At 67.4% G+C, this 57,671-nt stretch carries 53 protein-coding genes and 1 pseudogene (1 of these 54 running past the window's edge); 29 read left to right on the top strand and 25 right to left on the bottom strand.

Annotation, left to right across the window (positions count from 1 at the left end):
• Positions 1-344, bottom strand: partial view of a nitroreductase gene (locus A5759_RS25045; protein ID WP_068202113.1) — the 5' portion only. The gene continues 322 nt to the left of window position 1, outside the view; only the first 344 of its 666 coding nucleotides appear in the window; it begins with the start codon at positions 342-344; its stop codon lies beyond the left edge, outside the window.
• A gap of 162 nt (positions 345-506) precedes the next feature.
• Here A5759_RS25045 and A5759_RS25040 point away from each other — a divergent pair, with 162 nt between their 5' ends.
• Complete coding sequence (locus A5759_RS25040; RefSeq protein ID WP_068202111.1) at positions 507-2,237, top strand: FAD-dependent oxidoreductase; 1,731 nt, start codon at positions 507-509, stop codon at positions 2,235-2,237.
• Here A5759_RS25040 and A5759_RS25035 read toward each other — a convergent pair whose 3' ends face one another.
• The 6 genes from A5759_RS25035 to A5759_RS25010 all read right to left on the bottom strand — a co-directional run bounded on the left by A5759_RS25035 (position 2,238) and on the right by A5759_RS25010 (position 10,677).
• Positions 2,238-5,036, bottom strand: coding sequence for a LuxR family transcriptional regulator (locus A5759_RS25035; RefSeq protein ID WP_068202109.1), 2,799 nt, complete (start codon positions 5,034-5,036; stop codon positions 2,238-2,240).
• Between the two features lie 162 nt (positions 5,037-5,198).
• On the bottom strand, positions 5,199-5,954 hold the full coding sequence (locus A5759_RS25030; protein WP_068202107.1) for an SDR family oxidoreductase: 756 nt from the start codon (positions 5,952-5,954) through the stop codon (positions 5,199-5,201).
• Positions 5,955-6,122: 168 nt separating this feature from the next.
• The gene (locus A5759_RS25025; RefSeq protein ID WP_068202105.1) at positions 6,123-7,235 is read right to left on the bottom strand and encodes a spore photoproduct lyase family protein; all 1,113 of its coding nucleotides are present in this window, start codon (positions 7,233-7,235) and stop codon (positions 6,123-6,125) included.
• Positions 7,232-8,440: an NAD(P)/FAD-dependent oxidoreductase gene (locus tag A5759_RS25020; RefSeq protein ID WP_082962277.1), complete on the bottom strand. Its 1,209-nt coding sequence runs from the start codon at positions 8,438-8,440 to the stop codon at positions 7,232-7,234. Before A5759_RS25020 ends, A5759_RS25025 begins: the two co-directional genes overlap by 4 nt.
• Positions 8,441-9,517 (bottom strand): NAD-dependent epimerase/dehydratase family protein, encoded by a 1,077-nt coding sequence (locus tag A5759_RS25015; RefSeq protein WP_068202103.1) that lies wholly within the window; start codon positions 9,515-9,517, stop codon positions 8,441-8,443.
• A 38-nt stretch (positions 9,518-9,555) separates the two neighbouring features.
• Positions 9,556-10,677: an alpha/beta hydrolase gene (locus tag A5759_RS25010; protein ID WP_082962276.1), complete on the bottom strand. Its 1,122-nt coding sequence runs from the start codon at positions 10,675-10,677 to the stop codon at positions 9,556-9,558.
• 228 nt (positions 10,678-10,905) lie between these two features.
• Between A5759_RS25010 and A5759_RS25005 the strand changes: the two genes are divergently transcribed.
• Positions 10,906-11,877: an aldo/keto reductase gene (locus A5759_RS25005; protein WP_068202182.1), complete on the top strand. Its 972-nt coding sequence runs from the start codon at positions 10,906-10,908 to the stop codon at positions 11,875-11,877.
• Between the two features lie 116 nt (positions 11,878-11,993).
• On the opposite strand, the gene A5759_RS25000 is transcribed toward A5759_RS25005, so the two are convergent.
• The 5 genes from A5759_RS25000 to A5759_RS24980 all read right to left on the bottom strand — a co-directional run bounded on the left by A5759_RS25000 (position 11,994) and on the right by A5759_RS24980 (position 18,170).
• On the bottom strand, positions 11,994-13,802 hold the full coding sequence (locus A5759_RS25000; RefSeq protein WP_068202101.1) for a fatty acyl-AMP ligase: 1,809 nt from the start codon (positions 13,800-13,802) through the stop codon (positions 11,994-11,996).
• Positions 13,803-13,857: 55 nt separating this feature from the next.
• Positions 13,858-15,015 (bottom strand): metallophosphoesterase, encoded by a 1,158-nt coding sequence (locus A5759_RS24995; RefSeq protein ID WP_068202099.1) that lies wholly within the window; start codon positions 15,013-15,015, stop codon positions 13,858-13,860.
• A gap of 69 nt (positions 15,016-15,084) precedes the next feature.
• Positions 15,085-16,176, bottom strand: a complete 1,092-nt coding sequence (locus A5759_RS24990) for an acyl-CoA dehydrogenase family protein (protein ID WP_068202097.1) — start codon at positions 16,174-16,176, stop codon at positions 15,085-15,087.
• A gap of 7 nt (positions 16,177-16,183) precedes the next feature.
• Positions 16,184-17,356 carry an acyl-CoA dehydrogenase family protein gene (locus A5759_RS24985; RefSeq protein ID WP_068202095.1) on the bottom strand — a complete coding sequence of 391 codons (1,173 nt, stop codon included), beginning with the start codon at positions 17,354-17,356 and terminating at the stop codon, positions 16,184-16,186.
• Positions 17,357-17,450: 94 nt separating this feature from the next.
• Complete coding sequence (locus A5759_RS24980; protein ID WP_068202093.1) at positions 17,451-18,170, bottom strand: CoA pyrophosphatase; 720 nt, start codon at positions 18,168-18,170, stop codon at positions 17,451-17,453.
• A gap of 84 nt (positions 18,171-18,254) precedes the next feature.
• Here A5759_RS24980 and A5759_RS24975 point away from each other — a divergent pair, with 84 nt between their 5' ends.
• From A5759_RS24975 to A5759_RS24965, 3 genes are read left to right on the top strand one after another with little or no spacing between them, the layout of a single operon-like run.
• Positions 18,255-18,503: a BatC protein gene (locus A5759_RS24975; protein ID WP_066846371.1), complete on the top strand. Its 249-nt coding sequence runs from the start codon at positions 18,255-18,257 to the stop codon at positions 18,501-18,503.
• A 13-nt stretch (positions 18,504-18,516) separates the two neighbouring features.
• A complete protein-coding gene (locus A5759_RS24970; RefSeq protein WP_068202180.1) occupies positions 18,517-19,761 on the top strand; it encodes a cupin domain-containing protein in 1,245 nt (414 codons plus the stop codon).
• Positions 19,758-20,651, top strand: coding sequence for a sucrase ferredoxin (locus tag A5759_RS24965; protein WP_068202091.1), 894 nt, complete (start codon positions 19,758-19,760; stop codon positions 20,649-20,651). The genes A5759_RS24970 and A5759_RS24965 overlap by 4 nt, the downstream gene beginning before the upstream one ends.
• Before the next feature lie 44 nt (positions 20,652-20,695).
• Here A5759_RS24965 and A5759_RS24960 read toward each other — a convergent pair whose 3' ends face one another.
• Together A5759_RS24960 and A5759_RS24955 are read right to left on the bottom strand one after the other, a co-directional pair.
• Positions 20,696-21,553 carry an acyl-CoA thioesterase II gene (locus tag A5759_RS24960; protein WP_066846362.1) on the bottom strand — a complete coding sequence of 286 codons (858 nt, stop codon included), beginning with the start codon at positions 21,551-21,553 and terminating at the stop codon, positions 20,696-20,698.
• Between the two features lie 66 nt (positions 21,554-21,619).
• Positions 21,620-22,684 (bottom strand): low specificity L-threonine aldolase, encoded by a 1,065-nt coding sequence (locus tag A5759_RS24955; RefSeq protein WP_068202089.1) that lies wholly within the window; start codon positions 22,682-22,684, stop codon positions 21,620-21,622.
• Between the two features lie 104 nt (positions 22,685-22,788).
• Between A5759_RS24955 and A5759_RS24950 the strand changes: the two genes are divergently transcribed.
• Entirely contained in the window at positions 22,789-23,271 is a 483-nt protein-coding gene (locus A5759_RS24950; protein ID WP_068202178.1) for a MarR family winged helix-turn-helix transcriptional regulator, read from the top strand.
• Positions 23,268-24,518, top strand: coding sequence for an MFS transporter (locus tag A5759_RS24945; RefSeq protein ID WP_068202088.1), 1,251 nt, complete (start codon positions 23,268-23,270; stop codon positions 24,516-24,518). Before A5759_RS24950 ends, A5759_RS24945 begins: the two co-directional genes overlap by 4 nt.
• A gap of 9 nt (positions 24,519-24,527) precedes the next feature.
• Here the strand turns inward: A5759_RS24945 and A5759_RS24940 are convergent, their stop codons facing one another.
• The 5 genes from A5759_RS24940 to A5759_RS24920 all read right to left on the bottom strand — a co-directional run bounded on the left by A5759_RS24940 (position 24,528) and on the right by A5759_RS24920 (position 30,280).
• The gene (locus A5759_RS24940) at positions 24,528-25,367 is read right to left on the bottom strand and encodes an SDR family oxidoreductase (RefSeq protein ID WP_068202086.1); all 840 of its coding nucleotides are present in this window, start codon (positions 25,365-25,367) and stop codon (positions 24,528-24,530) included.
• Between the two features lie 58 nt (positions 25,368-25,425).
• Positions 25,426-26,784, bottom strand: a complete 1,359-nt coding sequence (locus A5759_RS24935) for a wax ester/triacylglycerol synthase family O-acyltransferase (RefSeq protein WP_068202083.1) — start codon at positions 26,782-26,784, stop codon at positions 25,426-25,428.
• A gap of 137 nt (positions 26,785-26,921) precedes the next feature.
• On the bottom strand, positions 26,922-28,499 hold the full coding sequence (locus A5759_RS24930) for an FMN-binding glutamate synthase family protein (RefSeq protein WP_068202082.1): 1,578 nt from the start codon (positions 28,497-28,499) through the stop codon (positions 26,922-26,924).
• 42 nt (positions 28,500-28,541) lie between these two features.
• Positions 28,542-29,300: a class I SAM-dependent methyltransferase gene (locus A5759_RS24925; RefSeq protein ID WP_231984739.1), complete on the bottom strand. Its 759-nt coding sequence runs from the start codon at positions 29,298-29,300 to the stop codon at positions 28,542-28,544.
• Positions 29,297-30,280, bottom strand: coding sequence for a methylenetetrahydrofolate reductase C-terminal domain-containing protein (locus A5759_RS24920; protein WP_068202079.1), 984 nt, complete (start codon positions 30,278-30,280; stop codon positions 29,297-29,299). Before A5759_RS24920 ends, A5759_RS24925 begins: the two co-directional genes overlap by 4 nt.
• A 44-nt stretch (positions 30,281-30,324) precedes the next feature.
• On the opposite strand from A5759_RS24920, the gene A5759_RS24915 reads away from it, so the two are divergent.
• Entirely contained in the window at positions 30,325-31,119 is a 795-nt protein-coding gene (locus A5759_RS24915) for a ZIP family metal transporter (protein ID WP_231984738.1), read from the top strand.
• 8 nt (positions 31,120-31,127) lie between these two features.
• On the opposite strand, the gene A5759_RS24910 is transcribed toward A5759_RS24915, so the two are convergent.
• Complete coding sequence (locus tag A5759_RS24910) at positions 31,128-31,736, bottom strand: TetR/AcrR family transcriptional regulator (RefSeq protein ID WP_156617022.1); 609 nt, start codon at positions 31,734-31,736, stop codon at positions 31,128-31,130.
• Positions 31,737-31,961: 225 nt separating this feature from the next.
• Between A5759_RS24910 and A5759_RS24905 the strand changes: the two genes are divergently transcribed.
• The 7 genes from A5759_RS24905 to A5759_RS24875 all read left to right on the top strand — a co-directional run bounded on the left by A5759_RS24905 (position 31,962) and on the right by A5759_RS24875 (position 37,428).
• A complete protein-coding gene (locus A5759_RS24905) occupies positions 31,962-32,705 on the top strand; it encodes a hypothetical protein (RefSeq protein ID WP_068202168.1) in 744 nt (247 codons plus the stop codon).
• Positions 32,702-33,451 carry a hypothetical protein gene (locus A5759_RS24900; protein WP_068202077.1) on the top strand — a complete coding sequence of 250 codons (750 nt, stop codon included), beginning with the start codon at positions 32,702-32,704 and terminating at the stop codon, positions 33,449-33,451. The genes A5759_RS24905 and A5759_RS24900 overlap by 4 nt, the downstream gene beginning before the upstream one ends.
• A 109-nt stretch (positions 33,452-33,560) precedes the next feature.
• On the top strand, positions 33,561-34,079 hold the full coding sequence (locus tag A5759_RS24895; protein ID WP_082962281.1) for a cytochrome c oxidase subunit 3: 519 nt from the start codon (positions 33,561-33,563) through the stop codon (positions 34,077-34,079).
• A gap of 50 nt (positions 34,080-34,129) precedes the next feature.
• The gene (locus A5759_RS24890) at positions 34,130-34,381 is read left to right on the top strand and encodes a cytochrome C oxidase subunit IV family protein (protein WP_066811442.1); all 252 of its coding nucleotides are present in this window, start codon (positions 34,130-34,132) and stop codon (positions 34,379-34,381) included.
• A gap of 32 nt (positions 34,382-34,413) precedes the next feature.
• Positions 34,414-35,253, top strand: a complete 840-nt coding sequence (locus A5759_RS24885; protein WP_369816271.1) for a class I SAM-dependent methyltransferase — start codon at positions 34,414-34,416, stop codon at positions 35,251-35,253.
• A 187-nt stretch (positions 35,254-35,440) separates the two neighbouring features.
• Positions 35,441-35,905, top strand: a complete 465-nt coding sequence (locus A5759_RS24880; RefSeq protein WP_068202164.1) for a hypothetical protein — start codon at positions 35,441-35,443, stop codon at positions 35,903-35,905.
• A gap of 53 nt (positions 35,906-35,958) precedes the next feature.
• Positions 35,959-37,428 (top strand): amidase, encoded by a 1,470-nt coding sequence (locus tag A5759_RS24875; RefSeq protein ID WP_068202074.1) that lies wholly within the window; start codon positions 35,959-35,961, stop codon positions 37,426-37,428.
• A gap of 60 nt (positions 37,429-37,488) precedes the next feature.
• Here A5759_RS24875 and A5759_RS26420 read toward each other — a convergent pair.
• Positions 37,489-37,707: pseudogene (locus A5759_RS26420) on the bottom strand (hypothetical protein); the annotation flags it as partial.
• A 122-nt stretch (positions 37,708-37,829) separates the two neighbouring features.
• On the opposite strand from A5759_RS26420, the gene A5759_RS24870 reads away from it, so the two are divergent.
• On the top strand, positions 37,830-38,603 hold the full coding sequence (locus A5759_RS24870) for an enoyl-CoA hydratase/isomerase family protein (RefSeq protein WP_068202072.1): 774 nt from the start codon (positions 37,830-37,832) through the stop codon (positions 38,601-38,603).
• A gap of 12 nt (positions 38,604-38,615) precedes the next feature.
• On the opposite strand, the gene A5759_RS24865 is transcribed toward A5759_RS24870, so the two are convergent.
• Entirely contained in the window at positions 38,616-39,449 is an 834-nt protein-coding gene (locus A5759_RS24865) for a formate/nitrite transporter family protein (RefSeq protein ID WP_068202071.1), read from the bottom strand.
• Between the two features lie 200 nt (positions 39,450-39,649).
• Here A5759_RS24865 and A5759_RS24860 point away from each other — a divergent pair, with 200 nt between their 5' ends.
• From A5759_RS24860 to A5759_RS24830, 8 genes are all read left to right on the top strand, one after another.
• Positions 39,650-40,084 (top strand): hypothetical protein, encoded by a 435-nt coding sequence (locus A5759_RS24860; protein WP_231984737.1) that lies wholly within the window; start codon positions 39,650-39,652, stop codon positions 40,082-40,084.
• A gap of 130 nt (positions 40,085-40,214) precedes the next feature.
• A complete protein-coding gene (locus tag A5759_RS24855; protein ID WP_068202069.1) occupies positions 40,215-41,309 on the top strand; it encodes an acyl-CoA dehydrogenase family protein in 1,095 nt (364 codons plus the stop codon).
• Between the two features lies 1 nt (position 41,310).
• On the top strand, positions 41,311-42,498 hold the full coding sequence (locus tag A5759_RS24850) for an acyl-CoA dehydrogenase family protein (RefSeq protein WP_068202068.1): 1,188 nt from the start codon (positions 41,311-41,313) through the stop codon (positions 42,496-42,498).
• 6 nt (positions 42,499-42,504) lie between these two features.
• A complete protein-coding gene (locus tag A5759_RS24845) occupies positions 42,505-44,844 on the top strand; it encodes a CoA transferase (protein WP_156617026.1) in 2,340 nt (779 codons plus the stop codon).
• A 65-nt stretch (positions 44,845-44,909) separates the two neighbouring features.
• Positions 44,910-45,842 carry a LysR family transcriptional regulator gene (locus A5759_RS24840; RefSeq protein WP_066846316.1) on the top strand — a complete coding sequence of 311 codons (933 nt, stop codon included), beginning with the start codon at positions 44,910-44,912 and terminating at the stop codon, positions 45,840-45,842.
• On the top strand, positions 45,835-48,354 hold the full coding sequence (locus A5759_RS24835; RefSeq protein ID WP_197506202.1) for an RNA helicase: 2,520 nt from the start codon (positions 45,835-45,837) through the stop codon (positions 48,352-48,354). The genes A5759_RS24840 and A5759_RS24835 overlap by 8 nt, the downstream gene beginning before the upstream one ends.
• Positions 48,355-48,474: 120 nt before the next feature.
• On the top strand, positions 48,475-48,606 hold the full coding sequence (locus tag A5759_RS26505) for a hypothetical protein (protein WP_255392541.1): 132 nt from the start codon (positions 48,475-48,477) through the stop codon (positions 48,604-48,606).
• 59 nt (positions 48,607-48,665) lie between these two features.
• Positions 48,666-49,760 (top strand): NADH:flavin oxidoreductase, encoded by a 1,095-nt coding sequence (locus tag A5759_RS24830; protein WP_068202061.1) that lies wholly within the window; start codon positions 48,666-48,668, stop codon positions 49,758-49,760.
• A gap of 19 nt (positions 49,761-49,779) precedes the next feature.
• Here the strand turns inward: A5759_RS24830 and A5759_RS24825 are convergent, their stop codons facing one another.
• Together A5759_RS24825 and A5759_RS24820 are read right to left on the bottom strand one after the other, a co-directional pair.
• Positions 49,780-50,178 carry a DUF302 domain-containing protein gene (locus A5759_RS24825; RefSeq protein ID WP_068202059.1) on the bottom strand — a complete coding sequence of 133 codons (399 nt, stop codon included), beginning with the start codon at positions 50,176-50,178 and terminating at the stop codon, positions 49,780-49,782.
• A 28-nt stretch (positions 50,179-50,206) separates the two neighbouring features.
• Positions 50,207-50,476, bottom strand: a complete 270-nt coding sequence (locus A5759_RS24820) for a metal-sensitive transcriptional regulator (protein WP_064396248.1) — start codon at positions 50,474-50,476, stop codon at positions 50,207-50,209.
• Between the two features lie 131 nt (positions 50,477-50,607).
• Between A5759_RS24820 and A5759_RS24815 the strand changes: the two genes are divergently transcribed.
• From A5759_RS24815 to A5759_RS24795, 5 genes are all read left to right on the top strand, one after another.
• Entirely contained in the window at positions 50,608-51,987 is a 1,380-nt protein-coding gene (locus A5759_RS24815; RefSeq protein ID WP_068202058.1) for a rhodanese-like domain-containing protein, read from the top strand.
• A gap of 214 nt (positions 51,988-52,201) precedes the next feature.
• Positions 52,202-52,975, top strand: coding sequence for a sulfite exporter TauE/SafE family protein (locus A5759_RS24810; RefSeq protein ID WP_068202056.1), 774 nt, complete (start codon positions 52,202-52,204; stop codon positions 52,973-52,975).
• A 19-nt stretch (positions 52,976-52,994) separates the two neighbouring features.
• Entirely contained in the window at positions 52,995-54,353 is a 1,359-nt protein-coding gene (locus tag A5759_RS24805) for an MBL fold metallo-hydrolase (RefSeq protein ID WP_068202054.1), read from the top strand.
• A 61-nt stretch (positions 54,354-54,414) separates the two neighbouring features.
• Positions 54,415-55,236 (top strand): tryptophan-rich sensory protein, encoded by an 822-nt coding sequence (locus A5759_RS24800; RefSeq protein ID WP_068202053.1) that lies wholly within the window; start codon positions 54,415-54,417, stop codon positions 55,234-55,236.
• A 17-nt stretch (positions 55,237-55,253) separates the two neighbouring features.
• Positions 55,254-56,513 carry an oxygenase MpaB family protein gene (locus tag A5759_RS24795; RefSeq protein ID WP_068202052.1) on the top strand — a complete coding sequence of 420 codons (1,260 nt, stop codon included), beginning with the start codon at positions 55,254-55,256 and terminating at the stop codon, positions 56,511-56,513.
• Positions 56,514-56,584: 71 nt separating this feature from the next.
• On the opposite strand, the gene A5759_RS24790 is transcribed toward A5759_RS24795, so the two are convergent.
• Positions 56,585-57,256 (bottom strand): L,D-transpeptidase, encoded by a 672-nt coding sequence (locus A5759_RS24790; RefSeq protein WP_068202051.1) that lies wholly within the window; start codon positions 57,254-57,256, stop codon positions 56,585-56,587.
• Positions 57,257-57,671: the final 415 nt, after the last annotated feature.

Genomic DNA, 57,671 nt, shown 5'->3' with positions numbered 1-57,671 from the left:
CGCTGCCGGGCCTCCCAGTCCTCGCGATCGATGCCCAGCGCGCTGTAGCGCTCCCTGCCGAACTCCGATCGGCGTTCGCCGTACGGCGATTTCAGCTCGCGGGGATACAGCTGGTACTCCCGCTCATCCCACGGGTCTCCCGCGGCCACCCGCTCCGTTGCGAGCTTCTTGAGCCGCTCCAGCGGTTCGCCGGTCACGACGAAGATCCGCCACGGCTGCAGGTTGGACCCCGACGGCGCCCACCTGGCGGCGTCGAGCACCCGCTCGAGCACCTCCACGGGGACGGGTTCGTCGGTGAATCCCCGCACCGCCCGTCTGCTCTTGACTGCGTCGTAGACGTCCATAGCTCCTCCGCTTTTTGACGATCACGCCTTTCGTGACCAGCCTTTTCGGCTGTGCTTTCAGCCTCGTCCGATCCGCGATCGGGCGAACCCTTGAACACCCGTGGTCGCCGGGATCTACGAACTCCGCGGATGATTCGTCACCGGCCATCCGTTCTTATTGACATGACCGGTGCATATCGGCAGATCGCGACCTCAGTCCTGGTGATCGGAACCGGTGGTGCTGGTCTGCGTGCCGCGATCGAATTGGCAGAGCAAGGTCGAGACGTTCTCCTTGTCGGCAAGCGGCCCGTGGGCGACGCCCACACCACGTTGGCCGCGGGAGGCATCAACGCGGCGTTGGGCACCATGGATCCCGAGGACAGCTGGCAGCAGCACGCGGCCGACACACTGACCGAGAGCTATCTGCTCGCCGATCCAGCCACCGTGCAGATCGTGACCGAGGGTGCCGCCGAGTCGATTCGGGACCTGGAGCGCTTCGGGATGACGTTCGCCCGCGAGCAGGACGGCCGGATCTCCCAGCGGTTCTTCGGCGCCCACACGTTCCGCCGCACCGCGTTCGCCGGTGACTACACCGGGCTGGAACTGCAACGCACACTGGTCAAAAGGGTGACGCAGCTGGCGATTCCGATCCTCGACTCCGCCTACATCACCCGCCTCCTCGTCCAGGACAACACGATCTTCGGCGCATACGGCTTCGACCTTCGAGACGGCACCCGCTACACCATCCACTGCGACGCGGTCATCCTCGCCGCAGGCGGTCACACGCGGATCTGGCGGCGAACCTCATCGCGACGGGACGAAAACACCGGGGACTCTTTCCGATTGGCGCTCGAAGCCGGTGGGCGGATCCGCGACCCCGAACTCGTCCAGTTCCATCCGTCCGGGTTGATCGAACCCGAAGACTCGGCTGGGACGCTGGTGTCGGAGGCCGCCCGCGGAGAGGGCGGAATTCTTCGGAACGACCTCGGTGAGCGCTTCATGAAGCGCTACGACCCCGACCGCATGGAGCTGTCCACCCGCGACCGCGTCGCGCTCGCCGCCTACACGGAGATCAAGCAGGGGCGCGGTACGCCCCGCGGCGGGGTGTGGCTGGATGTCTCGCACCTGCCGCGCACACAGATCATGGAGCGACTCCCGAGGGTCTACCAGACTCTGATGGATCTGCAGTTGCTCGACATCACCACCACACCGATAGAAATCGCCCCGACCGCACACTATTCGATGGGCGGGGTGTGGGTTCGCCCCGACGACCACAGCACCGACGTCGCGGGGCTGTACGCCATCGGTGAGGCGTCCAGCGGCCTGCACGGAGCCAACCGCCTCGGCGGCAACTCGCTCATCGAACTCCTGGTCTACGGCAGGATCGTCGGACGGGCCGCCGCCGCCTACTCATCGCGGCTGGACGCCCAGATCCGTTCCAAGACAGCCACTTCCGTGGCCCGTGACGAGGTCGACGGGGTGCTGTTCCGCGACGGCGAGGAGAACGTCCGGTCCCTGCAGCGCGCGCTGCGCAACGCGATGACCGAGCATGCCGGCGTGGTGCGTGACGAAACCGGGTTGCGCACAGGTCTTACCGAACTCGACGACATCGAGCGGCGGCTTTCCGATGTCGGCGTACACCCCGACATCGCGGGCTTCCACGACCTCGCCCACGCCTTCGACCTCAAGGCGAGCGTCATCGCGGCGCGCGCCACGCTCGAGACCGCACTGGAACGACGTGAGACCCGCGGCTGCCACAACCGCTCGGACTATCCGGATTTGGACGATCGACTCACCGTCAACCTGGTGTGGTCCGGGCCCGGACAGATCGAACACGAAGCTATCGCGGGCATTCCCGCCGAGATCGCCAGCAGGATGCGCGCGGTGTCGGCGGACGGCAAGCTGGTCGAGTGACTAGCTCGCCCACGACACGGTGCGAAGCTGTCTGCGCGAGGTGATCCCGAGCTTGACGAACACCTTGCGCAGATGCCATTCGACGGTGTGCGTGCTGATGAAGAGTTGGGCGCCGATCTCCTGATTCGTCAGGCCGTCAGCGGCGAGCCGGGCGATCTGGGCCTCCTGGGCGGTCAGCGCAGCGCCGCCCGCCCTCGACTGCTGTTTGCGGACCTTCTCCCCGGTCGCCACGAGTTCGCGACGCGCACGTTCGGCGAAGGCCTGCGCGCCGATCCGCGTGAATGTCTCGTGGGCTTCGGTGAGTTCGCGGCGCGCGTCGATCCGCCGGTTGGCTCTGCGCAGCCATTCGCCGTAGAGCAGCCGGGCGCGCGCGACGTGTACGACGATGCCTGCGCGGTCCAGACGTTCGATGGACTCGCCGAACAATCGATCCGCGTCGTCGTCGTCGGCCAACAGGGCCTGCGCGTTGGCCACCGCGCCCAGTCCCCAATCGGTGCCGCTGGCGCCCGCCCGCTCCTCAAGCCGGCCAAGGGCCCACCTGGCCGCGTCGTCGGCCCCGGCGCGCGTCGCCGCCTCGACGAGTTCGAAAAGACACCATCCGTGTATTCCGAAGTCGTCGTAGTCACATGCCTCCCGCGCCGCGGCGAGCGCCTCCTCGTAGCGGCCGAGGCCGTTGTACAACAACGCGGTCGCATAGCCGGTCAACCCGAGCACACGGCCTTCGCCCCTGGCGATTCCGTCGGCCGCGGCGCCTTCAAGCAGCGATCCCGCCTGCTCCACGTCACCGCGCCATGCCATCAGCAACAGCCAGTGATACCGAACCGCGGAGTTGTGGTCGGTGGCCGCGGTGATCGAGGCCGCCTCTTCGAGAAGCTGTTCGGCCGCGGCGAATTCACCGGCCAAGGTGTGAACTCCGGCCCGGTAGATGAGGGCACGTGGCAGTCCGGCGAGCGCCCCGGACGAACGGGCGTAGCGCACCGCGGCGGTCGACAACTTACGAAGGATCTGTTCGTCCCACAGTTCGTGGGCCGAAGACTCCTGCAGGATCGGGAATCCGGGAACCTTCAGCCAGCGCCCGACCGCGGTCTCGTCGGACTCTGCTTGATCGCACATCGCGTCCAGCCCCGCCCGCAACGCCGCCCAGCCCTGTCCGACCCCGCCGGTGATCCGTTCGGCCACCCCCTTGAGCAGGTGGTCGATCGCGCGGGGCAGTTCCGAGACGTCCTGCAGCGCGACCCGTGCATCCTCGGCGGCTCGTACCAGCGCACCGGGCTCCCCGAGGCGGCCCGCGTACATCAACGCCGCGATCGCCTCGAGATAACTCTCTCGAGACGAATACCCATCGACACCATGGAGGCGGCGAGCAGCGTCCAGAAGTGGTGGTGCGGTCTCTGACAGTCGCGGTGCACCGGCTTCACCGGCGCGGCTTCGGACGAAGTCCATCTGCGCCCGTAGCCGCGCTACCTGAGCCCGCTGCAGGTCGGTCAGCGGGCCGAGTTCGGCGATCGCCAGGAGCTCGTGCGCAGCTCCCGATGCCGCGGCATCCCGTTTGGCGTAAGCGGCGGCCAGCGCTCTGGCCCCGCGCAGAAGCGGGTCGGAGGTCAACGTGGTGGCGCGCTCCAAAAACGTTGCCGCCGCCGCCATCCCGCCCCTGCTCTGCGCGCGGGCAGCGGAGTGCTCCAACTCGGCGGCAATCGCCTCGTCGGGGCCGGCCGCGGCGTTGGCCGCATGCCACGCGCGACGGTCCGGATCGACGGCGGGGTCGGTGGCGTCGGCGAGGGCGCGGTGGACGGCACGGCGGTCTGCCAACTCCGCGGCACGGTAGGCGGCCGAGCGGATCAACGGGTGGTGGAACCGCATCCGTGGGCCGAATTCGATGAGGCCGTCGGCCTCCGCCGGTGCGAGATCGTCGACGGGGATGCCCAATTGTGCTGCGGCGCCGAGGAACAACGCGGCGTCGCCGATCGGTTCGGCGGCGGCGATGAGCAGTAGCTGCCGGGTAGGCGGCGGCAGCGCCTCGATGCGGCGGATGAAACCCTGTTCGACCGCTGCCGCCGACGAGCGTTTACCCGAGATCCAGAAACCGCCGGACAGTTCGGTCGCCGACACGCTGCGCGGCACCTCGAGGATGGCCAGCGGAATACCGCGGGTCTCGGCGACGATGCGGTCGCGCACCCGGGGGTCGATGCCGCCGAACATGACCGACTCCAGCAGTTCTCGCGCATCGGTGTCGGACAGCCCGTGGATCGGCAGCTCGGGCAGGCCGGCCAGCAGTTCGGGCTGGTCCCGGATGGCGAACACCAACGCGACGGGTTCGGCGAGCAGGCGGCGTGCGATGAAGCCGAGCGTCTGCACCGAAACCTGGTCCAGCCATTGCGCATCGTCGACGACGCAGAGCACCGGTTGTTCGTCGGCGGCGGCGGCCAGCACGCTCAACACGGCGAGACCGACGAGGAACCGGTCCGGTGTCTCCCCGATGCCGCGGCCGAACGCGACGTTGAGGGCTTCGCGCTGCGGTTCGGGAATCGCGTCGAGGTGCGTCATCAGTGGAGCGCACAGCTGCTGTAGGCCCGCAAAGGCGAGTTCCATATCGGACTCCACACCGGCGACGTGCACGATCTGGAATCCCGATGCGGTTTGGCAGACGTAGTCGAGCAGGGCCGTCTTACCGACGCCCGCCTCGCCGCGCAGGACAAGCACCTGGCAGCTGCCCGATCGCACGGTCGCGACGAGGTTCTTCAGCGTCTCGCATTCGTGGGTACGGCCACGGAGGGCTTGTGCTCCACCCTGGCCAGACATAGACACCACCGCGCTCTGGGTGGACCCGCGACGGTCGCCGGCTTACCCGATCTGATCTTGGATCGTACGAGGCGCGCCCCGACGGGTCCACACCGCGGTTTGTGCACATCCGGGAGCGGTCAGCGCTCCCGTACGTGCACAAATCGCCGCAGGGGTGGGGGGTCAGGCCCTGGCGGCGGCCGCCAGAATCCAGTCCTCGAAGCGCGTGCCGAACAACGTCGCGCGCTCACCGGGCACCAGGGTGCGTTCGGCCAGGTCGATTCCCCAGTACTTCGCCGAGGGATCGGCGACAACCTGGCGGGTGTCGCCGCGGGCGGTCAGCGCGGTCCGGATCAGGTCGGGCAGCAGGAACTCCACCGGTCCACCGATCTCGACGATGCGGTTCACCGGCTCGTTCACCGCGGCGATGGCGAGGCCTTCGGCGACGTCGGCGGCGGCCATCGGCTGGAAGTACACCGGTGGCATCCGCACCGTGTCGCCCTCGGTCGCCGAGTCGGCGAGCGTCTGCAGGAACTCGAAGAACTGCGTGGCGTGCACGATCGTGAACGGGATCGGCCCGTCGCTGATCAGCCGTTCCTGGTCGAGTTTGGCCTGGAAGTAGCCGCTCTGCGGGGCCATCTGGTCGGTGCCCACAACTGACAGCGCGACGTGGTGGCCGACGTCTGCGGCTTCTTCGGCGTCGAGCAGGTTCTTCGTCGCGGTCCGGAAGAACTCCTGGGCCGAGTCGTCGAGCTGCGGCGAGTTCGACACGTCGACAACCACGTCGGCGCCTTCGAGCACATCGCGCAGGCCCTCGCCGGTAAACGTGTTGACGCCGGTCGACGGCGCCGCGGCCACCGTGTCGTGGCCCTGCCGGTCCAGTATCTGCACCAGTTTCGAACCGATGAGGCCGGTTGCGCCGATGACCACGATCTTCATGATGAGCCTTCCGTTTGTTCGACAGCTTCCTGTCCGCCAGAACGGATGACGGCTCACGAACTCATCCCCTGTCCCCGACCAAATCCCCCGCGAGCGACCGTGTCTGTACGCGACATGCCGCGCACATCTGGCAGCGCGCGGTCGCTCGCGGCAGTTGAGGAACCAAAATCAGAACGCGTAGCGCACCCGGCACGCCGGCAGCTTGGCGGCGATCAGGTCGGTCAGCTCGGCGACCCAGCGGCCCTTCCACGGCGACTTGTATCGCACGTTCCACTGCCCGCTCTGGCTGCGCTTGACCTGTTGAAGATCTGGACGCCACAGCAGGTCCTCCCCTTTGGGATGCCAGCCGAGGTTGACGTCGTGGAGGCCCTCGTTGTGGGTCAGGAAAATGATCTCGGCGGCCAGCTGCTGCTTTGCACGATCCGAAGTCCCGTCGGCGACCTGCTCGAGCAGCTCCGCCCAGTCGGCGAGCCAATTCTCGTGGACGACAACGGGACTGAAGTTCAAGTGGACTTCGTAACCGGCGTCGACGAAGGCGTCGATCGCGGCGATCCGCTCAGCGATCTTCGACGTGCGCACATCGAGCACCCGCGACGTCTCGGCCGGCATCAAGCTGAACCGCACGCGGGTTCCGCCACGCGGGTCGTAGTCGAGCAGGTCGCGGTTGACGAGTTTGGTCGCGAAGCTGGCCTTGGCGTTGGGAATTCGCGCGAACAACTCGACGAGATCGCGCACGTTGTCGGAGACCATCGCGTCTACCGAACAGTCGCTGTTCTCGCCGATGTCGTAGACCCAGTCGACGGGATCGCATTGGTTCGGTTGCGGCTTCACACCTTGCCGCGCGGCGTGACGTTCGAGGTATCGGGTGATTTTCTCGATGTTGGTGAACACCGTGATCGGGTTGGCGTAGCCCTTACGGCGCGGGACATAGCAGTACGAGCACGCCATCGCGCAGCCGTTCGCGGTCGACGGTGCGATCCAGTCGCTGGACCGCTCGTTGCGCCGCGCACTCAAGCTTTTCTTCTCGCCCAGCACCAGGATTTCCCGCTTGTTGCGGACCCAGTCCTCGACGTTGCCCTCGTTTCCGTACAGACCCGGTATCGCCTGATGTGACAGCACCTCGATGCGCTCGGCATCCGGGTAGCGCTCGAGCACCTGACGTGCGCGGGGGAACTGTTCGATGGCGGGCTCGTGGTAGATCCGCTTGATGTCGAGCAGCTGGTCGGCGAGGGCGGTCGGTGTGCGTCGCTGCACGACGTCGGAGTTCACCGTCGAGGTCATGGTTCGTTCAACGAACGACGGACACACTCCGATGCAGTTGATCTTGTTGACGGGCAATGATGTTCGTCACTTCCCGAGAGATGGCCCGCGATGTCGCGCGCGATCGGCGAGGCCTGCATCCGGAAGGACCGCAGCGGCCCGATCAGCGGCTCGTCGTATCCGGCGACCCACAGCCCCGGCGCAGCACACGGAAGCCCGTTGACCTTCGGCCGGCCCGCCTCGTCCAGCACGCCGTGGTGGCCGACGAGCGGTTCCAGTCCTCGCCGATAGCCGGTCGCGGCGATCACCACGTCGGGCGCCAGCGCGCTGCCGTCGGACAGCATCACACTGTCACCGTCGAACGAGTCCACTGCTGCGACGATCTCGATGTGCCCGGCTTTGACATGCGGGACGAGCTCGTCGCCGATCGTCGGGATCTGCTCATCGGTCAACAGCGCCGTGTAGATGCCGCTGCGGGGTGCCGGGAGGCCCTGGCGGCGAAGGTCTCCGAACCACACCCTGCGCATCAATGCGGCCGCCTGATCCAACACCGGCACCGGCAGGCGCTCGAACGCCGCACTGAACGCGTCGACCGGTATTCCGGCGGCCGACCGCGGGACGAGATGCGGGGGCGTGCGCACCGCCATCCACACGCGGCGGGCCACTCCGTCGCTGAGCTGCAGCGCAATGTCGGTCGCCGAGTTCCCCGCGCCGGCCACCAGGACGTCGCGGCCGGCGAACGGCGCGGCGTTGCGGTAGTGCTCGGAGTGCAGCACCTCACCGGTGAACCCCTCGATTCCCGTCCACTCGGGCAGCGCAGGCGTGTGGTAGTTGCCGGTCGCAACGACGACGGCGGTCGCGGTGATTGGCGCACCGTCGGTATCCAGCCGCCAACCGTGCGGCTCGCGGTCGACCCGAACCACGTTGCGGCCCAAGGACACTCGGATGTGCTGCTGGCGCACATAGTCGTCGAAGTAGTCGACCATGTCGTCTCGGGTCGGCCAGCGTCCGTAGCGCAGTGGGATCCGCTGGCCCGGTAGATGCGACCACCACCCGCAGGTGTTGAGCCGGAACCCGTCGTAGCGGTTGCGCCACGCCGATGCGACGGCGTCGGCGCGGTCTACGACGAGCGCATCAACATCGCACTCGTGGCGGAGCTGACGTGCGATCGCCAGCCCGCAGGGACCCGCGCCGACGATGACGACGGACTCGTCGTGCTCGGCCATCTAGGGCAGGTGTCTTGTCGTCAGCAAGCCCTTGGTGAGGTCGCGTTGGAACTGTTCGATCAGCGACCGGCGCCGCAGGGGCGGGCTTTCGGTGTGCGCCTCCTGAGACACCCCGCCGATGACGTCGGCGAGCGCGTCGACCGCATTCCACCGTGGGGTCCACTCGAGTTCGGCCTGAGCGCGGCCGCAGTCCAGCAGCGGAACGCTGAACGCCATGTCGATCCAGCCCCGGTCGATGGGCTGCAGCCGCGCCCGCCAGCTGACATCGACTAGAGCCCCGAGCACCCCCGACGGCACGTGGACCGGTTTGGCGTTCAGCACCTCGGCGACCTGCTCGCGGCCCACCGGGGGTTCGGCCGCCAGATTGAACGGCCCGCTCGCCCCACGCTCAACCACCCTGGCCAGCGCGTCGGCGACATCGTCTGCATGGACCAGCGGGATGCACAAGCGGCGGTCGAGCGGCAGCACGGGCAGCAGCGGAACCGCGAGCATCGGCACGTAGCCGGGCAGCGCGTAACGCATCAGGCCGCTGGCCGCGGCGCGCTGCACGATGAAGCCGGGGCGCGTCCGCGCGATCGGGACGCCCGCCTCGCCGTTCTCGCGTTCGTAGTCGTCGAGCAGTGCTTCCGCATCCGACTTGTCGCGGCTGTAGGGCGACGTCCGGATGCCGGTGGTCGGCCATGACTCGTCGACGTACTGGCCGTAGCGCCCCGGCGCGTACGCGCCCACCGACGACTGGTGCACAAGCCGGCCGACCCGCGCGTCATGGGCCGCCTCGAGGACGGCCGTGGTGCCGCCGACGCCGACGCTGTTCAGGTAGTCGGTGTTGCGGGTCGGCTGAAACCCCCACGCGAGGTGGACGACGGCATCAGCGCCGTCGAAGACCCCGCGCAGCTGGGTCGCCGCATCCGGGTCGGCGAGGTCGAGTTTGTGCCAGCGGATGCGCCCGTAGACGCCGGTCGGCTCGGGCGGCCTCCGTACCACCCCGACGATGTCGTGTCCGGTGTCGCTTTCGGTCAGCCGCCGCAGCAGCGCGGTCCCGACGTTGCCGGAGGCCCCGGTGATGACGATGCGCATGCCGAAAGACTTCCCGCATCGCGCCCGATCAACACGGGTTAGACGGCCGCGGCGGTCTCGCCCTCGAGTTGGCGGGCGCGGGCGTCGTTGAGGAACCTGCCGACCTCGACCGCCAGCCGTCGCGCGTGAGACGAGTCGACGAGGTCGAATGCGTGCCCTGCACGCCGAATCTCGCTGTACTCCACCCGGTTTCGTGACACCGCGCTCAGCTTGTCCGCGAACACGCGGGCCTCGCCGACCGGGATGATGGTGTCCTGCTCCCCGTGGATGAGGAAGAACGGCGGCGCGTCCGCGTGGATGCGGGCCAGCGGTGAGGCGGCCTCGAACACGTCGGGGTGCCTGGCCTGCGAGCGGCCGACGACAACGCGCTCCAGGAAGTTCTGGAAGTTCTTGCGGGTGGGCGTCGACCGGTCCTGCCAGTCATAGCGTCCGTAGATCCCGACCACCGCGTCCACGGTGGTGTCGGCGTCCTCGGTGAGCTCGCCGCGGAACCTCGGGTCGCCGGGAGTGAGGGCCGCCAGGGAGGCCAGGTGCCCGCCCGCGGAGCAGCCGGCGACCGCGACGAAGTTCCGGTCGCCGCCGAACTTGTCGACGTTGGCCCGCGCCCACGCGATCGCGGCGTTGACGTCGGCGATATGGCGGGGCCAGCGGTTCACCGGGGACACCCGGTAGTCCATGGTCAGACAGACCCAGCCCTGCTTGACCAGGTGGTGCAACATCGTGTGGCCCTGCATGACGCGGGAGCCATGCACCCACGCGCCGCCGGGGACGAACAGCAGCACCGGCGCATCGGGCGGCAGGTCGGGCAGCCGCCAGACGTCGAGCAGCTGTGCGGGATGGTCGCCGTAGCGCACCGAACTGCGGTAGAGGCACCGCTGGCGCTGAGCGCGGAACCGCAAGTAGGGCGGCGTCCGCTTCCCGCGCGAAGGCGAGATGGCCTCACCGGGCAAATCGGCGGGCGCGGCCTCCGCGGCGTCGGAGCTCAGTCGGCGCGAGGCCATGCCGCGTAGCGCTGCCGGTGCGTAGTGGTGGCCGTACATCATCATCGCGGTGAGGCCGGCAAACGGCTCGAGGTGCTTGCCGACCACGGGCAGCGACGCGTACATCCGCGTCGAGGCCATAACGAGATCGAGCGGATGCAGCGAGCGGTAGAAAGACATGATCAGCCGGCCATCGCCAGGTCGGGCTCGCCGGCCCAGCCGCTGCAGGGCTCGCAAACGACCTCTTCGAGGCTGAAATGCCCGCATGTGGGGCAGATGAACTCGAGCATGCGTTACGCCTTTCGAGACTTGTGTCATGCCGACTTTCTGCAGCGCGCCTCACATACCCCGGCCCCGGAGCGCCAAAACCCATCGTTATCGATTTGCAGCGTCAGTACTGTGGCCTCCGTGAAGTACTTGGAGGTCGAGGGAGTGGGCCGGGTAAGCCGCATTGGGCTTGGGACCTGGCAGTTCGGGTCTCGGGAGTGGGGCTACGGCGACAGTTACGCCGCCGGTCCGGCGCGAGAAATCGTGCAGCGTTCGCTGGCGCTGGGCGTCACGTTGTTCGACACGGCCGAGATCTATGGTTTCGGCAAGAGCGAGCGGATCCTCGGCGAGGCGCTGGGCGACCAGCGCTCCGACGTGGCGGTGGCCAGCAAGGTCTTCCCGGTCGCCCCGTTCCCGGCGGTGGTCAAGCAGCGCGCGCACGCCAGCGCGCGGCGGCTGGGGCTGCAGAAGATCCCGCTGTATCAGATCCACCAGTCCAACCCGGTGGTGCCCGATTCGGTGATCATGCCGGGGATGCGCGACCTGATCGACGACGGCGTGATCGGTGCGGCGGGTGTGTCGAACTACTCGCTGTCGCGCTGGCAGAGGGCCGACACCGCGCTCGGACGACCGGTGATCAGCAATCAGGTGCACTTCTCGCTGGCGCATCCCCAGGCGCTCGAGCGTCTGGTGCCGTTCGCCGAGCGTGAGAACCGCATCGTGATCGCCTACAGTCCGCTGGCCCAGGGCCTGCTCGGCGGCAAGTACGGCCCCGACAACCGGCCCGGCGGCGTGCGCGCGACGAACCCGCTGTTCGGCACCGAGAACCTGCGACGGGCCGAACCGTTGCTGCAGACGCTGCGCGACGTCGCCGCCGATGTCGGCGCGAAACCCGCGCAGGTGGCGCTGGCGTGGCTGATTCACCTGCCGAACGTCGTCGCGATCCCCGGCGCGTCCAGCGTCGAACAACTCGAGTTCAACGTGGCAGCCGCCGACATCGAGCTCAGCGCCGAGGCGCAGGAGGCGCTCACCGCGGCCGCCCGCGCTTTCCGCCCGGTGTCCGCGGCGCGCTCCCTGGCGGACACGGTGCGTGAGAAACTCGGCGTTCGCTAGTCGCGCGACGATCAAGCGGCGAGGTACGAGCCGCGCTGAGGAGTGCGACCGTCGGGTTAGTCGCGCGACGATCAAGCGGCGAGGCACGAGCCGCGCTGAGGAGTGCGACCATCTAATTAGCCTTTCAGCTTTCCATCGAGGTACTCGCTGCGGCAGGCACCGCGGGCCAGCTTGCCGCTGGTCGTGCGCGGAATGACGCCGGCCGCGACGAACCGGATGTCGGCGACCGGGATACCGTGCCGCGCAAGCACATCGGAGCGGATCGCGTCGATCTCCGGTGCGGGATCGTTGCGAGCGGTTCCGGTCGCGCGTTCGGCGACGATCACGAGGGCTGCCCCGTGGGGTGCGGGGACGGTGAACGCGGTGACGTGTCCGGCTCGTGTCATCGCCGAGGCGCCTTCGGCGGTCGACTCGATGTCCTGCGGATAGTGGTGTCTGCCGTCGATGACGATCAGATCGGCGCGCCGTCCGGTGACGAACAGCTCACCGTCGTGGTAGACGCCGAGATCGCCGGTACGCAGCCAGTTCGCTTCCTCGGCAACGCCTTCCGCGTGGCTGGCGGGCATGATCCGGGACGCGAGCCGGGCCTCGAAGGCGTGGCGCGACTCGTCCGGTCGACCCCAGTAGCCGCGCCCGAGGTTGGCACCGTGCAGCCAGATCTCACCGACACTTCTGTCGGGCAGTTCGGCGCCGGTGTCGGGATCGACGATGACGGCCCACTGACTGCGCGCCACCTTTCCGCACGACACATGGGCCACCGCGTCGAGCGAGTCGGCGGCGACGGGCACCGCGCGGCCCGCGCTGAGCTGCGCACGGTCGAGGTGTATCGCGGCGGCGTGGGCGTCGGGTTCGATGGTCGCGACGAACAGTGTGGCCTCGGCGATTCCGTAGGACGGCCGGAACGCGTTCGGCGGCAACCCGTATGGCGTGAACGCGTCGTTGAAGGCGGTGATTGCGTCGATGCTGACGGGCTCCGAGCCGATGATCAGCACCGCCTTGCTCAGGTCGAGGGCGTCGCCTTCTGCGGGTCGGCCGCGTTGGGCGGCGTATTCGTAAGCGAAATTCGGTGCCGCCGTGACCACGCGGCCTTCGCGCGACCCGTCCGACAATGCCCTGAGCCAGCGTTGCGGGCGTCGGATGAAGGCGGTGGGCGACATCAGCGTCGAATGTCCGCCGTACACGGCGGGAAACCCGATCATCGAAAGACCCATGTCGTGAAACAGCGGTAACCAGCTGACCCCGTGCACTTTTCGGTCGAGCAGGTCGATGGACAGAATCATCTGGATCAGGTTTGTGCCGACCGCCCGGTGCGTGATCTCGACTCCGGCCGGCGGCCGCGTCGCGCCCGAGGTGTACTGCAGATGGGATACGGCGTCAAGCGGCAGCTCCACCGGCTCGAAATCGCCTGTCACGCCGATGTCGTCGAGAACGACGACGCGCGGAGGCACGCTGTCGAGGCCGGACAGGAAGCTGCGCACGTTCGCGGCCGCGGCCGCCGTAGTCACCACGACCGACGGTTCGCAATCGCGCAGCGCCGTCTCCAGTCGTTGTGTGTGGCCCTGTAGCTCGGGCGCGAACAGCGGGACCGCGATCGCGCCCGCTTTGATCGCACCGAAGAAGGCGACGACGTAGTCGAGTCCCTGCGGCGCCAGAATTGCGACGCGGTCACCCCTCTGGGTCACGCGTTGCAGGCTCGCGGCGACCGCTCGCAGGCGTACGCCGAGTTGTTTCCAGGTGAGCTCGACGACCCGCCCGTCTCCGGTGTGGTCGAGGTAGCGGTAGGCAGGTGCCTCGCCGACGTTGGCGATGTTGCGGTCGATCAGCGAGATCAGGTTCACCCCGGCGGGCACCGCGACCTGGCCGTCGGCGTCCAGGCAGTCCTCGATCCGCAGCAGTCCGTCGTGCGGTACGGGACGGGACGTCATGGGAGCAGTCTAGGTACCGGCTGCGCTGCCTCCTGGTACGGCCGTACCAGGAGGGTTACTGCTCCAACGTCAGCACCGTGATATCCGGCGGGGCTCCGATGCGCACCGGCGGACCCCAGTAGCCGGCGCCGCGGGTCACGTACAACTGGGTGTCCTCGACGGTCGACAGGCCCGCGAGCGCGGGTTGCACGGCGCGCACGACGTAGTGGAACGGCCACATCTGCCCGCCGTGGGTGTGCCCGGACAGCTGAAGGTCGACCCCGCGCGCTGCGGCCTCCTCGACGAGCACCGGCTGGTGCGCAAGCAGCACCGTCGGCCCGTCGGCGGATATCCCTGCCAACGCGCGGTCGAAATCCGGTCCGTCCGAGACTCGTTCGCCGGCAAGGTCGTTGACCCCCACCAGGTTGAGAACCGCACCGCCACGGCGGATCGGGGTGTTCTCGTTGCGCAGCGGTTGAATGCCCAATCGCTCCATCTCGCGGAGCCATTCCAATGTGTCGTCGACGAAGTATTCGTGGTTCCCGGTGACGAAGAAGGAGCCCTCGCGGGCGGTCAGATCGCCCAAAGGCGCTGCGGCCGGGCCGAGTTCGGCAACGGAGCCGTCGACGACGTCACCGACGATCGCGACGAGGTCAGGGGCGGTCTCGTTGATCATGTCGACGATCCGCGCGGTGTGCGCCCTGCCTGCCAGGGGTCCGAGGTGGATGTCGGACACCACCGCGACGCGAAACCCACGAAACGCCGGGTCCAGGTTGCGCAGCCGCACCGGCACCCGCAGCACGTCGGGCGGTCCCAGCGCGGTGGCCGTACCGACACCGACCAGGCCCACCGACGCGGCACCCGCGGCCACGGCGCTCGCGCGGGCCAGGAACAACCGGCGGCTCAACCCGTTCGGGTCCTCGGGTGTCGCCGCCGGCGCCCCGCGGACCCACCGCCGCAGCACGAGCCGCACGGGTTCAAGCACCAGCAGCATCAGCAGCAGGTATGCGGCCAGCCCGAACCACACATAGCCGGGCCAGGTGTACCAGCCCGCGTCGACCGGACTGGTCAGCCGGGGCAGGAACAGCGCCGCGAGCAGCAGCCCCGCCAACCCGGCGAAGACGGCGCTCAGTATCCAGCGGACCCTGCCCGGCCGGGTGGTGTCCTTGATCAGGCGCTTCCACAAGTAGGCGTGCATGAGAGCGAGCACCGTGCCCAAGATGACGATGAACATGGCGCCTTTCAGTGGCTTTCGTGCGCGACCGATCGATTCGCGACGGGTAGCGCACCGTAATCGCAGGTGTTACAGCGAGACCGTTCCGTAGTCGCCGACGTGCTCGATCAGCGTGCGGAGCTGGTCGTCGGTGGTACCGAACGTGTTGTCGATGGCCGTGAGTCGCGCCGCGTAATGGCCTACGGGATACTCCGCGGTCATCCCGATACCGCCGTGCAGCTGGATCGCCTCCTGCGCGATATGCCGGCCCGAGCGCCCGATCTGGAATTTGGCCCGTGCGGCGATCACCGGGTCGAACCTGCCGTCGGCGATCGTCATCGCGGCGTAGTAGTTCATGCTGCGCGCGAGTTCGAGCGAGACGTACATGTCTGCCGCACGTTGCGTCAGCGTCTGGAACTTGCTCAGCGGAACGCCGAATTGCTTTCGGCTGGTGAGGTATTCGGTGGTGAGCCGCAGCGCCTCCTCCATCGCTCCGACCGCCTCCGAGCATAGCGCCGACTGATAGCGGATGACCGTTCGCGCGACGTGTTCGGTCGCATCCCCGCCCCCGCCAAGAGGTTCGGCGGGTGTGGAGTCGAACTCGAGCTGTGCACCACCGCGGCCGTCGAACGTCCGATACGGCGCCCGATCCACCGCCGCGCCGTCAACGACGAACAGCCCCACGCCGCCGCCTGGCAGCGCGGCGGTGACGATGATCGTGTCGGCGGTGTCGCCGGCCAGAAGGGGATTCTTGCGCCCGGTGAGCGTCCAGGCATCACCGCTCTGTTCGGCGCGCGTGGCGGGCTGAGCCGACGGCAGCCGCGCGCCGGGCTCCGCATGCGCGAACGCCAGCAGCGTCTCGCCGGTCGCCACGGCGTCGAGAATCTCCTTCTGCTGGTCGCTGCCCACCTCGGCGATCAGGGCGCCGGGCACCATCGCAGCCTGCGCGACCGGTTCGGGCGCAAGCCGTTTGCCGATCTCGGTCAGCACCACCATCACCTCGATCTGGCCGGCCTCCGTCGGGTCGAAGCCGAGCCCGAGGATGCCCACCTCGGCCAGTTGGCCCCACACCTGACGGCTCCAGCCGGGTTCCCCTTCGGGCCGGACGCTTTCGCGGCCCGCCAGCACGTCGCGGGTGACGTCGCGCAGTAGTTGCTGTTCCTCGGTCAGGTCGAAATCCACGGCAGGCTCACAATCCCAGGATGGTCGAAGCGATGATGTTGCGTTGAACCTCGTTGGTACCGCCGTAGATCGACGTCTTCCGATAGTTCAAGTAGCGGGGCGCGGCGTCCTGCGCCCAGGTCGGCACGTCGATATCACCGGCGTCGAACGGCAGTGCCTCCGGCCCGGCCACCTCGACGAACAGCTCGGTGGCGGCCTGCTGCAGCTGGCTGCCGCGCAGCTTGAGGATCGACGACGCGGGGTTGGGCTTACCGTCGGCCTCGGATCCGCTGACCCGCATCTGCGTGAGCTCCAACGCGAGCAGCCCGGTTTCGATCTCGGCCACCCGCGCCGCGAACAGCGGGTCCTCGAGCAGCGGTGTGCCGTTGACCTCGAGCTTGGCGGCGTGTTCCTTCACCTGTGCCATCCACAGTTTGGTCAGCCCGATGCGGGCGATGCCGGTGCGCTCGTTGCCGAGCAGGAACTTGGCGTAGGTCCAGCCCTGGTTCTCCTCGCCGACGAGTTGGTCGGCCGGGATTCGCACGTCCTCGAAGAAGACCTCGTTGACCTCGTAGCTGCCGTCGATCAACTCGATCGGGCGCAGCGTGATGCCCGGCGTCGACATCTCGGCCAACAGGAACGAGATGCCGGCCTGTCGCTTGGGCGCATCCGGGTTGGTGCGGGCCAGCAGGAAGATCCAGTCGGCGTACTGACCGAGTGTCGTCCAGGTCTTCTGGCCGTTGACGACGTAGGTGTCCCCGTCGCGGACGGCCGTGGTCCGCAGCGACGCGAGGTCGGAGCCGGCCTCCGGTTCGGAGAAGCCCTGACACCACCAGATGTCGATGTTGGCCGTCGGCGGCAGGAAGCGTTCTTTCATGGCCTGTGAGCCGAACTGGGCGATCACCGGGCCCACCATCTTGGTGTTGAACGCCAGCGGTTCGGGGACACCGGCCAGCTGCATCTCGTCGAGCCAGATCTGTCGCTGCAGCGGCGTCCAGTCCTTGCCACCCCACTCGACCGGCCAATTCGGTACGGCCAGGCCGCTGGCATGCAGGATTCGCTGGCTGGTGACCATGTCCTCGGGGAACTTCGAGTGCCCGGTCTTGCCCCGCTCGCGGATGTCCTCGGGAATCTCGGAGGTATAGAACCGTCGCAGCTCCTCGCGGAATGCCGCGTCCTCGTCACTCAGCGCCAATTTCACGGTCTACCCCGTTCCTCTCGTGCGGTTGCCGGCCGGGTACCCGCCTTCGGCCCGGCTTGCCCATCCATGTGGCTCCATCCGCATTGTGCTCGTCCTACTTCCATGCGAAGACCGGTTGCTCGAGTTCGTCGACCGGATCGTGACGGCCCTCCAGACACAGCCAGCGCAATTGCAGAAGCACGGCGCCGGTCGGCGCGTGGATCAGGTCGTTGCCCAGCGGGACCTGCACGACCGGCCGTGGGCTCTCCGGGATGTCGATGAACCGCGGAGAGTCGGGGCGCTGCAGCTGATGCAGGCCGACCCGGTACACCGCGACGACCTCCTCGGGCGCAGGGCGCGGGTCGAGCCGTCCCCCGCCCCAGATCACCACCGGGGTGATGACGTATCCCGACCGCGTCGGGTAGTCGTCGAGCAGACCCAACACCGTCGAATCCGGCAGCCTGACACCGACCTCCTCGTCGAGCTCGCGCAATGCGGCGTCGACCACGGTCTCACCCGGGTCCAGCCGGCCGCCGGGCAGCGCCCACTGCGCGGCGTGCGACGTCAACCTGGATGCCCTGCGGCACAGGAAGAAAGCGGCGCCACCGGAGACGTCGACCATCCGGCCGTCGAGACGAGCGTCGGGCATTCCTCGCCCGTCGTTCCAGCCTTCGACGTCGACAGGATCCACTCTGTCCTCGCCGACCTCGGAGTCGACGAGCACGACGGCGACCGCGGCGTGGCGTTTCGTCGGGTCGCTCACGGCGCGACGGTCGTGTCCGGACAGGTTCGCTTCGATCCGCTCGCGCAGCGACTCGTCGTAGGAGATCGTCACCGCTCGACCATAGTTTCGCGGGGTTTCGTCGGCACCGTCCGGGGCAACTCCCTCCAGACCACAGCCCCTACGGAAGGGATCGACATGGCACTCGACGATGACGACATGACCACCTCGGGCGCAGGCGGCGAAGGGACCGCTGACGGCGGTTCGAACCCTGAAGGTCACGACGGCGGCGCCGACGGCACAGCCGGTGGAGAGGGCCCGGCCGATGGCGGCTCCAATCCCGAAGGACACGACGGCGGCGCCGACGGCACAGCCGGCGGTGAGGGCCCGGCCGACGGCGGCTCCAACCCCGAAGGACACGACGGCGGCGCCGACGGGACCGCGTGACCCCTGACCGATGATGCTTCGGCGCTGCGCTGCGGTTGACGCCCGACGGTTCGCCGACGAGTACTGGGGCCGTCAACCGTTGCTCACCCGGGCCGACGCGCTACCCCGCGACTTCAGCGATCTGCTCTCGCCCGAGACGGTCGACGAACTGATCGCCGAGCGCGGGGTGCGCGCGCCGTTCATCCGGCTGGCCAAAGAGGGCGACGTCCTGCCCAAGGACTGCTATCTGGGGCCCGCCGGCTTCGGCGCGGAGATCGCCGACCAGATCGACTCGGCCAAGCTGCTGAGTCAGTTCGCCTCGGGCGCAACGATAGTGCTGCAGGGCCTGCACCGGCTGTGGCCTCCGCTCATCGACTTCGTCCGGCAGGCGGTCGACGAGTTCGGCCACCCGGTGCAGGCCAACGCCTACATCACCCCGCCGGTGAACCGGGGTTTCGATCCGCACTACGACGTGCATGACGTCTTCGTCCTGCAGGTGTCGGGTCAGAAGCGCTGGATCGTGCACGAACCGGTGTACGAGCACCCGCTGCCCTCGCAGCCGTGGACGGGGCATCGCGCGGCGATCGAGAAACGGGTGGCGCAGGACGCACCGGTCATCGACACGGTGCTCCAGGAGGGCGACGCCCTCTACCTGCCGCGCGGGTGGGTGCATTCGGCACAGGCGTTGCAGATGACGTCGATCCACCTCACCATCGGGATCTCCCCGGTGACGGCGGTCGACGTGGCACGCGCCGCCGTCGACCAGTTGGCCGCCGACGCGGCCTTCCGTGGGTCTCTGCCCATGGGTGTCGCCGATGCGGATGAGACGATGGCGACGGTGTCGAAGGTCATGGCGGAAATGGTCGGGTCGCTACGAGACGATGCGGCGACCCTGAGCGCGGGCGCTGCCGCGCACTTGGCACGGCGTCACGCCGACCGGACCCGACCCGTGGCCGTGCGACCGCTGGCCTCCCTTGCAGCATCCGAGCGAGCCGGGGAGACGGCCGTCCGGTGGCGACATGGGCTGAGCGCAACCGTCGACCAGGCCGGCGACCGGATCGTGTTGCGCCTGCCGGACCGGACCATCACGTTCCCGCAGACCTGTGGTGCGGCCGTTCGTGCGCTGCACGAGGGAGCCGTCGTCGACGCGGCCGACACGCCCGGCTTGGACGTCGCCGACGCAACGGTCCTCATCCGGCGATTGTTGCGGGAAGGCGTCCTCGTTCCCGTCAGCAGCGTCGTTCCCGTTCAACGGAACTCGCCGGCAGACGCCGGATGACGGTCGCCAGGAGAATCCCGTGCAGCGATCAATCGCTGGCCCGCGACGACCCGATGTACGGCACCGCGTCGGCGGGCTCGGCGTGGCTGCTGCTCGAGTTGAGCGGCGCCTGGGGACCGTCGGCGTTCCTGCAGTCGCCGACCAGCATTGACCCGCAACTCGGCCGCGCGATCGTGCGTCGGGCCGAGAAGGCGGGTATGCGCATCGCCGCGATCCGCAAGCACGGCCGTCGACCCGACACACCGCGGTGGCGCTGGTATGTGGCGCGCTGCGGCGTCGGCGAGGAGGCACTGCACCACGGAGAGGTCGACGACCCTCGTGACCTTCTCGAGCTCGCACTCGACGGCAGCGACGGGAGCATCACGACCGATCCGCTGATCGCGATCTGCTCACACGGCAAGCATGACCAGTGTTGTGCGGTGCGCGGCCGCAGCGCATGCCGCGCGATCGCTGCGGAGTACCCGGAATTCACTTGGGAGTGTTCGCATCTCGGCGGTGACCGGTTCGCCGCGACCATGCTCATCCTGCCGGAAGGGCTGTGTTACGGGAGGGTGGACTCCGCCGACGCCGCGGGGCTGGTACGTCTGTACCTCGAGGGCCGGTTGGACAACCGTTTCCTGCGCGGACGCACATCGCTTCCGCACGCCGTGCAGGCCGCCCAGTACTTCGCCCGTGAGCGCTACGGCGACGACCGGATCGACGCGCTGCATCCGTTGCACGTCGAACGCGGTGAGCACCTGATCCGGGTCCTGCTCGACGGTGACGCCGGACCCATCGAGGTCATCCTGCACGAGGAGTTGTCCGAACCCCTTCTGTCGCAATGCCATGCGCGCGTGGAAGGCCAGGTTCGCGTCTTCACGCTCGGCTCCATGGGCCCCCACGAGGTCTAGTCCGCTGCCGGCTCCGATGAGATAGTTCGACGGTGCGCTGAGGTTCAGGCGGCGGCCCGGCCGAAATACAGTTCCTGGGTCGCCAGGCACACCAGCTGTCCGGCCCGGTTGTACATCGTCGACGTGGTCAGCCCGCGACCGGCGACACCGCTGGGCGAAAACTGGTCGGACAGCACCCAATCCGACATGTCGACCGGCCGGTGGAACCACAGCGCGTGGTCGATCAGCGCGTTGAACGTGCCGATCGGGGTGGCACCGCGCATGGCGAGCGCCGTCTCGACCATCGTCGTGCCCGACAGGTAGGCCAGCAGGCAGCTGTGCAGCACCTCGTCGTCGGCCACCGGCTCACCGGGCCGCCACCACATCCGCATCCGCGGCGACGGTTCGCCGAGCTCGAGCGCCAAGCGCGGTGGCGCATCGATGTAGCGCAGGTCGAACGGCTGCGGCCGCACCCAGAAGCCGTTGTGCTCGTCGGCGAAGTCCGCCAGTTGCTGCTGCACCGGCGCAAGCGAATCCGGTTGTGGTACATCGGGAATCGGCTGGTGATAGTCGAGTGAATCGACGGGCGCGCTCAGCGACACCAGCGCCTCGAGCAGAATCTGGTCGTCCTGGACCGCGGTGACCTGACGCGTCGACAGCGTTCCGCCGTCGCGTGCCACGTCAACGTGCAGGTCGACCGGATAGCGGGCATCGCCTGCGCGCACGTAATAGACGTGAGCGCTGTGCGGCGTACGGCCGGGAGCGGTCCTGCTGGCCGCCATCAGAGCCTGGCCGGCGATGTGGCCGCCCACGATGTGGTGTGCCGGGTTGTCGAGTTGCGTCGCGACGAAGTGCCGGTCGCCGCGTCGGTCCACCTCGAGCGTGGCGACGATCTCGGCGAGGGTCGGAACGCGGTAAGTCACCCCGGCATCATGCCAGTGCGATTTCGGTGCAGTTCGTTGCGCTCAGCGCGACAAACCGCACCCAACTCATAGCTCGGCGAGGATCGCCGCCACGAACTCGTCGACGTCGGCCTCGGTGGTGTCCCACGCCGTCATCCAGCGCACCTCGCCGCGCGAGCGGTCCCAGTCGTAGAACCGCACCCGCTCGCGAATGCGGTCGGCCGCATCGGTCGGCAGCGACGCGAAGATCGCGTTCGCCGGGCTCTCCTGGGTGAACGCGAGCCCAGGCAACCGTCCCTCGGCGATGTGGGCCTCGAGGGTCGAGCGTAGCCGCGCCGTCATCGCGTTCGCGTGTGCGGCGCTGCGCAGGCCGAGGTCGTTCTCGAACAGCGTCAGCAGCTGCACCGAAGTGAAGCGCATCTTGCTCGCCAGCTGCATCGTCAGTTTCCGCAGATACTTCAGCCCGCTCGCACGGGCCGTATCGAGCACGACCACCGCCTCGGCGCCGAGCAGGCCGTTCTTCGTGCCGCCCAAGCTGAGGACGTCGACCCCCGCATCCGTGGTGAACGCCCGGAACGGCACGCCGAGCGCCGCTGCCGCATTCCACAGCCGCGCCCCGTCCATGTGCAACGCCATCCCGTTGGCGTGGGCGAAGTCCGCCACCGCCCGCACCTCGTCCGGCGTGTACACGGTGCCCATCTCGGTCGTCTGCGTGATGCTCACCGCAAGCGGCTGGGCCCGATGCTCGTCACCCCAACCCCACGCCTCGCGGGCGGCGAGTTGGGGGGTCAGCTTGCCGTCGGTGGTGGGCACCGTCAGCAGCTTGATCCCGGTCATACGCTCGGGCGCGCCGGCTTCGTCGGTGTGGATGTGGGCCGTCGACGCGGTGACGACGGCGCCCCAGCGCGGGAGAACACTGGTCAGCGCAACCACATTCGCGCCGGTGCCGTTGAAGACCGGGTAGACCTCGGCGCCCGCGCCGAAGTGTTCGCCGATCACGTCCTGCAACCGCGCGGTGTACGCGTCCTGCCCGTATGCGGGTTGGTGGCCGCCGTTGGCGGCGGCCAGGGCGGCGAGCACCTCCGGATGTACACCGGCATTGTTGTCGCTGGCGAAGCCTCGCCAGTCGGGATCGTGCAGACGCGACGTCACGCCTCATCCTTTCACCGTCCTGACGCGGCTCCCACACGCGGAGCGACCACTACCGGCCGCACGTGATGATCGTCGCCGGCCTCGATTTCGCCGCAGATATATGTATGTGCTATGCATACTTAGTGGCGCCGTCACGATACGACCAACTCGACGAACTGCTGACCCGCATCGCGGTCGCCCGGCAACGGCCGGGTTGGCGGGATCGTCTTCTCGACGGCGCAGGCCCCGTGACCAGCGCGTCGACCCTGCGGGTGCTGCGCGCGGTCGAGCAGTGCCAGCAGGTTTCCGGCGGCGCCTCCATCCGCGATGTCGCCGACTTCCTTGCCGTCGACCACTCCACCGCGAGCCGGTCGGTGGCCGCCGTCGTCGCCGCAGGCCTGGTGACCAAGACGTTCGCCGCGGACGATCAGCGCCGCTGCATGCTCGTGCTGACCGAAGCCGGGCACGAGGCCTCACAGACGGTGACCGACCGCAGGCGTGAACTGGTCGCCGAGATGATCGAGGACTGGCCCGACGCCAGCGTCGACACCCTGGTCGATCTTCTCGACCGGTTGGCCGAACGGTTCGAAGGGGCGTCGGCCCGATGACCGCCGAAGCCACCGCCCCGCCGCAGGAACGCGGTGCGCTCGGGTTGATGTTCGATCCGGTGTTCGGCGCGTTGTTCTGGGGAAAGATCTTCTCGGTCGTGGCGGTCTGGACGCACGGCATCGTCGCCGCGATTGTGATGTTCGACGCGACGCGGTCAGCCCTCATGGTGGGGTTGGTCGGCGTCGTCCAGTTCGCGCCCCAGCTGATCCTCAGCCCCATGAGCGGCAAGTGGGCCGACACCGGCAACCCCGCGCGGCAGATCCTGCTCGGCCGGGTGTTGTGTGTGGCCGGTTCCGGATTCACGGCGGTGTGGTTGTTCGCCGACCCCGCAGGACACGACATCTCCGATGCCGTTCCCGTGCTCCTGGGCACCTTGCTGGTCGGGTTCGGCTTCGTGGTGGGCGGACCGGCGATGCAGTCGATCGTGCCGAACCTCATCCGCGACGGTGAACTGTCGACGGCCATGGCGCTCAACAGCTTCCCCATGACCATCGGGCGCATCGTCGGCCCCGCGGCGGGCGCGTACATCGCCGCGCATCTGGGGGCCGGAGCCGCGTTCGCGGTCAGCGCGGTTCTGCATCTCGTGTTCGCGTTGTTCCTTCTCGCCGTGCGGTTTCCCGCACCGCCGACGCGGCTCGCCGACACCGATTACCGCGTGCGCGTGGCGCTGCGATACGTGTGGCGGGATCGCCCGCTGTTGCTGGCGCTGCTTGCGGTGACCACCGTCGGCCTGGCGTCCGACTCGTCGATCACACTGACCCCGTCGTTGGCCGACGAACTGGGCGGCGGCGCCAGCCTGGTCGGAACGCTGTCCGCGGTGTTCGGCGTCGGCGCGGCGGTCGGCATGGCGACCTTGGCGTTGCTGCGCGGCCGGATCGCGTCGCAGAACGTGTCGGCGATCGGGCTGGCAGGGCTCGGGTTCGGGTGTGCGGTGCTCGCGGCCGCGCCGGTGACCGCGGTGGCCATCGCGGGGTTCGTCCTTGCCGGACTGGGTTTCGGTTGGGCGATGACCGGGCTGAGCACCGTCGTGCAGGAGCGGGCCCCCGAGCCGTTGCGCGGGCGCATCATGGCGCTCTGGCTGGTCGGCTTCCTGGGTTCACGTCCCATCGCCGCGGCCGTGCTCGGCGGCGCGGCCGACGTGTTCAACGTGCAGGTGGCCTTCGCGGTGGCAATGGTGTTCTGCGCGACGGCCGCCCTGTGGTGCCGCCCGGCCAAACTGGCTGGCCCGCTACCGTCACACGTTTAGCGTTGCGCCTCAGGCGCTTTCGGCGGCCTTGCGCGCCCGTTCCGTCATGGAGGCGACCACTCCACCGTCGTTGAGGATGTCGGTGCCGGTGAGGTAGCCCGCCTTGGGACTGACGCAGAACGCGAACAGCTCGGCCATCTCCTGCGGTGTGCCCCACCGCGGGACGGCGGCGTCGGTGACCATCGCGCCTGCGCCTGCCTGCTCCTCCAGCCTGCCCATCTCGGTGTCGACGGATCCCGGGGAGACCGAGACGATGCGCAGGCCCTTGCCGTTGAACCGTTCGGCCTGTGACGAGCTGTACCACCGCACGAAGCTCTTGCTGACGGCGTAGGCAATGCCCGAACGCGCCTCCGGCCCGGCGATGTCGCATGCGGCCAGCATGTCGGCCATGAACGCGTCCTGATCGGCCATCGCTTGCGGGAACTTGTTCTTGGGGATCATCTCGTCGGGCAGCAGGTGCGCGGCCATGGATGCGACGTTGACGATCGCGGCGCCCTCGGAGGCCGCCTCGAAGAACGCCTCGTTGACGTTGACCGTGCCGATCGCGTTGGTGCGCATCACATATTCGGCGTCACCCATGCTGGGGCTCACGCCCGCGGTGTGAACCACCGAGGCGATCGTCCCCACGCCGGTCGCCGTCTCGAAGAGCCGATCGACCGCCGCCCCGTCGGTGACATCACAGTGCACGGCGGTGACGGTGATGCCCGCGTCGGCCAACTCCGCGGCCGCGGTGTCGAGCCGGTCCTTCCTGACGTCGCACAGGACCAGGGCGTGGTCATGTTCGAGGATGCGGGCCGTCGCCTGGCCCATGCCACCGGCGCCACCGGTGATGATCGACACTCGACTCATAGCGGGAACGCTATACCGAAAGCGCGACGGGATGCCCGACGGGTGGGCCGTCCGTCCGTTAGACGCCGACCGCGCGCTCCAGATCCTTCAGCGACGTCTCGAGGTGGCCGAGTAGCCGCTGAAGCGACGGCACGCTCCTCCGATCGCCGACCAACCCGAAGTCGAGGTTGTCGGCATTGTTGGCCAACGTGATGTTGAGCGCCTGCCCGTCGAGCGGAATCGAGAAGGGGTAGTTGCCGTCGAGTCGGGCGCCGTTCCAGTACATCGGCTGCCTGGCGCCGGGCACGTTGGAGATCACGATGTTGAACGGCGGTGGCGAGGTGGAGACGAAGCCCGGCAGCAATCCGAGCGCCAGCCCGCCCACCAACAACGCCGACAAAGCCAACTGCTGAACACGCGGCAGTTCGGAGAAGACTTTCTTGTTGTCGCGCATCGACGTGGCGATCGCTTCCAGTCGCTGCACGGGATCCTCGAGATCGGTGGCGAGATTGCACAGGATTGCGCCCACCAGGTTCCCACCGCCCTCGGCGTCCTTCTCGGTGCGCAGATTCACAGGAACCATCGCGACCAGCGGCGTGTCCGGCAACGCGTCTTCGTCGGCCAGATACTCCCGCAGCGCCCCCGCACACATGGCCAGCACGACGTCGTTGACGGTCACGCCCGCAGCGCTTTTGACCTTCTGGATGCGCTCCAACGCCCACGACTGGGCCGCGACCCGCCGCGCCCCGCCGATGCGGACGTTGAGCATCGTCTTCGGTGCGCGGAACGGAAGGGTGAGCTCCTGCTCGATGAGGGCGGCTCGCGCCAGCGACAACGTGGTCGGTGCGAGACCGGCGACCGAGCTCGCGGCCTCGCTCACCGTCTGCAGCAGTGACGGACCGGATTTCGGGCCCGACCGGCGCCGTGGCGGCAAGCTCCACGGTGCCTGAATCGACGTGTCACCCGGATCGGTGGAAAGCGTCCGCTGCACCAGCTTCATTGCCGATACGCCGTCGATCAGCGAGTGGTGAAACTTCGTGTAAACCGCGAAGCGTCCGTCGGTCAGCCCCTCGATCAGGTGCGCCTCCCACAACGGGCGGTGGCGGTCGAGCAGCGTGCCGTGCAATCTCGAGACCAGCTCGAGTAGCTCACGCACCCGGCCCGGCGCCGGGAGCGCCGAGCGGCGCAGATGGTATTCGAGATCGATGTCCTTGTCGGAGGACCACACCAGGTTGGTGAGCCCGCCGAAGAACGCCGGATGTTTGCGGAAGGTCGGCTGCACATCGGTCTGCTCCACCAGGGTGTCGTAAAGATCCCGCAGGAAGTCGGGGCCGGCCCCGGCCGGTGGCACGTACAGCGTTAGACCGCCGACATGCATTGGGTGTTCCCGGGATTCGCCGAGCAGAAAGATCAGGTCCGTGGGTGATATCGGTTGCATGCGGCCTCCGGCTTCGATGCTTGAGAATGCTCAAGACTTGTCTGTACATCCCCCACGCGGTCATTGCACAAACGTGTATCGCGGCCGGTGACCAGGACGCTGCTTCAGCCTCCCACTCACGGGACGACCGCGCCAGGTCATCCGACGGCGGACGACGAAGGTGGCGCGGAATGCCCCTCGGGCCCGACGTGCGTCATCAATCGGACGATCTCTTTGCGGTCGGCTTCCGACGGCATACCCATGTCCGGTGTGTAGCCGTACACCTCGTGCAGCGGCGTGGAATCGGTGCGGGTGTCGAGGATGTCGACGTCTTCGGTGGTGATCAATCCAGGATGTTCTACGCCGCACGCCTCGGCCACCTTGACCAGGTCGCGGCGCAGTGTCCTGACGTAGTTGGCGACCCGCTCGGCCTTGACGTCGGGCACCAGGCCACGGGCCAACCATGCGTTCTGGGTGGCGACTCCGGTCGGGCAGGTGTCGGTGTGGCATTTCAGCGCCTGGATGCACCCGATCGCGAGCATCGCCTCGCGCGCGACGTAAACCAGATCGCAGCCGAGCGCGAAGCCGACGATGGCGTTGTCCGGCAGTCCGAGCTTGCCCGCGCCGATGAAGACCACATCCTCGTGCAGGTCCCGCTCGGCGAAGATCCGGTACGTCCGCGCGAAGCCGAGTTGGAAGGGCAGCGACACGGTGTCGGTGAAGATCAGCGGTGCCGCGCCGGTGCCACCCTCACCGCCATCGATGGATATGAAGTCGACGCCGCGGCCGGTGTCTCGCATGAGATCGGCCAGATCGCACCAGAACTCGAGATCACCGACGGCCGACTTGATCCCCACCGGCAGGCCCGTCTCGGCGGCCAGCAGTTCCACCCAGTCCAGAAGGCTGTCGACGTCGGAGAACTCTGCGTGCCGCGATGGGCTCACGCAGTCGCGACCCTCGGGGATTCCACGAGCGGCGGCGATCTCGGCGGAGACCTTCGGTGCGGGCAGCAAACCTCCCAGAGTCGGCTTGGCCCCTTGGCTGAGTTTGATCTCCAGCGCCCGCACCGGCGCACCCGCCACCACGTCTTTGAGCTTGGCCAGATCGAAGCGACCGTCGGCGTCCCGGCACCCGAAGTAGGCGGTGCCGATCTGGAAGATCAGTTCCCCGCCGTGGCGGTGGTAGCGCGAGATGCCGCCCTCGCCGGTGTTGTGGAGACAGTCGGCCAGTGCGGCCCCCTTGTTGAGCGCCTCGACGGCATTGGCCGACAGCGATCCGAAGCTCATCGCGGAGATGTTGACCACCGAATTCGGCCGGAACGCGCCGGGTCGGTCGCGGGCCGCCCCGATCACCTTGGCGCACGGCACCTGTATCTCGCGGCTGGTGCCCGGTGACGACGGTGGGACGGTCTTGGCGAACGTGCGATGTTTGATCACCGGATAGCCGGAGGTGTACTCCAGGTCGTTGTCGGTGCCGAAGCCGAAGTAGTTGTTCTGTTTCTTGGCCGACGCGTACACCCACCGTCGCTGGTCGCGAGTGAAGGGCCGTTCCTCGTCGTTGGCCGCGACGATGTACTGCCGCAGCTCCGGGCCGATGGCTTCGAGTAAGTACCTCGCATGCCCGACGACGGGAAAGTTTCGCAGTAGCGCGTGCCTTCGCTGAAACAGATCACGCACGGCCACGGCGCCCATCGTCGAGGCTGCCGCGGCGGCGAGACCACGTACGGTGCGGCCCATGGGGTCAGGGTTTCCGGACAGCCACGGACCGAAACCCGCCCGTCACCGCGCGTGACGCAGGATCAGGAGTTCGCCGGTCAGCGTTCCGTTTTCGAGTAGCGCCCCGATGTCGCCGCTCTGCTCTTCGGCCAGCCGCCACGCCCGCTTGCGGCCGTGGCGTTCGGACAGCGTGATCTCCACCTTCTCGGCGCGTTCGGTCCACACCGCTGGAATGTCGGGCAGATCGGCGGTGCACAGCCGTTCCTCCACGACGAAGGAAGCTTGCCCGATGAGCTCGTCGAGACGCTCCGGTGTGGGGAAGTGATTGTCCGGAAGTCGATCGCCAGGGATTGCGCGATGCGCCACGAACGCCAGCAGCCCGACGCTCCCGCCGGGTCGCACCGTGCGGCGTAACTCGTTCAGTAGCGTGAGCTGATCCGGCGTGGTGCACAGGACGCCCAGCGACCACGCCGCGTCGAAACGCGAGTCGGCGATCGGCAGCGCAGAGCCGAGCCCACAGAGCACCGGGTGGTCGAACAACCTGCGCGCCGCCCGGCATGCCCCGGTTTCGGGCTCGACGAGCACCGGTCGCACCGAGCGCGCCTGCGCCGCGTACGCGGCCGGGCCGCCGACACCCGCACCGCAGTCCAGCAGCGTGTCGCCCGCCGCCAGCCCCATCCGCTCGATCAGCCAATCCAGTGCGGCCGGGCTTCCGCTTCCCCGGCACGCCGCGGGGATGTGGTAATCCGGTCCCAGATCCGCGGCCACCTGCGCCGTCCACTCGGCGACCGTGTCGAACTCGGCCTCCATCGCCTCACTCACGCTGCCACCTCCTGGATGCGGCGCCCCACTTCGGCCTTGATCTCGGCGCCGACGCGGGCACCGGATGCCGACGCCAGCCCGGAGACGTTCACGCCTTCGACGCCGTCGATCGACAACAACGCTTCCGCCTCGGCGACCGCCGCCTCGATTCCCGCCGCCACCGGATCTGCGGCGCCCAGGACGTATTCGGTCACCGACGGGTCGAGCTCGAGCCCGGGCAGCCCCTGCAGGACGGCCGCGGACACGCTGTCGGTGAACACCGCGACCGCCGCGATCACCGGGATGGACAGGCCCGCGGCGCGGGCGGACTGCATGAAGTCGGCGATCATGGCCGGGAACGGCACGTGGTTGAGAACCGCCAAACTGGCTCCGGCGCGCTGCTTTTCCACCAGACGGGCGGGCCGTCCATGTACCGGCGGCGCCGTCGGCGTCTCGGGTACCGCGGCGACCATGCCGATCGACGCCGCGAGCTCGACCAGGCGCGGCCCGTCCAGGTCGAAGGTCTGCGTCACGTCGGGGCGGACGTCATAGCCCCGACCGTCACCCGTCACGCACAACGCGGTGTCGACGCCGATACTGAGTAACCCGCGCAGTTCCTGCTCGAGGACCACCCGGTTGCGGTCGCGGCACGACAGCGTGATCCACGGCGCCACACCGGCGTCGAGCAGCAGGCTGCCCATCAGCGTGGGCGGGAAGTCCGGTTTGTTCTGATGCTCACCGACCAGAACGGCGTCACACGACGGTGCAAGAAGACCGGCGGTTGCCGCGACGTCCTGCGCATCGAATGCGGCGTTGCTGAAGTCGGTGAGCACCAGGGGTGGATTGACCGGCCGGGGTTCGTGTCGCGGCCCCGACCACGGCACCACGTCGGCGAATGTGCACGGACCCGCGCGCATCTCGCACTGGCCGTCGGGGCGCACACCACCACACGGACCGAACTCCATCCGTTTGGGACAGCCCAGCACTGGTGGCGATGTCACGTGTCTCCCCTTCGACGCTGAGCTCAGATACCCACCGCGTGCCCGTGGCAATCGCCACGGCGGTGCGCGCCGGTTTGAGAACCGACAGGTCGGGGCATCAACCCGCCGTGCTGACCGCAGTGTGGTTCGGCCTGGCCGCATCCAGCTCCCTCGTCATCGGCTCACTGGTGGGAGCGAAATGGAGCCCGCCGAAACGGGTGACGGGTGTGCTGCTCGCCTTCGCGAGCGGGGCGCTCATCTCGGCGCTGGCGTTCGAACTGTTCGAAGAGGCCTACCACATGGGCGGTGCGCTGCGTTCGGGTCTCGGCCTGCTCGCGGGCGCGGCCACGTTCGTCGCTGTCGACACCGCGCTGGACAGATACATCAGCGGGAAGTCCGGGCCCGACACCCGGGAAGTCGCCACCTCGGGAGCGCGCGGCGGGGTCGGGTTCGCGTTGTTGGCGGCGGTGACGTTGGACGGTGTGCCGGAGAACCTCGCGCTCGGTGTCTCGCTCGTCGGCGGTGTGTCGCTGTCGCTGCTGGTGGCGATCTTCTTCTCGAACCTGCCGGAGTCCCTCGTCGGCGCGGTCGCGATGCGCGAGTCGGGAACCAGCGCCCGCGCCGTCGTTCTGACGTGGTCGCTGTGCGCGGTGTTGCTGGCCGCTGCCGTGGTGCTGGGTCGTACGGTCGCTTCGGGATTGGACGACACCCTGCTGGCGGTCGCATTGTCCTTCGCCGGCGGCGCGGTCCTGGCGTCACTCGCCGACACCCTCATGCCGGAGGCGTTCGAACACGGCCGCCCGCTCAACGCGTTTGCGACCGCCGGCGGGTTCTTCCTGTCCTTCGTGCTCGCCGGCTGACGTGCCCCTCACACCGCCCGCAACCCGTACATGTACGTGGTGAGGTACTCGTCGATGACGGGACGGCGGATCTTCTGAGCCTCGGGCATCGTGATGAGCAATGCGTAGAGGCCGACCAGGAACGAGATCCCGTTCAGCGTCACATCGACGTCGCCGCGAATCTCACCGCGGTCTTGTGCGCGGCGCAGTTCCTCGACGACGGCGACGATGACCGGATGCACGGTCCATTCCTCGGACGGGGCCCGGGTGGTGGAGAAGTGCAGGGCCAGAAAGTCCTTGAACAAGCGTGCGCCGAGCCTGCGTTCGAGCGCCTCAAGCACGGTGACCGCTTTGGCCAGGGTCGCCCGCACATCGTGGGGCCGTCGGTAGTACCGCGCCAGCTCCGCGGCCATGCGCTCCTGTTCGCGTCGTTCCAACTCGAGGAGGACGTGTTCCTTGGTCGGGAAGTGGAAGAAGAAGGTGCCGTGAGCGACACCTGCCGCCGAGACGATGGCACCGATGTCAGCAACCGCGATACCCCCGCGCTTGAACTCGGCGATCGCTGCACCGAGCAGGCGCTCACGCGTCTGGAGCCCCTTCCTGCCGCGCTCGGTCTTCTCCGGTTTGAGCACTGACATCCGTTCCGTTCCCGTGGGCTCCGCTTGCGACGACTCTACAAGCGCCGCCGAAAATAAACTGACTCAAATCAGATTTTAGGGTTCCAATCCGGACCCGGAACCGATACGGTCCTGCAAGAACACCGGCTTAAACCAATGCTTTTCGCCGACAACTCGCGACGGGCAGTGGAGTATTCCACTCCATGCAAGCTGCAGTAAATTGACTCGAGTCACGTGGAGGGTGCGGTGCAGATCCTCGAAGAGGTGCAGGACCTGCCGAAGGCGGGCAATATCAGAGCTCAGTGGGTGAGCCTGTGGACCGGGCCGGCGGTCGGGGCCGTGCTGCTGCTGGCGCTGCTGGCGTTCCCCGGTTTCTGGCCACCACTGTCGCCCCTACTGTCCGCCGACCAGGTGGCGGCGTTCTACGCCGACAACACCGCGTGGATCCGCTTCAGCCAAGTGAGGTTCAACCTGTGCGGGATCATGATCCTGCCGTTCTTCATGGTGATCGTCGTGCAGATGAAACGGATGAAGACCCAGAGCCACGTCTTCGCCTACTGCTATCTCACCGCGGTCGTCAGCGGCGCAACGATTTTCGCCTTGTCGAACATCTTCTTCCTGGTCGCGGCGTTCCGCCCCGACCGCAACCCCGATGTCGTACTGGTGCTCAATGATCTCGCATGGATCGTGTTCATCGCCCCGGTCGGCATGGTCGTCACGCAGTTCGCGCTGCTGGCCGTAGCCGTCTACTTCGACGACGGGCCCGACCCCGTCTTTCCGCGCTGGGTCGGGCATTACTCATTGGCGACCGGCGTGGCGATGGTGCCCGCGGCCGGGGCGGCGGTGTTCCACACCGGCCCACTGGCCTGGGACGGGTTGCTGTCCTTCTGGATTCGCAACGGGGCCTTCGCGTTGTTCGTCATCGTGATGTTCTTCGTACTGCGCCGTGCGGTGCTCAGACAAGCGCACGACGAAGGTGTCGCGCGGTGAGCACGCTGCTCACGCGCCGGTTCACCCGGGAATCCGATGGACCGCCCGGCGGGAAACCCGATGTGCGGCTGGTCTATTGGTTCTTCCCGGCCTGGTATGCGGTCTTCGGCGTCATCATCTGCGTACTGGCCAGGGTGACGCCGCCGCCGCGTCCCGACGTCACCGCCGCCGACAAGGTCGCGTTCTTCGCCGAGAACGGACTGACAATCCGGGCCGGCTTCTGCGTACTGCTGATCCTGCTCGGCGGGGCGGCCGTCACCAACGGCCTGGTGGCGTACTTCATCCTGCGCATGTCGGTCGGCTCCGTGTTCGCGTACGGCTACATCGGCGGCATGGGTGTCGGGGCGCTGCCGGGGTTTCTTCTCGTCGCGGTGTGCTTTCTCACCGCCACCTTCCGAGTCGACCGTGACCCGGAACTCGTCAGCATGCTCTACGACCTGGGCATGCTGTCCTACAACGGGTCACTAGGGTGCTTCTCTGCGGCCTACCTGGTGTTCGCGCTCGCGATCCTCTACGACAAGAACGACATCTTTCCGAAATGGTTTGCCTACGTGACCATCTGGCAGATCGTCACCGAGGTCATCGCCACCCAGATGTTCGTGGCCTACTCGGGTCCGTTCGCCTGGAACGGTTCACTCGCGTTCTGGTGGTCGGTCGTGGTGTTCAGTCTCTGGCTGGGGGCGCTGATCGTCCTGCTCAAGCGGGCCACCAACCGCGAGCCGGTCGACGCCCCTGCCCTGAATTGAGGATTGCACTGTGACACAGTCTGATTCACGGGCGCTGACAACTCCGGCGGGCGACGCCCCGGTGGCCAGCGTGCCCCCGTCGGCCGGCCATCTGCCCGGCGACATCCACATGTGGGTGATGGTGCTCGGCGACCTGGTCATATTCGCGGGATACTTCGTCATCTTCATGGTCTACCGAGCCATGAACCCCGACGAGTTCCTTGCCGCCCAGCAGCACCTCGACATCAACATCGGGGTGCTCAACACCGTGATCCTGTTGACCAGTTCGTGGTTCATCGCACGAAGCGTGCTGGCCGCCCGGGGCGGCTCCCATGGCCGGGCGATCAGGTTCGTCTACGCGGGCGGCTTCTGCGGGCTGCTGTTCATCGGGTTCAAGGGCTACGAATGGGCCAGCAAGATCGCGGCGGGCCACACCAACTCCGAGATGTTCTACTCCTTCTACTACGTGCTGACCGGCGTGCACCTGGTGCATGTGCTGATCGGCCTGATCGTCCTAGGGGTCATCGTGCGTGAACTGAACAACCCCGGCAGACGCAGGACATCGATGGTCGAGTCGGGCGCCGTCTACTGGCACATGGTCGACCTGCTGTGGGTGATCATCTTCGGACTGCTCTACGTGATGAGGTGACGGTGACCAGCACATCGAAGAGGCGACGCCACCACATTGCCACCCGCACCATGGCGTGGACCTGGGTGGTCCTCACCGCGATCACGGTCGGCGCGTGGTGGCTGGCACCGGCCCATTTCACCGACACCGTGCACGCGAGCACCTCGATCACCGCGCTGGTCCTGGCACTCACCTTCGTCAAGGCACGGTTGATCATTCGCAACTTCATGGAGGTGAAGACCGGACCGCGCTGGCTCAAACGGTCCACCGACGCCTGGCTGGGCCTGCTACTGGTGACGGTGTTCGTGATCTACCTCATCTGACTTCGAGCCTTTGCGCACCGGGTACGTTCGTTGTGGTGGATGACGCAGAGGACCGGAAAGCCGACGACATCGCCCTCACCGGGGTCTCGGAGACCGCGCTGCTGACGCTGAACGGAAGGGCGCATCAGGCCCGTCATCCGAACGCGATCATCGACGATCCGATGGCGATCCGCCTCGTCGACGCGATCGACTTCGACTTCGACAAGTTCGGCCGCAAAGGCCAGGAGATGGGTCTGCGCTCGCTGGCGTTCGACCGGGCGGCGAGCCACTACCTGTCGGAGCATCCGCGCGCCACTGTCGTCGCGCTGGCCGAGGGTCTGCAGACCAGCTTCTGGCGCCTGAACACTCTCCTGCCTCACGCCGAATTCCGTTGGCTGACAGTCGATCTACCGCCGGTCATCGAGCTGCGCGAGCGCCTGCTGCCCGCATCGCCGCGGATCACCACGCTGGCCCAATCGGCGCTCGACTACTCGTGGATGGACAAGGTCGACGACAGCAACGGCGTCTTCATCACCGCGGAGGGGTTGCTGATGTATCTGCAGCCCGACGAGGCCATGGGGCTGATCGCCGCGTGCGCGGCGCGCTTCCCGGGTGGCCAGATGGTCTTCGACCTCCCGCCGGTCCTGGTGAAGAAGCTCGCCCCGAAGGGGATGCGGTCGTCGCGCCGGTACCGCGTTCCGCCGATGCCCTTCAGCCTTTCGGCGGAGCAGTTAGCCGCGCTCCCGGACACCATCCCCGGGATCCGCGCCGTGCACGATCTGCCGATGCCGTCGGGGCGCGGTTGGTTCTTCGAGAAGGCGTTTCCGGCCTTCTGGCGGTTCAAGCCGACGCGCAACTTTCGCGGCGCCTACACCTTGCTCGAGTTCGGCTGACGTCGATCTCGCGCTGCCGAACAATCTCTCAACGCTGCGAACCGCCTCTGACGTGCGGTTCGACGTATCTTCGATGTGATTAGATCGTTACCGATGTTTGTCACTTTCGTCACTCGGGTAACTTTGATAACAGACCGGTCACATGGCCGGCGATCACACCGAAGAAAGAGACGAATGGGAATCCACCATGAACACCGTCCTGTACTTCAGCACCAACGGCACCGTTTATGAGACCCGCGCGTACACGACCGCGGATATCGACCAGCTCGTAGAGGATCAGGGCCTGCAATCCCTGACCAGCGCCGACCGGCAGTTCGACTTCTGGTTCAGCCCGTCGACGCAGCGCTGCCAGCGACGCCCCAACCGAAAAGCCACCGAGCTGTTCCTGGCGACCAGTACTTTCACCGCCAAAACCGTTCCCCTGCTGCGGGGAGGCGTCGTCGTGGCCACCCATGACGAGGACGGCGAGCTCGACGGGCTCAGCTGGCAGCAACTCGACCTCCTGGTTCACCGCCGGCGCGCCCTGACAAAGCGCGACGAGCGAGCACTGCTCAGGCGGATCGCGCGCGAGGAGCGCAAGCAGCAACCGAAAGTCCCCAACCTGGCGCCCGTCTCCATCGGTTGCGCCAGGCCGCGCTCGGCCGTGCACTGACCCGTCGGTCGAGGAGGCGCCCACCGCTCAGGAGCGCCACGTACGGTCGAACGGTGAACTTCGAGGAATACCGCCGTCACGACGCCACCGGGTTGGCCAAGCTCGTCGCCGACAAAGAGGTGAGCGCCGCGGAGTTGCTGGACCTGGCGAGAAACCGTGCCGCTGCGGTCAACCCGCGAATCAACGCGATTGTCCGCGACGTCCCGGCCTCACCGGCGGATGCGGCGTCAGGCCCGTTCTCGGGGGTTCCGTTCCTGATCAAGGACCTCGCCCAGGATTACGCCGGGCTGCCGACGTCGGCGGGATCGCGCGCGCTGATGTCGAAACCGGTGGCCGAGCACTCAGAGATCGTGCGGCGGTGGCAGGACGCCGGATTGGTCATCTTCGGTAAGACCAACACCCCCGAGTTCGGGGCGAAGGGGATCACCGAACCGGACGCGTGGGGCCCTGCCCGCAATCCGTGGGACCTGACCCGGACGCCGGGCGGCTCGTCGGGCGGCTCGGCTGCCGCGGTCGCGGCAGGGATCGTGCCGTGCGCCGGGGCGAACGACGGCGGCGGTTCTATTCGGATACCCGCGGCGTGCTGCGGACTGGTCGGCCTGAAACCGGGGCGTGGGCTGACGCCGTCGGGACCCGCGACGGGTGAGGCCATGCATGGCGCGGCCGTACAGGGCGTGGTGTCGCGGACCGTGCGGGACACGGCGGCGATGCTCGACGTCATCCGCGGCGGCGAACCGTGGGGCCCGTATGTGCCCGGTGTTCCGTCCTCGACAGTCGCGTCCTGTGTGGGGGCCGATCCCGGCACCCTGCGCATCGGCGTCCGTGTTCCGTCGGCGATCAACCCGTCGCCACACCCCGAGGCCGCCGACGCCGTCGAGGCGACGGTACGGGCGCTGACCGATCTCGGCCACCACGTCGACGAACTTCCGAGCGCCCCCTTCGATGACGCGGCCCTGGCGCGCGACTTCCTGCTCACGTGGTTCGTCTACACGGCATGGGAACTCGATGAAGCCAAACGCATCTCGGGCGCCGGTGACGAATCCTTCGAACGCGACACGCTGATCCTCGCCGCGCTCGGCCGGGCCACCAGCGGCGTCGACTACGTGGACGCCGTGCAGCGGCGCCACGAGCACACGCGCAGGCTCACCACGTTCTTCGAGTCCTATGACCTGCTGTTGACACCCGCGCTGGCGACCCCGCCGCCGACCATCGGCGAGTTCGAGCTGCCGGTCGCACTGCAGCGCGCCGCCGACGTATTGATCAAGACGCGCACAGCGAAACTGTTGCGCTTCACCAAGATCGTCGACGACATGGTGGACAAGAATCTCGGCTGGGTGCCCTACACCCAGCTCGCGAATCTGACGGGGCGCCCGGCGATTTCACTACCGCTGCACTGGACCGCGGACGGGCTGCCGCTGGGGGTCCAGTTCGTCGCACCGCTGGCGGGCGAGTCGCTGCTGATCCGGTTGGCCGCCCAGCTGGAGCAGGCGATGCCCTGGTCCGATCGCGCGGCCCCGATCTAGCGCCCCGAGCGCCGTTGGCGCAGCTTCGCCGCTTGCATGGTGAGGTGGTTGCGCTCCGACCACGGGTGGTTTGCCCTCACCGTCAGAGCGCACCCATGCCCCCTCCGGGGCCAGGGCCGCATGGGTGACGAACTCGCCGGTGTTCTCCAGGCGTGCCGCGAAGTCGTTCATATACCGAATGTGCGCCTCGATCTCCTCGGGCATCCACCGGTCCATCGGCACGTCGTTGACGCTGGCGGGGGCGCCCCGGTAGTGCTTGAGCAGCAGATACTTGGCCATGACTTCGTCCTCCGTTCTTCGGGTCGCGACCCTAGTTGGTCGCTCACCTGTTGGACGGATCCGTCGGGCATTTCTCGACATCGTCATCCAAGGGCACGACGTCACCTGGCTATCGTGCAGCCATGAGCCTGGTGACCTACGAGTTGGACGATCACATCGCCACCATCACCTTCAACCGTCCCGACGCGCGCAACGCAATCAACGGCGAGATGCGGCGCGACCTGAACGCGGCCTGGGAGCGGTTCCGCGGCGACGAGGACGCGTGGGTCGGGATCCTCACCGCCAACGGCGACGTGTTCTGCGCCGGCGGTGACCTCAAGGACGGCGAGGGTTCGGTCGGCACCTTCGGGGGCACGTTCTGGGAGAAGCCGACGATCAACTCGTTCGAGAGCGGCATGGAACTGTTCAAGCCGACGATCGCGGCGGTCAACGGGCCCTGCATCGGCTACGGCCTGACCGGCGTCCTGTTTTGTGACTTCGTGATCGCCTCGACCACAGCGACTTTCGCGTTTCCGGAGGTATCTCTCGGGGTGCCGACGATCGTCGGTGCGATCCGGCTGCCCGAACGCGTCCGCTGGGCCGACGCCATGGAGTTGTTGTTGACCGGTAAGCCGATCGACGCTGACCGTGCCAAGGAGACCGGCCTGGTGTGGCGACTGGTCGAACCCGGTGATCTGCAGGCCGAGGCGCGGTCCTGGGCGCGCACACTCACCGAGGCGGCGCCGCTGGCGCAGCGCGCCACCAAGGAGGTGGCCTGGCGCACGGCCAACATGGGCTGGATCGAGTCGGTCCGGTTCGGCGAGACGATGCGCAAGGTGGCCGCCGCGACCGAGGATGTGCACGAGGGAATCAAAGCGTGGCAGGAGAAGCGGGCACCGCGCTGGCGCGGTCGCTGACGGGCTTTTCGGTCACGCCGTCGTGGGTTCCGACTCCGCCTCCTGTCGCTCATCCTGCAGACGGTCCTTGCTGCGCAGCAGACGAAGCAGCGTGACGAGCAGTAGACCGCCCACCACGTTGCCGACGACCGTGTAGGCGAACCACGTCGCCCAGTCGCCGTAGCCGAACGGGGCGCCGGCGATGAGCGCACCAAAGATCAGCAGCGAGTCCAGGATCGAATGGAACATCTGCAGCCCGGCCAATAGGAAGCCGCCTGCGACCGCCGCGGCGACCTTGCCGAACGTCGACTCGGTGCCGTGCTGCATGCGCGTCATCAGCGTGATGACCATGCCGCCCAGCAGTGACAGCGCGACCGTCTCCGCTGAGATCGGGGCGGTGGCGAAGTGGGTGCCCGACTCGATCGTCTGCGCATGCAGCTTCGGGAAGCCCGTCATGATCAGCCACATGATCGCCCAGCCCCCAACGAGATTGGCGATCAGCGTTCCGATCCACAACTTCAGCAGCTGCCCGACGCTAGCGCGTTTGGCCACGACCGTGGTGACCGGCACCAGGAATCCTTCGGTGAACAGCTCGCTGCGGCCGAGCAGCAGCGCGAGGAATCCGATCGAGAACGCGAGACCGGCGAGCAGGTGGTTGTGGGTGGTGGCCAACACCGACAGGTAGGCCAGGACGCCCACCGCGACCTCGGTGCCGCCGAAGAAGCCGGTGACCAGCACTTCGCGCCATGCCCGGTGCAGGCGTTGGGTGCCCTCGTCGACCATCCTCTGGAAGGCGCCCTCCAACTCGTCCTCGATCGGGCTGTCGGAATCGCCCACCTGCCGTCGCTGCGTCTCATTCTCATCCATGTGCGGGTCCTTCCCGATTCGATGACGGTCAGGGGTACCCGTCCCCCGCCGCCCCGAAGCCTCCGCGGATTACCGGCGCCCCGGCGCATGTTGTCGGCCGGCCACAACGGAGGACGTCGATGTTGTCGTTTCTCGGCAAAGCTCGCAGGTCAGATGGGGTCCACGATGGGGGTAGGACGCAGCCCCCACAGTGAGAGGAGATGACGGTGCGCAGCCCGCATGGCGACGATCAACCCCAGACGGCTGTCCGGCTGGGTGACGACCAGGAGTGGGCCACCTTCACCCTCCGCATGCCCCGGTGGTCGACGCTGGCGCGATTGAGGGGCGACAATCCTCTGGTCCGCTCCGTGGATCGGATCGAGGCCTTGATCATGACCCTGATCGTCGCCCTGTCCGTTCTCGCCGTGCCGATCGCCGGCGCCGTCGGAACCGCGCTGTTCGACTCCAAGCGCGCGGCTCCCCATGCGGCGATGGAAGCGGTCACGGCCGGCGCACTCGTCCTGCTCGCGGTCCTCGGAACGGCTGCAGCTGTTCTCGTGATCACCCGCGCGGTGTGCAACCGCGCCCGCTCCGCCAGGTGGCAGCGCGGCCTCGACAGCCTGATCGACGGTCGGGGCCAGGCTCGTATGCAGTAGCTGACCGGGCGTGCGTGCCGCGCCCCGCTCGCATGTCCCAACGGGAAACCCGCCGGTATCGCGATTCGTGATTTACACCGGGCGTTCAGGGCCCAACCATGGACCCAGCTAGCCAGGAGAGGCGGTTGGGATGACGATCAGTGTGGCCGAGCGCGCGGAACTGCGTTCGGCAGTCCGCGAGCTGCTCAGTGACAGGTGCACCGAGGACGACGTGCGCGCGGTGATGACCTCCGACGACGGCTTCGACCGCGACCTGTGGCGCCAGCTCGCCGAGCAGGGCTTGCTCGGCATGCTCGTCGACGACGAACTCGGCGGCCTGGGCTTTGGCGCACTCGAGCTCGAGGCCGTCGCCGAGGAGACGGGCGCCGCACTTCTGCCCGCACCGTTCATCTCCAGCGCGGTGTTGACGGTCGCGCTCATCTCGGCCGCAGGCTCCGACGAAGACAAGCGCCGACTCCTGCCGCGACTCGCCGAAGGCACGGCGATCGGCACGGTCGCGATCACCGGACAGTCCGGCACTTGGACGGCCAAGGGCGTCGACATCCAAGCCGGCGCCGACGGCACCCTGACCGGCGCCGCGCACTACGTCACCTGGGGTCAGGCGGCCGATGTCCTGCTCGTGGTCGCGCGCACCAGCGACGGCGTCGGTGTTTTCGAGGTGGCGCCGGACGCCACCGATTTCACCCGCACCGCGGTGACGGTTTTCGACCCGACCGTGCGGCTGTCGACGTTCACCTTCGCGGCTACACCCGCGCGGCGGCTCGGCACCGCCGGATGGGACGCCGTACAGGAGGCCCTGGATCTCGCCGTGATCGCGTCGGCCGGTGAACAGGTCGGCGGCTCCCGCCGGCTCTTCGACATCACCGTCGACTACCTCAAGACGCGCGTCCAGTTCGGCCGTCAGATCGGCAGCTTCCAGGCGCTCAAGCACATGGCCGCCGACCTCCTGATCGAGGTCGAGAACGCGACGTCGGCCGCCCAGCACGCCGCCGCCGAGAAGGCCGCGCGAAGTGAAACCTCCGACGGTGCAGTCGCATTGGCCGGTTTCGCCTGCGCCGAGGCCTACGAGACCGTCGCCATGAACGCGATTCAGATGCACGGCGGCATCGGTTTCACCTGGGAGCACCCCGCCCACCTGTTCCTGCGCAGGGCGCGCACCGGCCTGCAGTTGTTCGGCGGCCCGCGCCTGCATCGCGAGCGCTACCTCGTCTCGAAAGGTGCCTGACATGACGAGCCTTCCCACCGCCGACGAGCTGCGCGCCGAGGTTCGGGAGTGGTTGCGCGACAACTGGACTCCACTTCCCAAGTCCGATGACCCGTGGGCGTCGTCGCCCGAGCGGATCGCCTGGCTGGAGAAGGTGCTCGACGCCGGCTACGCCGTGCCCACCTATCCCACCGAGTGGTTCGGCCGCGGATATCCGAGTGACCTCGCGGCCGTCATCGGCCAGGAGTTCTCGGCCATCAAGGCGCCGGGATCGCGGCAGGACAAGTACAACATCCCGGCCAACACCACGCTCAAACTCGGCACCGAGAGAATCAAACAGGACCTGCTGCGCGACTTCTTGGTCGAGCGGTCGCGCACGTGCCTGCTCTACAGCGAACCGGGCGCCGGTTCCGACCTGGCCAGCGTGCGCACCACCGCGGTCCGCGACGGTGACCAGTGGGTGGTCAACGGTCAGAAGGTGTGGACGTCGGGCGCGCTCACCGCCGATTACGCCCTGCTTCTGGCCCGCACCGACTGGGATGTGCCCAAGCACAAGGGGCTGAGCCTGTTCATCATGCCGATGAAGCAGCCCGGCATCGAGGTGCGCCCGCTGGTGCAGATCACCGGCGAATCTCACTTCAACGAGGTGTTCATCAATGACGCCGCCGCGGCCGACGACTATCTGCTCGGCGGCGAGGGCAACGGATGGCGGGCGCTGCAGACCGCGCTGGCCTACGAACGCTCCATCATGGGCGACAGTGGTCGCGGCTCGCGTAACCGCAAGGCGGACAGCCTGATCGAACTCGCTCGCGAGCACGGCGTGCTCGACGACCCCGCGGTGCGCTACCCGCTGGCGAAGGTGCTGGCGATGCGGGAGCTGAACCGGCTCAACAACGCACGCGCGAAAGCCGCTACGACACAAGGCACGTCCAGTTCGATCATGTCGCTGGGCAAGCTCGCGATGTCGAAGATCCTGCACACCGAGGCGGCGATGAAGACACAGATCATCGGCGCGCAGGCGTTGTTGGCCGGCCCCGAGAATCCGGTGGCCGACGACGTCAACTTCTTGATGCTCAACGCGTTCTTCACCTCGATCGGCGGTGGGACCGATCAGATTCAGCGCAACATCATCGGCGAGCGCGTGCTCGGGCTGCCCAAGGAGCCCGAGGCCGACCGCGACATCCCCTTCCGTCAGGCCCGCAGGAGCTGATCTGTGATCCGCGCCGCCGCATACGATCCGCCGTTGTCAGGGACGCGGATCCTCGACCTGAGCTCGGGCCCGATGAGCGCCGTCGGCCGACTGCTCGCCGACCTCGGGGCGCGCGTGACCGTGCTGCGCCTGCTGGGTGTGACCGACGACGACGTGGTGGGTCCGCGCGTCGCAGGGGTGCCGATGCAGACCGCCATCAACCGGCACGGCATGGAGACGGTCGAGCTGGATTCGTCGACCGCGGCGGGCCGAGACAAGTTCGCGAAAATGCTTGCCGGAGCCGACATCCTGATCGAGAACACCCGGCCGGGGTCGCTCGCCGAGGCGACGCTGGCGGTGCGTGAGATCCGTACGCAGCACCCGCAGCTGGTGATCCTGTCGCTCAGCGACTTCAGCCGCGACAACGACTACCGCACCTGGCAGGGCACCGGCCCGGTGTTCCACGCCTTGTCCAGCGAGCTGTCGCGCTCCGGCATACCCGGCCGCGAGCCGTTGGTACCGCCTGCCGACTTGCCCCACCACGTGGCCGCCGCGCAGGCCGCGGTGATGACCATCGCCGTCTACCTGGACCGTCTGCGCACCGGCGAGGGCGACCTGATCGACTTCTCGATCCTCGACGGGGCCATGCAGACGCTCGACCCGCCGTTCGGCTCGGCGGGCAGCGCATCGGCGGGCGTCGCGGTCAAGATGCAGCAACGCGACTGGGATGCCGAACGCCAGCGCTATCCGATCATCCCCTGCAAGGACGGCCATGTCCGCATCTGCATCCTGGCCAAACGGCAGTGGCGCGGAATGTTCACGTGGATGGGCAGCCCCGAGGAGTTCGCCGACCCCTCTTACGACAAACTCGGAAAGCGGTTCCGCTCACCGCATCTGCTCGACGCCATCGCCCGCTTCTGCGCCGACAAGACCCGTGCCGAGCTCGAGTCCCAGGGCCAGGCCCACGGTGTTCCCACCGCGGCGGTGCTGACCCTGTCGGAGGCGTTGACCGCCGAACACTTCAGCGCGCGTGGCTTTTTCCGCGACGTGGAGCTTGCGCCCGGCGTGGTGGCCCCGATCCCGGTCGGCGTCAGTGAGATCGACGGACACCGCGCCAGCGCACTCGACTCGAACTCCGCGGGGTCCGAACGTCTCACCGCCGCTCCACTGTTGGCAGGCCGGCAGCGCAGAGGCGAGGGGCGACCGCTGGAAGGGATACGCGTCCTCGATCTCGGGGTCATCGTCGTCGGCGCCGATACCGGCCGGCTCTTCGGTGATCTGGGCGCCGACGTCGTCAAGATCGAACACTCCGCCCATCCCGACGGGCTGCGCGTCGGCAAGCTGACCACGATGACCCAGCCGTTCGCCGCTGGGCACCGCAACAAGCGCTCGATCGGACTCGACCTGCGCACACAGGAGGGCCTCGGGCTCGCGCACCGCCTGGTGCGGGACGCCGATGTGGTGCTGACGAATTTCAAGCCCGGCGTCGCCGAAGCGCTGGGCATGGATTACGCAACGCTGCGACGCATCAACCCGGGCATCGTGGTGGTGGACAGTTCTGCGTTCGGTCCCGACGGCCCGTGGGCCAAACGCCTGGGCTACGGGCCGCTGGTCCGCGCCGCAGTCGGGTTCACGAGCCAGTGGGTGTACCCGGGTGAGCCCGAGACCTTCTGCGACACCGTGACGGTCTACCCCGACCACGTGGCGGCCAGGATCGGCGCCCTGTCCGCGATCGCGTTGCTGCTGCGCCGGGAACGCACCGGCGAGGGCGGATCGGCGAGCATCGCGCAGGCCGAGGTGATGCTGAGCCACGTCGCCGCCGACATCGCCGCCGATGCGCTCGAGCGTGCCGGCCATCCCCGCTCCTGCGCGGAACGCGGGGCGCCGTGGGGACTGTTCCCGGCCGCTGGCGAGCACAAGTGGATCGCGATCACCGTGCGTGACGCCGCCGAGTTGCAGGCACTGCGCTGGGTCATCGGCCTGCCCGGTGACGGTGAGATCGACCTCGACGCGGTGCGCGCCTGGACATCCCGGCATTCGCGTACCGAGGCGATGGAACGGCTGCAGGCCGCGGGTGTGCCCGCGGGCGCTGTGATGCACGCCGACGAGCTCCCGTCCTGGGGGTACTACGAGCAACGGCGGTCGTTCCGCGAGGAGCTTCATCCGCACGCAGACGTCCCGTTCACGATGGAGAACGTGCAGATCCACTGCGATCACGTCGCCGATCCGCCGTTACGCCAAGCCCCCCTCATCGGGGAGCAGACCGCCGAGATCGCCACGGAACTTCTCGGACTGAGCCCCACGGAGATCGAGGCGCTGCACCGGCGCGGAGTGCTCGAGACCACCAACGGCGACGTGCACGCCTGACGGGCCCACACCGGTGATCTCGTAGCATTCGGGGTGCACGGCCACCCGTTCGAGACACCGCAGGAATCGACATCGACTTCACCAGGCTCAGGTATTTCGTCGCCGTCGCCGACGAACTGCACTTCAAGCGGGCCGCCGACAAGTTGATGATCACACCGCCCCCGCTGAGCAAGCAGATCAAACTCCTCGAGAAGGAGCTCGGCGGGCCGTTGTTCGAACGCGGCTACCACGACGTGCGGCTGAGCCCGCTCGGTGAACGGCTGATTGGCCCGGCCCGCGAAATCCTGCGACAGATCGAGGAGTTCAAAGCCACTGCGAAGCAGAGTGTGCAGGGTTCGGCGCCGCTTCGGCTGAGCGCCACCGCCTACGCTCCTTCCGACCTGCTCGCCCAACTGGAGACGGTGCTGGCCGGCCTGCCCGGGCCGACGGAGTTCCGCGTTCCGGGTTCGGGCACCGAGGTCACCGCCACGCTGATCGCCGGACAGGCCGAACTAGGTTTGATCCACCTGCCCGCCGGTGACAAACGCCTGCGCCACAAGGTGGTGGCCAGCTACCAGGGTGCGGTCGCGGTGCGGTTCGACGACCCCCTGGCCGCCAAAGACCTTGTGACGATCGACGAGTTGCGTGATCGGGAGGTCGTGATCGACTTCGCCCGGCCCAACCCGGTAGTGCTGGCCGGATTGACCCGACAACTCAACAGCCGCGGCATCCACCGTGTGGTGCGCACGACGAACCAGCGCGGTGGCGAACTCGAGATGGCCACCCAGGTATTCAACCGGCATCTCGTTGCGCTGGTGAGTTACGCACCCGACTCGTTCATCGGCAAGATGTTCTCCCCGCCGGAGTTCAAGCTGATCCCGATCGACGAAACCAATTGGCCCCCAGCGCGTATCGCGCTCGCTTGGGCGCCTGAACGGCTGCGGAGCAGGCTCGCCGAAGTCGAGTTGGCCGCCGAGCAGATCGCCGACCGGCTGGGGCCGGTGCATCGCGGTGCCTGAGGGTTCGCTCACCGACATCGCCAAAGAGCTCGGCGCCGACCCCGACGAGCTGTTCGCGTCGTTTGCCGCCTGGGCCGAGGAGAACGGCACCGTTCTGTATCCGGCGCAGGAGGAGGCGCTGATCGAGTTGGTCAGCGGCGCCAACGTCATCCTGGCGACGCCGACCGGTTCGGGCAAGTCGCTGGTGGCCACGGGCGCGCTGTTCGCAGCGCTGGCGGGAAACCGGCGCAGCTACTACACCGCCCCGATCAAGGCGCTGGTCAGCGAGAAGTTCTTCGCGCTGTGCGAGGTTTTCGGCGCGGCCAACGTCGGCATGCTGACCGGTGACGCCGCGGTCAACGCCGAGGCGCCGATCATCACCTGCACGGCCGAAGTACTGGCCAACATCGCGCTGCGCGAGGGCTCCGACGCGGACATCGAGCTGGTGGTGATGGACGAGTTCCATTTCTACGGCGATCCGGACCGCGGATGGGCGTGGCAGGTTCCGCTGCTGGAGCTGCCGAAGGCACAGTTCCTGCTGATGTCAGCGACACTGGGCGACGTCTCCTTCCTGCGCGAGGACCTCACCCGGCGCACCGGCCGGCCAACGGCACTCGTCGCCAACGCCGAACGCCCGGTGCCGCTCTACTTTTCGTATGCGACCACCCCGATGCACGAGACGATCGGCGATCTGCTCGAGACCGGGCAGGCCCCGATCTACGTCGTGCACTTCACCCAGGCCTCCGCGCTGGAGCGCGCGCAGGCGCTGATGAGCGTCAACGTCAGCACCAAGGAGGAGAAGGCCGAAATTCGCGAGATGATCGGCGCGTTCCAATTCTCGACGGCGTTCGGCACGACGTTGTCGCGACTGGTGCGACACGGCATCGGTGTGCACCATGCCGGGATGCTGCCGAAATACCGGCGGCTGGTTGAACAATTGGCGCAGGCCGGTCTTCTCAAGGTGATCTGTGGCACCGACACACTGGGCGTCGGCATCAACGTGCCGATCCGCACGGTGGTCTTCTCCGCACTGTCGAAGTACGACGGGGTGCGCACCAGGTTGCTCAACGCGCGCGAGTTCCATCAGATCGCCGGCCGGGCCGGGCGCGCCGGTTACGACACCGCGGGCACCGTCGTCGTGCAGGCACCCGACCACGAGGTGGAGAACCTCAAGCAGTTCGCCAAAGTCGCCGACGACCCCAGGAAGCGCCGAAAACTGGTGCGCCGCAAGGTGCCCGAGGGCATGGTGCCGTGGAGTGAGTCGACGATGAATCGGTTGATCGAGGCCACCCCCGAACCGCTGACAAGCAACATGCGGGTGTCGACGGCGATGCTGCTCGACGTCGTCGACCGTCCCGGGGATCCGTTCGAGGCGATGCGCCGGCTGCTGACCGACAACCACGAGCCACGCAAACGGCAGCTGCAGCACATTCGCGAAGCCGTCGGTATCGCGCGGTCGCTGTTGCAGGCCGGTGTGGTGGAGCGCCTCGACGAGCCCGGCCCCGACGGGCGCCGATACCGGCTGACCGTCGACCTGCCGCCGAACTTCGCGCTGTATCAACCATTGTCGACCTTCGCGCTGGCCGCCGTCGGTGTGCTCGATCCGGATGCGGATACCTTTGCACTGGATGTGGTCTCGGTGATAGAGGCGACCTTGGAGGATCCGCGCCAGATCCTGGCCGCGCAGCTGAACAAGGCCCGAGGCGAAGCCGTCGCAGCGATGAAGGCCGAGGGTATCGAGTACGACGAACGCATCGAACTGCTCGACGACATCACCTACCCCAAGCCGCTCGAGGAGATTCTCGAGCACACCTTCGAGGTGTACCTGCAGAGCAACCCGTGGGCCGCCGACGCGCGGCTGTCCCCGAAGTCGGTGGTGCGCGAGATGTGGGAACGCGCCATGACGTTCCGCGAATACGTCAGCGAGTACGGTCTGACCCGCGCTGAGGGTGCGGTGCTGCGCTACCTGTCCGACGCGTACAAGGCGCTGCGGTCGGGGGTACCCGCCACGGCCAGGATCGAAGAACTCACCGATATCGTCGAGTGGCTCGGTGAGCTTGTCCGCCAGGTGGATTCGAGCCTGCTCGACGAGTGGGAGCAGCTGACCAGCCCCGACCAACCGCACGACACGCCGGTGGCGGTGCCGGCACCGCCGCGCCCGCTGACCGGCAACCAGCGTGCGTTCACGGCGATGGTGCGCAACGCATTGTTCCGGCGCGTGCAGATGTTCGCCCGGCAACGCTGGGACGAACTCGGCGCGCTGGACGGCGGTTCGGGTTGGACGGCGCAGCGCTGGGAGCAGGTCGGCGACGACTACTTCGGCGGGCACGACGACGTCGGCACCGGCGCCGACGCTCGCGGTCCGGCGCTGCTGATCATTGACCGCGCACCCGAGGCGTGGCGAGTGCGACAGATCTTCGACGACCCTGCGGGCGACCACGACTGGGGCTTCACCGCCGAGGTCGACCTTGCGGCCTCCGACGAGGCCGGCGCGGTGGTGCTGCGGGTCATCGACGCAGGCCGGTTCGACTAAGCGGCGCGCTGTGCTTCACGGTGCGATCGGGGCGCGCAGCCACCCCGGTACCGCGGACGCGAGCGCCGTTCGGCGTGGGGCGACGATTACCGCCAGCCCCTCGGGGGTAACAAGACGGGCATGACATCTACGAACGAGAATGTAACGCCCGAACCGACCGAGAAGGCGGAGGACGTGCTGTCTCCCGCCACTCCAGGCGCCGAAGGGCTGCCGCTGCCCGATGAGGCCGTGGACAAGCCGTCGGAGGGCTGACCGGGCGCCTCGGTCAGCCGCATGGAATCAGTGCCGGCACCGCCGCGTTGTGTCGGTTCATGGCCGTTGACGATCTTTTCCAGCCGTTCACCGTCCGCTCGCTGACCGTTCCTAACCGGTTCGCGATGGCGCCGATGACTCGACAGGCGTCCCCCCATGGAGTTCCGGGTCCCGACGTGGTCGAGTACTACCGTCGGCGAGCGGCGGGCGGAGTCGGGCTGATCATCACCGAGGGGATCCGGTTGCCGGACCCGGCCGCCGGATATCCGTCCAGCATCCCCACGATCGCGGGCGACGAGGTGCTCGCCGGCTGGCGGCGTGTCGTCGGCGCGGTCCACCGGGAGGGCGGCACGGTCGCCGCGCAGTTGTGGCACCAGGGCGTGCAGCGCGACGACACCGACGGTGTGGTGCCCGTCGGCCCCTCGGGTGTCGACGGGCACGGTCGCCCGCGAGGCCGGGCACTGGAAAGCCGTGAACTCGGACGTCTCGCCGACCTGTACGCACAAAGCGCGACGAATGCCCGGGAAGTGGGATTCGACGCGATCGAACTCCACGGCGCCCACGGCTACCTGCTCGACGAATTCTTCTGGACCCGAACCAATTTGCGCACTGACGAATACGGCGGTTCGCTGGGTGCGCGGACGCGGTTCCCCGCCGAGGTGGTTGCCGCTGTGCGCGAGGCGGTCGGCCCGGATTTCCCGATCATCTTCCGCTTCTCGCAGTGGAAGGGCACCGACTACACCGCCTCCATCGCCGACGACCCCACCGAGCTCCAGGAGCTGCTGAGCCCCCTGGTCGACGCCGGCGTCGATGTGCTGCATCCGTCTACCCGCCGGCACTACGTGCCCGCCTTCGGTGATTACGACCGCGAGTTGAGTCTCGCCGGGTGGACGAAGAAGGTCACCGGCCTGCCTGTGATTGCGGTCGGCTCGGTCGGCTTGGAGACCCAGTTCCGCAGTGAGAAACGGGGCGAGGTGATCCAGCCGGCCCCCGTCGACCGCCTTGTCGAGCAGTTCGACGCCGACGAGTTCGACATCGTCGCCATCGGCCGGGCGCTTCTTGCCGACCCCGGCTGGGTGAATCGGCTGCGGCACGGCGAACTCGACGGGTTCTCCGGATACGACCCCGAGACCGCGCTGGCGAAGCTCGCCTGAGCTGTGCCGCACGCCAATGTCACCGAGAAAGCGCGCTGATCGCCGCTTGGAGCTTGCTTCCGACTTCCTCGGCGATCGGTTTGAGCGAGGGCTCCTCGGTGACGTCCACGAGCAACTGCGGATTCATCGCCTCGACGAGGGTGGTTTCCGGGTCCTCTGGATCACTGCGCACCACGACGTTGCACGGCAGCAGTAGACCGATCTGACGTTGCGCATTGATCGCCCGGTGCGCCAGCGGCGGGTTACATGCGCCGAGGATGAGGTAGCTTTCCATGTCCTCACCGAGCTTGTTCTTCAGCGTCGCTTTCACGTCGATCTCGGTGAGAACGCCGAATCCCTGATCGGCCAGCGCCTCACGCGTTCGGGCGACGGCATCGTCGAACGAGGTCTTCAGGCTGGTGACCAAAGCGATGCTCATGATGACTCCTTTCGTCGATCGTGAAATGTCAGGCCAAGGCCAGGAAGAGCTTCTCGAGTTCCTCCTCGGTCATTGGCCTCTCATTGCCCTCTTGGTCGCCGGTCATGCATTCGCGCAGACCCGTCGCGACGATCTTGAAGCCGGCGCGATCGAGCGCTCGCGATACCGCCGCGAGTTGCGTGACGACGTCCTTACATTCTCGGCCCTGCTCGATCATTGCGATCACACCGGCAAGTTGTCCCTGCGCACGCCGCAACCGGTTGAGCACAGCGGCAATCGCTTCCTGGTCACCAACCATGGTTCTCCCTTCCACCTCCATCTGAATGGTACCCCCGGGGGTATTTGCACTGTAGGTACCCCTGGGGGTATCTTCATCGTATACCCCTGGGGGTATGTGGCCACTTTTCCGCGACCCGTGAGGAGAGAAGGATGATTCTCGAGCAGTACTACATCGAATGCCTGTCACACGCGTCGTACCTGATCGGCGATGAGTCGACCGGACGCGCGATCGTCGTCGACCCGCGCCGAGACATCACCGAATACCTCGCCGATGCGCGTAAGCACGGGCTGACGATCGAGGGCGTGATCAACACCCACTTCCACGCGGATTTCGTGTCCGGCCACCTCGAACTCGTCGACGCGACCGGCGCCTGGATCGGCTTCGGTGAGATCGCCGAAACCGAGTATCCGATCCGCAGGCTGGCCGATGGAGAGCGCCTGTCACTGGGTCAGGTCGACTTGGAAATCCTGTCGACGCCTGGCCACACTTGGGAGTCGATCAGTGTGCTGGTTCGCGAGCGTGCCGATTCCGAGCCTTCGGCCGTGCTGACAGGCGACTCGCTGTTCATCGGCGACGTCGGCAGACCGGATCTGGTCAACATCGGTGACAGCTCGACGGAGGACTTGGCCCGAGCGATGTTCCACACGATCCATGACAAGCTGATGAAACTGCCTGACCACGTACTGGTGATGCCGGCCCACGGCGCCGGTTCGTCGTGCGGCAAGAATTTATCCGCGGAACTGACCTCGACAATCGGCGAGCAGCGGGTGAGTAACCCCTCGGTACAGCCGATGAGCGAAGAGGCCTTCGTTTCGATGATCACCCACGGCCAGCCCGCCGCGCCGGCATATTTCGCGTCGGATGCCACGATGAACAAGCGGGTCCACCCGCTGCTGCAGCAGGGGCGCACGGTCCCCGAGATGAGTCCGCAGCACATCCGGGCCGCGCTCGAAACCGGCGTGGCTGTGGTGGATGCGCGCGGCGTCGATGATTTCGCCGCAGGGCACCTACGAGGGTCGGTCAACGTCGGCTTCGACGGCCGATTCGCCGAAACCGTTGGGATGGTCACCGCAGTGGGTGACCAGATCGTCCTGATCACCTACCCCGGAGAAGAGCAGCAGGCCGCGCTGAGGCTGGCCCGTATCGGCTCGGACAATGCCATCGGATATTTCAATGTCGGTCGCGACGGACAATTCCCTGCAGAGCTGATGGATCTGGTGCAGTCTGCACCTCGGACCACGGTTGCCGAGCTCGACGAGATGTTGGCCGTGAAGGACGTGACGCTGATGGACATTCGTAACCCCGGCGAGCGCGAAGCCGGAGCCATTCCCGGCTCGATCCCAATTCCCCTGGCGCAGTTGGGGAACCGCATGAGTGAAGTGCCGACTGACAAACCGGTCGTTGTGCACTGTGCGGGTGGCTGGCGTTCGAGCGTGGCAGCGTCCTTGCTGCGCGCCAACGGATTTCGACAGGTATCCGACCTGATGGGCGGATACAACGCTTGGCTCGATGCCCGCGCCACCCTCTGAGACGTCTCGTCCGAAAGGAGATATGCGCATGTGTTACGCCGTTCGTTGCCCGTCCTGCGGTAAGACGACGTGGGACGGCTGCGGTCAGCACGCCGACGACGTGATGCGGTCGGTGCCGGCCGCGCAGCAATGCCGCTGTCGACGGACAACCGAACCGCCGTCCCGCCGCGCCGGCGGGTTGTGGCGTCGCCGGTAGCCGGGTACTGCACAGCTCATGGCGTTGGTGATAGGCCTGGCTCTCGGCGCGCTGATCGGCGTGCTGTTGGGACTGCTCGGCGGCGGCGGGTCGATCCTCGCCGTCCCAGCGCTGGTCTACGGGGTCGGTCTCGGTATCGAAGAGGCCATCCCGATCTCGCTGGTCGTCGTCGCCTCGGCTTCGGCCGTCGGTGTGCTGCCGAAAATTCGCGCCCGGCAAGTCCGGTGGCGCATGGCCGGCATCTTTGCGGTGGCCGGCATCCCGGCAACTGTTCTCGGCAGTGCCGTCAGCAGACACCTGCCCGAATCGGCGCTGCTAATCGGGTTCGCCGTCGTGATGGTGGTCGCCGGTGTCCGCATGCTGGCAGATCAGGAAAACACCGGCACAGCATGTGAGGTTCGCGCCGGTGTGGTCAATTGGCGTCGATGCGCGCCGCGATCGATCGGGGCCGGCCTAGTCGTCGGTCTGTTAACCGGACTGTTCGGCGTGGGTGGCGGCTTCCTCATCATTCCGGCACTAGTAGTGGTGCTCGGCGTCGAAATGTCCACGGCCATCGGCACTTCGTTGCTGATAATCGTGGCCAACTCGCTAGCCGGTATCTTCTCGCACCTCCACGGCACGAGTGTCGACTGGTCGCTGACTACTGCATTCGTCGCCACCGCGATGGCCGCCTCACTGCTCGCCGGATACTTCGGCACCAAGGTCGACACCGACCGCCTGCAGCGCTGGTTCGCCTACCTCGTCTTCGTCGTCGCCGCGTTCGTACTCGTCGACACGATTTTCTTACGTTGACTCCACAAGGAGATTCCTCATGGACATTTCAATAATCGAAACCTCGGGCCTCGGTGACCGCAGTTACCTGGTCAGCCACGGCGACGTCGCCGTGGCGATCGATCCGCAGCGCGATATCGACCGGATGCTCACTCTCGCGGATGACCGCAAGGTACGCATCACCCACGTGTTGGAAACGCACCTGCATAACGACTATCTGACCGGCGGACTCGAACTGTCGCGCACCGTCGGCGCAGAGTACGTCGTGCCCGCAGGAGACGAAGTGAAGTACTCCCGCCGCGCCGTCAGCGATGGTGAGGTGATCGACGCCGGACCGATCCGGTTGGAGGCGATGCACACCCCGGGTCACACTCACCATCACGTGAGCTATGTGCTTCGTGACGAGACCGATGCGGTTCGCGGCGTTTTCACCGGAGGATCGATGTTGTTCGGCACGACCGGCCGCACCGACCTGATCCGCGCGGAGGACACCGAGGAGCTCACCCGCGCGCAGTATCACTCGGTGCGCAAGATCGCCGCACGCCTCCCCGCCGACACGCCGGTGTACCCCACCCACGGATTCGGCAGCTTCTGCTCGGCCACACCGGCTTCCGGTGACGAATCGACTGTCGGCGAGCAACGACGGACCAATCCTGCGCTCACACAGGACGAGCAGAACTTCGTCGACGAACTGCTGGCCGGGCTCTCGGCCTACCCCGCGTACTACGCGCACATGGGCGTTATCAACAGCGAGGGCCCGGCCCCGGTGGATCTGACGCCACCCGAACCTGTCGACCCCGACGAACTGCGTTGCCGCCTGGAGGCGGGCGAGTGGGTGGTCGACTTGCGTAGCCGGACCGCGTTCGCAGCCGGGCATCTGCAGGGGGCGGTCGGTTTCGAGCTGTCGGGCTCCTTTGTCAGCTACTTCGGGTGGCTGTACGACTGGGGCGCACCGGTGACCCTCATCGGTGACTCTCCCGAGCAGATTGCCGACGCCAAACGCGAACTGGTGCGTATCGGGGTAGACCGACTGACGGGCGCCGCCACCGGGGACATCGACCAGTTGCGCGACGGAAGTCCGCTCCGCTCATACCCGGTCTCCGATTTTCGCCGCCTGGCCGAGCATCGCCGGACGGAGGCTGTGGCGGTGCTCGATGTACGGCAGAGCCACGAATACGAGTCCGAGCACATCCCAGGAGCCGCCAACATACCGCTGCACGAATTACCGAAGCGTCTCGACGAGGTTCCGTCCTCGACCGTATGGGTGCACTGCGCTTCCGGCTATCGATCGTCGATCGCGACGTCGATCCTCGACCGCGCCGGTCATGACGTCGTCCTCATCGATGACGACTTCGACAACGCCGCAAATCTTGGCCTCACCGCTCCGCCCCAGCCATAGGGTTCGATCCTGACCCGAACGGGCATGTACGGCTTACCGATCGAAGACGAAGGAGCCCTACATGGTCAGCCAGACTGCCGACCGCCGATCCACCTCGACAGTTCTGTTGGCGCTTGCTGTGGCCCTGGCCACTGCGGCCACGCTCGTCGTCAACTACCTCGCCAACGGCCTGCCGATCAACGGCCAGACCACCGGCGACGTCACCCGTCGCTTCGAGGTGTACTTCGTCCCCGCCGGATACGTCTTCTCCATCTGGAGCTTGATCTACCTCGGGCTGATCGCCTACACCGTGTACCTCGTGACGCTCGCCCAGCGACGCGACGACAGCGGCGCCGCACGCGCCATCGCTCCCTGGTACCTGCTGACCGCGGCCGCCAACTGCTGCTGGCTGTTCGCGTGGCACCACAACCAGTTCCCGCTGAGCATGCTGGTGATGGTCGTGCTGCTGGTCGCTTTGATCGTCATCTACCGCCTTCAGGCCTCTCGGCCACCCACCTCGACGCTGGAGCGGTGGACGGTGCATATCCCGTTCCGGGTGTACCTGGGCTGGATATCGGTCGCGACGATTGCCAACGCGACGATCACCCTCGACGACGCCGGATGGTCCGGGTTCGGGCTCTCCGAACCGACCTGGGGCGCCATCATGGTCGTGGTGGCGGCCGCGCTCGGAGTGGTGATGAACCTGCGCCACCGCGATATCGCCTACGGGCTGGTGATCATCTGGGCGTTGATCGGCATCGCGGTGCGGCTGAGCGAAACCGCGCCGGTCCTGATCGCCTCGCTGGCGGGCGCGGCAGCGGTGGGGATCGCCGTCGCGATGAGCGCGCGCTACCTTACGCATTCACCGAGGGGATCCGCGAAAAGCCGCACGATCGAAGGCTAGTCGGCTGAGACTGAGATATGCCGGATCTGAGCCCACGACCACCGAACGCGCCCACCGCGTTTCGCTACCCAGGGCTCACCGGTCGCCGCGCGCGCCTGCGAAATGTGGTGAAGCGAGTCGCCGGTGTCGATCTGCTTCCCTCCAACGACACCGCACGGGCATTCATCGCCGGCCTCAGCGAGGGCGACCCCGTCGCCGAACGTTTCGTCGCCGAGACCTACCACGGTGAACTCGGCGCGAGAAAAGCCCGCGATCTGGTCGAGAAGGCGCAGCGGGAAGGTATCGACAACGTCCCCGAGGCGCCCGAGTCGATGCGTGCGCTGTTCGAGGAATTCGAGCAACTCCCCGCGTGGGTCGACCCGGACCTCGTCGAGAAAGGCGCGGCGGTCTGGCGCCGGTGGGCCTACGCACTGGGCGCGCTCGGGAACGCCGGTACCAACGACACCTACACCGAGGGCTGGCTGGCGGTGCCCCTGTCGCTCTCAGGCGGTTACGCGGGCCAACGCGCCCTGCACCGGTATCTGGAAACATCGCGCTGGTGGATCGAGGTCTGCCGTCCCGGCGCCATCCTGACGCCAGGGTCGTTGGGGCGCAACATTTCTCTGCATGTGCGCATCATGCATGTCAGCGTCCGCGACCGCGTCAGACAGCACCCGGAGTGGGACGCCGAACGCTGGGGTCTGCCGATCAGCCAGTCCGCCATGCTTCTCACGCTGTTGGGTGGAAGTGTGGCTCCGGCGTTTGGCCTTTTCCTTCTCGGTCACCTCACCTCTGCGCGAGAGATGCGCGCCGTTCTGCATTTCAACCGCTACTGCGGCTACCTCGTCGGTGTGCGATGCGAGGGCTACTTCCCCGAGACCGTCGCCGATGCGTGGCGCATCCTGTTCATGTGTGACGCGGCGCGCAGCTACGACAGCGCGGACAGCGGTACCGAACTGGTCCAGTCCTTCGTTCCCGCGTTCGCACCCGCCGCGACGCACCGCGGCCTGCAGCGGCTTCGCGCCGAGTATCACTACCGCCTACAAGCGGGGTACCTCGGGCTGTACATGCTGCCGTGGAACCGGCGCCGCTACCGCCTACCATCGGCTCTGCCGGGAATGCTGCTGTTACTGAGCCGCTTTCCGCTGATCCTCGCGCTGGAGATCGCGCGGCGATTGTCGTCGAAGGTGGACCGTTGGTGGCAGCGGACCAATCTCAAGCGGTGGGAAAACTGGCTGCAGTGGCAATCCGACGGCAAGGCAGCGGCCTTCGAGGCTGCGGTACCCCTGCGCCGCTGATCACGCCCGCTGATCACGCCCGCTGATCACGTCCGCTGATCACGCCCGCGACGCTGATCCGTCGTCCACGATCATGCCCGCGACGGAACCAATGACGGACTGCCCACACCGATGGTGATCAGTGGTGCCGCGGCGGGGTCGAGCCACGTCAGCAGCGTGCGCATCTCCTCGCGCCCGATGGCCACACACCCCCACGTCGGGTTTCCATCGGTCACGTGGAGGAAGATGCCCGAGACCCGTCCGGGTATGCGTTGCGGGTTCACCGTGATGTTGACCGCGTAGTCATAGACGGGCCCGGAATCGTAGAGGTTCTCCGCGATCGATGACGGTTTGTTCGGACCCCGCACATGGGTGTTGTACGTAGGTGACGAGGCGTCCTCGTCCCACCAGTCCTGGTTCGTGGTCTGGAAGTACGGCATCTTGGTGCCCGGATTGGGCTGGCGGCCGAAGGCCTGATCGAACGTAAAGGTCCCCACCGGCGTGCGGTGGACACCGTCAGCGGGCGCACCGACACCGACCGCGCCGACTTTCGCGGGTGTCGGTCCCAGGACGGGCTTCCATTGCTGTCCGGTCCGTTGAAAGGCGGTGAGAGTGCCCGAGGTGGCGTCCGCGGTGGGCACGCCGACGACAATCCACTGCGTCGTCCGCGCGGTGGCGGCTGCGGGTTGTGCCGACGCGGGCGCGGCGAGCGGTACGCACAAGAGCGCAGCGCCGAGGTACGCCAGTGCTTTTCGCAGTTTCACGGGATACCTCGGAACCGGACTCGAACGTCGAATGCAGAATCCGGACAGCGTATCCGTGCCAAGCTGTCCAGTACGGTGTGCGAAACCTGTTCGCGGCCAATATGAGACCGTGTCGCGATCCACTCGACCGGTGCGGCGATGATTCGGTGATCCTGGGATTCGGCGGTGATCCCGTGATCGGGTGATGATCATCGGTGGGATGCCGCGCCCAGAGGTAAGCCCAGGTACGAATCGCGTTGTGGGCCGACCTGTTCGACGGTCAGTTGGTGGGCGGTGGTGGTTGGGGTTGGAAGGGTTCGTACCAGCGCCATTGGGCGGGTTCGCCGAGGGGTCCAGGGCCTGTCTCTTATACACATCTCCGAGCCCACGAGACCGATCAGTATCGCGTATGGCGTCTTCGGGTTTAAAAAAAAAA

It is taken from the genome of Mycobacterium sp. 852014-52144_SCH5372336 (genome assembly GCF_001665615.1).
Classification (GTDB): domain Bacteria; phylum Actinomycetota; class Actinomycetes; order Mycobacteriales; family Mycobacteriaceae; genus Mycobacterium; species Mycobacterium neumannii_A.
This window is presented reverse-complemented; position numbering and strand designations above follow the sequence as displayed.

Bases quoted from the DNA above. Each gene is read 5' to 3' on its own strand.
- A5759_RS25040 (WP_068202111.1), top strand. From the start codon at position 507: ATGACCGGTGCATATCGGCAGATCGCGACCTCAGTCCTGGTGATCGGA.
- A5759_RS25035 (WP_068202109.1), bottom strand. From the start codon at position 5,036: ATGTCTGGCCAGGGTGGAGCACAAGCCCTCCGTGGCCGTACCCACGAA.
- A5759_RS25030 (WP_068202107.1), bottom strand. From the start codon at position 5,954: ATGAAGATCGTGGTCATCGGCGCAACCGGCCTCATCGGTTCGAAACTG.
- A5759_RS25025 (WP_068202105.1), bottom strand. From the start codon at position 7,235: ATGACCTCGACGGTGAACTCCGACGTCGTGCAGCGACGCACACCGACC.
- A5759_RS25020 (WP_082962277.1), bottom strand. From the start codon at position 8,440: ATGGCCGAGCACGACGAGTCCGTCGTCATCGTCGGCGCGGGTCCCTGC.
- A5759_RS25015 (WP_068202103.1), bottom strand. From the start codon at position 9,517: ATGCGCATCGTCATCACCGGGGCCTCCGGCAACGTCGGGACCGCGCTG.
- A5759_RS25010 (WP_082962276.1), bottom strand. From the start codon at position 10,677: ATGTCTTTCTACCGCTCGCTGCATCCGCTCGATCTCGTTATGGCCTCG.
- A5759_RS25000 (WP_068202101.1), bottom strand. From the start codon at position 13,802: ATGACGTCCCGTCCCGTACCGCACGACGGACTGCTGCGGATCGAGGAC.
- A5759_RS24995 (WP_068202099.1), bottom strand. From the start codon at position 15,015: ATGTTCATCGTCATCTTGGGCACGGTGCTCGCTCTCATGCACGCCTAC.
- A5759_RS24975 (WP_066846371.1), top strand. From the start codon at position 18,255: ATGGCACTCGACGATGACGACATGACCACCTCGGGCGCAGGCGGCGAA.
- A5759_RS24970 (WP_068202180.1), top strand. From the start codon at position 18,517: ATGCTTCGGCGCTGCGCTGCGGTTGACGCCCGACGGTTCGCCGACGAG.
- A5759_RS24965 (WP_068202091.1), top strand. From the start codon at position 19,758: ATGACGGTCGCCAGGAGAATCCCGTGCAGCGATCAATCGCTGGCCCGC.
- A5759_RS24950 (WP_068202178.1), top strand. From the start codon at position 22,789: ATGTGCTATGCATACTTAGTGGCGCCGTCACGATACGACCAACTCGAC.
- A5759_RS24945 (WP_068202088.1), top strand. From the start codon at position 23,268: ATGACCGCCGAAGCCACCGCCCCGCCGCAGGAACGCGGTGCGCTCGGG.
- A5759_RS24940 (WP_068202086.1), bottom strand. From the start codon at position 25,367: ATGAGTCGAGTGTCGATCATCACCGGTGGCGCCGGTGGCATGGGCCAG.
- A5759_RS24935 (WP_068202083.1), bottom strand. From the start codon at position 26,784: ATGCAACCGATATCACCCACGGACCTGATCTTTCTGCTCGGCGAATCC.
- A5759_RS24930 (WP_068202082.1), bottom strand. From the start codon at position 28,499: ATGGGCCGCACCGTACGTGGTCTCGCCGCCGCGGCAGCCTCGACGATG.
- A5759_RS24910 (WP_156617022.1), bottom strand. From the start codon at position 31,736: ATGTCAGTGCTCAAACCGGAGAAGACCGAGCGCGGCAGGAAGGGGCTC.
- A5759_RS24895 (WP_082962281.1), top strand. From the start codon at position 33,561: ATGTGGGTGATGGTGCTCGGCGACCTGGTCATATTCGCGGGATACTTC.
- A5759_RS24890 (WP_066811442.1), top strand. From the start codon at position 34,130: ATGGCGTGGACCTGGGTGGTCCTCACCGCGATCACGGTCGGCGCGTGG.
- A5759_RS24880 (WP_068202164.1), top strand. From the start codon at position 35,441: ATGAACACCGTCCTGTACTTCAGCACCAACGGCACCGTTTATGAGACC.
- A5759_RS24870 (WP_068202072.1), top strand. From the start codon at position 37,830: ATGAGCCTGGTGACCTACGAGTTGGACGATCACATCGCCACCATCACC.
- A5759_RS24865 (WP_068202071.1), bottom strand. From the start codon at position 39,449: ATGGATGAGAATGAGACGCAGCGACGGCAGGTGGGCGATTCCGACAGC.
- A5759_RS24860 (WP_231984737.1), top strand. From the start codon at position 39,650: ATGACGGTGCGCAGCCCGCATGGCGACGATCAACCCCAGACGGCTGTC.
- A5759_RS24855 (WP_068202069.1), top strand. From the start codon at position 40,215: ATGACGATCAGTGTGGCCGAGCGCGCGGAACTGCGTTCGGCAGTCCGC.
- A5759_RS24850 (WP_068202068.1), top strand. From the start codon at position 41,311: ATGACGAGCCTTCCCACCGCCGACGAGCTGCGCGCCGAGGTTCGGGAG.
- A5759_RS26505 (WP_255392541.1), top strand. From the start codon at position 48,475: ATGACATCTACGAACGAGAATGTAACGCCCGAACCGACCGAGAAGGCG.
- A5759_RS24830 (WP_068202061.1), top strand. From the start codon at position 48,666: ATGGCCGTTGACGATCTTTTCCAGCCGTTCACCGTCCGCTCGCTGACC.
- A5759_RS24825 (WP_068202059.1), bottom strand. From the start codon at position 50,178: ATGAGCATCGCTTTGGTCACCAGCCTGAAGACCTCGTTCGACGATGCC.
- A5759_RS24820 (WP_064396248.1), bottom strand. From the start codon at position 50,476: ATGGTTGGTGACCAGGAAGCGATTGCCGCTGTGCTCAACCGGTTGCGG.
- A5759_RS24815 (WP_068202058.1), top strand. From the start codon at position 50,608: ATGATTCTCGAGCAGTACTACATCGAATGCCTGTCACACGCGTCGTAC.
- A5759_RS24810 (WP_068202056.1), top strand. From the start codon at position 52,202: ATGGCGTTGGTGATAGGCCTGGCTCTCGGCGCGCTGATCGGCGTGCTG.
- A5759_RS24805 (WP_068202054.1), top strand. From the start codon at position 52,995: ATGGACATTTCAATAATCGAAACCTCGGGCCTCGGTGACCGCAGTTAC.
- A5759_RS24800 (WP_068202053.1), top strand. From the start codon at position 54,415: ATGGTCAGCCAGACTGCCGACCGCCGATCCACCTCGACAGTTCTGTTG.
- A5759_RS24795 (WP_068202052.1), top strand. From the start codon at position 55,254: ATGCCGGATCTGAGCCCACGACCACCGAACGCGCCCACCGCGTTTCGC.